The sequence below is a fragment of the Paraburkholderia franconis genome, assembly GCF_009362735.1.
In the GTDB taxonomy this organism is placed as follows: Bacteria; Pseudomonadota; Gammaproteobacteria; order Burkholderiales; family Burkholderiaceae; genus Paraburkholderia; species Paraburkholderia franconis.
In genome coordinates this window covers 1-56476 of the sequence record NZ_WHNP01000011.1, presented here as the reverse complement: position 1 = coordinate 56476, position 56476 = coordinate 1, and the positions used below count along the sequence as shown (strand labels likewise).

Annotated in this window: 53 protein-coding genes and 2 pseudogenes (1 of these 55 cut by a window edge); 26 read left to right on the top strand and 29 right to left on the bottom strand. The window is 64.1% G+C overall.

Features of this window, described 5'->3' with window-relative positions:
• The 3 genes in view from gph to GCT13_RS14200 are tightly spaced (at most 43 nt apart) and all read right to left on the bottom strand, a layout consistent with a single transcriptional unit that may run on beyond the window.
• Positions 1 to 352 carry the start of a phosphoglycolate phosphatase gene (gene gph, locus GCT13_RS14210; RefSeq protein WP_152759006.1) on the bottom strand. It extends 419 nt beyond the left edge of the window, so only the first 352 of its 771 coding nucleotides appear in the window; its start codon is at positions 350 to 352; its stop codon lies beyond the left edge, outside the window.
• A gap of 43 nt (positions 353 to 395) precedes the next feature.
• On the bottom strand, positions 396 to 1268 hold the full coding sequence (locus GCT13_RS14205; protein ID WP_152759004.1) for a phosphoribulokinase: 873 nt from the start codon (positions 1266 to 1268) through the stop codon (positions 396 to 398).
• A gap of 14 nt (positions 1269 to 1282) precedes the next feature.
• On the bottom strand, positions 1283 to 2449 hold the full coding sequence (locus GCT13_RS14200) for a class 1 fructose-bisphosphatase (RefSeq protein WP_152759002.1): 1167 nt from the start codon (positions 2447 to 2449) through the stop codon (positions 1283 to 1285).
• Positions 2450 to 2582: 133 nt separating this feature from the next.
• On the opposite strand from GCT13_RS14200, the gene GCT13_RS14195 reads away from it, so the two are divergent.
• The 7 genes from GCT13_RS14195 to GCT13_RS14165 all read left to right on the top strand — a co-directional run bounded on the left by GCT13_RS14195 (position 2583) and on the right by GCT13_RS14165 (position 9769).
• A complete protein-coding gene (locus GCT13_RS14195) occupies positions 2583 to 3554 on the top strand; it encodes a LysR substrate-binding domain-containing protein (protein WP_152759000.1) in 972 nt (323 codons plus the stop codon).
• A gap of 193 nt (positions 3555 to 3747) precedes the next feature.
• On the top strand, positions 3748 to 4770 hold the full coding sequence (locus GCT13_RS14190; RefSeq protein WP_152758998.1) for a beta-ribofuranosylaminobenzene 5'-phosphate synthase family protein: 1023 nt from the start codon (positions 3748 to 3750) through the stop codon (positions 4768 to 4770).
• A gap of 23 nt (positions 4771 to 4793) precedes the next feature.
• Positions 4794 to 5714 (top strand): NAD(P)-dependent methylenetetrahydromethanopterin dehydrogenase, encoded by a 921-nt coding sequence (locus GCT13_RS14185; protein ID WP_152758996.1) that lies wholly within the window; start codon positions 4794 to 4796, stop codon positions 5712 to 5714.
• A 7-nt stretch (positions 5715 to 5721) separates the two neighbouring features.
• Positions 5722 to 6912: an ATP-grasp domain-containing protein gene (locus tag GCT13_RS14180; RefSeq protein ID WP_152758994.1), complete on the top strand. Its 1191-nt coding sequence runs from the start codon at positions 5722 to 5724 to the stop codon at positions 6910 to 6912.
• Positions 6887 to 7915: a methenyltetrahydromethanopterin cyclohydrolase gene (gene mch, locus GCT13_RS14175; RefSeq protein WP_152758992.1), complete on the top strand. Its 1029-nt coding sequence runs from the start codon at positions 6887 to 6889 to the stop codon at positions 7913 to 7915. Before GCT13_RS14180 ends, mch begins: the two co-directional genes overlap by 26 nt.
• Before the next feature lie 10 nt (positions 7916 to 7925).
• Positions 7926 to 8879, top strand: a complete 954-nt coding sequence (locus GCT13_RS14170) for an ATP-grasp domain-containing protein (RefSeq protein WP_152758990.1) — start codon at positions 7926 to 7928, stop codon at positions 8877 to 8879.
• Positions 8879 to 9769, top strand: a complete 891-nt coding sequence (locus tag GCT13_RS14165; RefSeq protein ID WP_152759275.1) for a triphosphoribosyl-dephospho-CoA synthase — start codon at positions 8879 to 8881, stop codon at positions 9767 to 9769. Before GCT13_RS14170 ends, GCT13_RS14165 begins: the two co-directional genes overlap by 1 nt.
• Before the next feature lie 82 nt (positions 9770 to 9851).
• Here GCT13_RS14165 and GCT13_RS14160 read toward each other — a convergent pair whose 3' ends face one another.
• Positions 9852 to 10265, bottom strand: coding sequence for a dihydroneopterin aldolase (locus tag GCT13_RS14160; protein WP_152758987.1), 414 nt, complete (start codon positions 10263 to 10265; stop codon positions 9852 to 9854).
• Positions 10266 to 10462: 197 nt separating this feature from the next.
• Between GCT13_RS14160 and GCT13_RS14155 the strand changes: the two genes are divergently transcribed.
• The 4 genes from GCT13_RS14155 to GCT13_RS14140 are packed head-to-tail and all read left to right on the top strand — an operon-like array spanning position 10463 to position 13819.
• Positions 10463 to 11071, top strand: coding sequence for a flavoprotein (locus GCT13_RS14155; RefSeq protein WP_152758985.1), 609 nt, complete (start codon positions 10463 to 10465; stop codon positions 11069 to 11071).
• Positions 11071 to 12456: a DUF6513 domain-containing protein gene (locus GCT13_RS14150; RefSeq protein ID WP_152758983.1), complete on the top strand. Its 1386-nt coding sequence runs from the start codon at positions 11071 to 11073 to the stop codon at positions 12454 to 12456. The genes GCT13_RS14155 and GCT13_RS14150 overlap by 1 nt, the downstream gene beginning before the upstream one ends.
• Positions 12457 to 12458: 2 nt before the next feature.
• The gene (locus tag GCT13_RS14145; RefSeq protein ID WP_152758980.1) at positions 12459 to 13052 is read left to right on the top strand and encodes a DUF447 domain-containing protein; all 594 of its coding nucleotides are present in this window, start codon (positions 12459 to 12461) and stop codon (positions 13050 to 13052) included.
• Entirely contained in the window at positions 13049 to 13819 is a 771-nt protein-coding gene (locus GCT13_RS14140; RefSeq protein ID WP_152758978.1) for a (5-formylfuran-3-yl)methyl phosphate synthase, read from the top strand. The genes GCT13_RS14145 and GCT13_RS14140 overlap by 4 nt, the downstream gene beginning before the upstream one ends.
• Here GCT13_RS14140 and GCT13_RS14135 read toward each other — a convergent pair.
• From GCT13_RS14135 to GCT13_RS14125, 3 genes are read right to left on the bottom strand one after another with little or no spacing between them, the layout of a single operon-like run.
• On the bottom strand, positions 13801 to 14391 hold the full coding sequence (locus tag GCT13_RS14135) for an amino acid kinase family protein (RefSeq protein ID WP_152758976.1): 591 nt from the start codon (positions 14389 to 14391) through the stop codon (positions 13801 to 13803). The two genes, GCT13_RS14140 and GCT13_RS14135, sit on opposite strands and share 19 nt — an antisense overlap.
• A 30-nt stretch (positions 14392 to 14421) precedes the next feature.
• Positions 14422 to 15483 carry a hydantoinase/oxoprolinase family protein gene (locus GCT13_RS14130; protein ID WP_152758974.1) on the bottom strand — a complete coding sequence of 354 codons (1062 nt, stop codon included), beginning with the start codon at positions 15481 to 15483 and terminating at the stop codon, positions 14422 to 14424.
• Positions 15473 to 16495 carry an ATP-grasp domain-containing protein gene (locus tag GCT13_RS14125; protein ID WP_152758972.1) on the bottom strand — a complete coding sequence of 341 codons (1023 nt, stop codon included), beginning with the start codon at positions 16493 to 16495 and terminating at the stop codon, positions 15473 to 15475. Before GCT13_RS14125 ends, GCT13_RS14130 begins: the two co-directional genes overlap by 11 nt.
• A gap of 266 nt (positions 16496 to 16761) precedes the next feature.
• Here GCT13_RS14125 and GCT13_RS14120 point away from each other — a divergent pair, with 266 nt between their 5' ends.
• Genes GCT13_RS14120 through GCT13_RS14105 form a run of 4 tightly spaced genes read left to right on the top strand, consistent with a single transcriptional unit; the run spans position 16762 to position 21591 of the window.
• Positions 16762 to 18099: a molybdopterin-binding domain-containing protein gene (locus GCT13_RS14120; protein WP_152758970.1), complete on the top strand. Its 1338-nt coding sequence runs from the start codon at positions 16762 to 16764 to the stop codon at positions 18097 to 18099.
• Positions 18096 to 19787, top strand: a complete 1692-nt coding sequence (locus tag GCT13_RS14115; protein ID WP_152758968.1) for a formylmethanofuran dehydrogenase subunit A — start codon at positions 18096 to 18098, stop codon at positions 19785 to 19787. Before GCT13_RS14120 ends, GCT13_RS14115 begins: the two co-directional genes overlap by 4 nt.
• Positions 19784 to 20770, top strand: coding sequence for a formylmethanofuran--tetrahydromethanopterin N-formyltransferase (fhcD, locus tag GCT13_RS14110; protein WP_152758966.1), 987 nt, complete (start codon positions 19784 to 19786; stop codon positions 20768 to 20770). Before GCT13_RS14115 ends, fhcD begins: the two co-directional genes overlap by 4 nt.
• Entirely contained in the window at positions 20767 to 21591 is an 825-nt protein-coding gene (locus tag GCT13_RS14105; RefSeq protein WP_152758964.1) for a formylmethanofuran dehydrogenase subunit C, read from the top strand. The genes fhcD and GCT13_RS14105 overlap by 4 nt, the downstream gene beginning before the upstream one ends.
• Here GCT13_RS14105 and GCT13_RS14100 read toward each other — a convergent pair.
• A complete protein-coding gene (locus tag GCT13_RS14100; protein ID WP_152758962.1) occupies positions 21588 to 22511 on the bottom strand; it encodes a LysR family transcriptional regulator in 924 nt (307 codons plus the stop codon). The genes GCT13_RS14105 and GCT13_RS14100 overlap by 4 nt on opposite strands.
• Positions 22512 to 22766: 255 nt before the next feature.
• On the opposite strand from GCT13_RS14100, the gene glyA reads away from it, so the two are divergent.
• The 7 genes from glyA to GCT13_RS14065 all read left to right on the top strand — a co-directional run bounded on the left by glyA (position 22767) and on the right by GCT13_RS14065 (position 32556).
• On the top strand, positions 22767 to 24089 hold the full coding sequence (gene glyA, locus GCT13_RS14095) for a serine hydroxymethyltransferase (protein ID WP_152758960.1): 1323 nt from the start codon (positions 22767 to 22769) through the stop codon (positions 24087 to 24089).
• A 55-nt stretch (positions 24090 to 24144) separates the two neighbouring features.
• Positions 24145 to 25413: an aminotransferase class V-fold PLP-dependent enzyme gene (locus GCT13_RS14090; RefSeq protein ID WP_152758958.1), complete on the top strand. Its 1269-nt coding sequence runs from the start codon at positions 24145 to 24147 to the stop codon at positions 25411 to 25413.
• Positions 25414 to 25500: 87 nt separating this feature from the next.
• Positions 25501 to 26457 carry a D-2-hydroxyacid dehydrogenase gene (locus GCT13_RS14085; protein WP_152758956.1) on the top strand — a complete coding sequence of 319 codons (957 nt, stop codon included), beginning with the start codon at positions 25501 to 25503 and terminating at the stop codon, positions 26455 to 26457.
• A 71-nt stretch (positions 26458 to 26528) separates the two neighbouring features.
• The gene (locus GCT13_RS14080; RefSeq protein ID WP_152758954.1) at positions 26529 to 27716 is read left to right on the top strand and encodes a malate--CoA ligase subunit beta; all 1188 of its coding nucleotides are present in this window, start codon (positions 26529 to 26531) and stop codon (positions 27714 to 27716) included.
• An 11-nt stretch (positions 27717 to 27727) separates the two neighbouring features.
• Positions 27728 to 28633 (top strand): succinate--CoA ligase subunit alpha, encoded by a 906-nt coding sequence (gene sucD, locus GCT13_RS14075; RefSeq protein ID WP_152758952.1) that lies wholly within the window; start codon positions 27728 to 27730, stop codon positions 28631 to 28633.
• Entirely contained in the window at positions 28611 to 31523 is a 2913-nt protein-coding gene (locus GCT13_RS14070) for a phosphoenolpyruvate carboxylase (RefSeq protein WP_152758950.1), read from the top strand. Before sucD ends, GCT13_RS14070 begins: the two co-directional genes overlap by 23 nt.
• A 52-nt stretch (positions 31524 to 31575) precedes the next feature.
• Positions 31576 to 32556 carry an HpcH/HpaI aldolase/citrate lyase family protein gene (locus GCT13_RS14065; protein WP_152758948.1) on the top strand — a complete coding sequence of 327 codons (981 nt, stop codon included), beginning with the start codon at positions 31576 to 31578 and terminating at the stop codon, positions 32554 to 32556.
• Positions 32557 to 32611: 55 nt separating this feature from the next.
• On the opposite strand, the gene GCT13_RS14060 is transcribed toward GCT13_RS14065, so the two are convergent.
• The 17 genes from GCT13_RS14060 to GCT13_RS13980 form a co-directional block, all read right to left on the bottom strand.
• The gene (locus tag GCT13_RS14060) at positions 32612 to 34063 is read right to left on the bottom strand and encodes a pyridoxal phosphate-dependent decarboxylase family protein (RefSeq protein WP_152758946.1); all 1452 of its coding nucleotides are present in this window, start codon (positions 34061 to 34063) and stop codon (positions 32612 to 32614) included.
• Between the two features lie 28 nt (positions 34064 to 34091).
• Positions 34092 to 34991, bottom strand: coding sequence for a bifunctional methylenetetrahydrofolate dehydrogenase/methenyltetrahydrofolate cyclohydrolase FolD (gene folD, locus GCT13_RS14055; RefSeq protein ID WP_152758944.1), 900 nt, complete (start codon positions 34989 to 34991; stop codon positions 34092 to 34094).
• Positions 34988 to 36355, bottom strand: a complete 1368-nt coding sequence (locus GCT13_RS14050) for an FMN-binding glutamate synthase family protein (RefSeq protein WP_090866299.1) — start codon at positions 36353 to 36355, stop codon at positions 34988 to 34990. The genes folD and GCT13_RS14050 overlap by 4 nt, the downstream gene beginning before the upstream one ends.
• Before the next feature lie 14 nt (positions 36356 to 36369).
• Positions 36370 to 37068 (bottom strand): GltB/FmdC/FwdC-like GXGXG domain-containing protein, encoded by a 699-nt coding sequence (locus GCT13_RS14045; protein ID WP_152758942.1) that lies wholly within the window; start codon positions 37066 to 37068, stop codon positions 36370 to 36372.
• Positions 37056 to 37964, bottom strand: coding sequence for a class II glutamine amidotransferase domain-containing protein (locus tag GCT13_RS14040; RefSeq protein ID WP_152758940.1), 909 nt, complete (start codon positions 37962 to 37964; stop codon positions 37056 to 37058). The genes GCT13_RS14045 and GCT13_RS14040 overlap by 13 nt, the downstream gene beginning before the upstream one ends.
• 50 nt (positions 37965 to 38014) lie before the next feature.
• The gene (gene glnT / locus GCT13_RS14035; protein ID WP_152758938.1) at positions 38015 to 39343 is read right to left on the bottom strand and encodes a type III glutamate--ammonia ligase; all 1329 of its coding nucleotides are present in this window, start codon (positions 39341 to 39343) and stop codon (positions 38015 to 38017) included.
• An 80-nt stretch (positions 39344 to 39423) separates the two neighbouring features.
• Positions 39424 to 40098 (bottom strand): hypothetical protein, encoded by a 675-nt coding sequence (locus tag GCT13_RS14030; protein ID WP_152758936.1) that lies wholly within the window; start codon positions 40096 to 40098, stop codon positions 39424 to 39426.
• Complete coding sequence (locus tag GCT13_RS14025; protein WP_152758934.1) at positions 40095 to 43058, bottom strand: glycine cleavage T C-terminal barrel domain-containing protein; 2964 nt, start codon at positions 43056 to 43058, stop codon at positions 40095 to 40097. The genes GCT13_RS14030 and GCT13_RS14025 overlap by 4 nt, the downstream gene beginning before the upstream one ends.
• Positions 43059 to 43316 carry a sarcosine oxidase subunit delta gene (locus GCT13_RS14020; RefSeq protein ID WP_090866308.1) on the bottom strand — a complete coding sequence of 86 codons (258 nt, stop codon included), beginning with the start codon at positions 43314 to 43316 and terminating at the stop codon, positions 43059 to 43061.
• A gap of 14 nt (positions 43317 to 43330) precedes the next feature.
• Positions 43331 to 44518 (bottom strand): FAD-dependent oxidoreductase, encoded by a 1188-nt coding sequence (locus GCT13_RS14015; RefSeq protein ID WP_227746834.1) that lies wholly within the window; start codon positions 44516 to 44518, stop codon positions 43331 to 43333.
• A 124-nt stretch (positions 44519 to 44642) separates the two neighbouring features.
• Positions 44643 to 45506: a formyltetrahydrofolate deformylase gene (gene purU, locus GCT13_RS14010; RefSeq protein WP_152758930.1), complete on the bottom strand. Its 864-nt coding sequence runs from the start codon at positions 45504 to 45506 to the stop codon at positions 44643 to 44645.
• Between the two features lie 331 nt (positions 45507 to 45837).
• Positions 45838 to 46482, bottom strand: coding sequence for a helix-turn-helix domain-containing protein (locus GCT13_RS14005; RefSeq protein ID WP_152758929.1), 645 nt, complete (start codon positions 46480 to 46482; stop codon positions 45838 to 45840).
• A 138-nt stretch (positions 46483 to 46620) separates the two neighbouring features.
• Positions 46621 to 47277, bottom strand: coding sequence for a two-component system response regulator NarL (narL, locus tag GCT13_RS14000; protein ID WP_321574349.1), 657 nt, complete (start codon positions 47275 to 47277; stop codon positions 46621 to 46623).
• 88 nt (positions 47278 to 47365) lie between these two features.
• Positions 47366 to 47611 carry a hypothetical protein gene (locus tag GCT13_RS13995; protein WP_152758927.1) on the bottom strand — a complete coding sequence of 82 codons (246 nt, stop codon included), beginning with the start codon at positions 47609 to 47611 and terminating at the stop codon, positions 47366 to 47368.
• Between the two features lie 69 nt (positions 47612 to 47680).
• Positions 47681 to 48109, bottom strand: a complete 429-nt coding sequence (locus GCT13_RS13990) for a hypothetical protein (protein ID WP_152758925.1) — start codon at positions 48107 to 48109, stop codon at positions 47681 to 47683.
• Positions 48088 to 48447, bottom strand: coding sequence for a hypothetical protein (locus tag GCT13_RS51165; RefSeq protein WP_407670797.1), 360 nt, complete (start codon positions 48445 to 48447; stop codon positions 48088 to 48090). The genes GCT13_RS13990 and GCT13_RS51165 overlap by 22 nt, the downstream gene beginning before the upstream one ends.
• Before the next feature lie 763 nt (positions 48448 to 49210).
• Positions 49211 to 50053 (bottom strand): N-formylglutamate amidohydrolase, encoded by an 843-nt coding sequence (locus GCT13_RS13980; protein WP_152758921.1) that lies wholly within the window; start codon positions 50051 to 50053, stop codon positions 49211 to 49213.
• 192 nt (positions 50054 to 50245) lie between these two features.
• Here GCT13_RS13980 and GCT13_RS13975 point away from each other — a divergent pair.
• The 4 genes and pseudogenes from GCT13_RS13975 to GCT13_RS13960 form a co-directional block, all read left to right on the top strand.
• Positions 50246 to 50719, top strand: a pseudogene (locus GCT13_RS13975) (ABC transporter ATP-binding protein); the annotation flags it as partial.
• Positions 50720 to 50748: 29 nt separating this feature from the next.
• A complete protein-coding gene (locus tag GCT13_RS13970; RefSeq protein WP_152758919.1) occupies positions 50749 to 51672 on the top strand; it encodes a HEAT repeat domain-containing protein in 924 nt (307 codons plus the stop codon).
• On the top strand, positions 51669 to 51965 hold the full coding sequence (locus GCT13_RS13965) for a DUF971 domain-containing protein (RefSeq protein ID WP_152758917.1): 297 nt from the start codon (positions 51669 to 51671) through the stop codon (positions 51963 to 51965). The genes GCT13_RS13970 and GCT13_RS13965 overlap by 4 nt, the downstream gene beginning before the upstream one ends.
• Before the next feature lie 465 nt (positions 51966 to 52430).
• A complete protein-coding gene (locus tag GCT13_RS13960) occupies positions 52431 to 52697 on the top strand; it encodes a hypothetical protein (protein WP_152758915.1) in 267 nt (88 codons plus the stop codon).
• Between the two features lie 97 nt (positions 52698 to 52794).
• On the opposite strand, the gene GCT13_RS13955 is transcribed toward GCT13_RS13960, so the two are convergent.
• The 4 genes and pseudogenes from GCT13_RS13955 to GCT13_RS13940 form a co-directional block, all read right to left on the bottom strand.
• A complete protein-coding gene (locus GCT13_RS13955; protein WP_152758913.1) occupies positions 52795 to 53832 on the bottom strand; it encodes a PDDEXK nuclease domain-containing protein in 1038 nt (345 codons plus the stop codon).
• 175 nt (positions 53833 to 54007) lie between these two features.
• Complete coding sequence (locus GCT13_RS13950) at positions 54008 to 54922, bottom strand: hypothetical protein (protein ID WP_227746833.1); 915 nt, start codon at positions 54920 to 54922, stop codon at positions 54008 to 54010.
• Between the two features lie 11 nt (positions 54923 to 54933).
• A complete protein-coding gene (locus tag GCT13_RS13945) occupies positions 54934 to 55146 on the bottom strand; it encodes a hypothetical protein (protein ID WP_152758909.1) in 213 nt (70 codons plus the stop codon).
• Positions 55136 to 56327 (bottom strand): annotated as a pseudogene (locus GCT13_RS13940) (DNA-binding protein). The gene GCT13_RS13945 and the pseudogene GCT13_RS13940 overlap by 11 nt, the downstream one beginning before the upstream one ends.
• Positions 56328 to 56476: the final 149 nt, after the last annotated feature.

The following is a 56476-nucleotide window of genomic DNA, read 5'->3' as shown; positions in this document are numbered from 1 at the left end:
TGAGTCCCATCTCGCGCAGACTGTCGAGCGTCGCCTCGGCGCCGGGATAGAGCCGCGTCAGCTGGTCCCCGTCGCGGCAGATCTGGTGGTAGCACGTCTCGTAACGGCGCAGCACGAGATCGAGGGTCGCGGGACGGGCCTCGACACCCAGCAGCGTCAGCGCGCGATCGACGAGAATCTCCGAGCCGCCGCCGATCAACGTCTGCGCAACGCCTGGCGCGAGCAAAGGAAAGCCGTTCTCGGCCAGCGCGCGGTTGAGCGCATTGCCGATATCCGGCGACGTATGCAACAGCGTGCCATCGAGATCGAACAGCACGGCATCGATCGGCAGATTGCGCGGCATGACTTGCATGTCTGTGTCTCCTGTTGACGGTTGGAATGGTCCGGCAGACGGTTCAGGCCGCCCGTTTCTGGCGGTCGATCATCTGCAGGATCATGGGTGTGAAGATCAATTGCATCGCGAGTCCCATCTTGCCGCCGGGCACGACGATGACGTTCGGCCGGCTCATGAACGAGTCGTGCAACATCGTGAGCAGATAGGGAAAGTCGATGCCCTTCGGGTTGGCGAAGCGGATCACCACAAAGCTCTCGTCGGCGCTCGGAATATCGCGTGCGGTGAAAGGATTCGAGGTATCCACGGTCGGCACGCGCTGGAAGTTCACATGCGTGCGGCTGAACTGCGGACAGATATGGTGAGCGTAGTCGGGCATCCGGCGCAGGATCGTGTCCATCACGGCTTCCTGCGAATAGCCACGCAGCGTCTTGTCGCGATGCAGCTTCTGAATCCACTCGAGGTTGATGATGGGTACGACGCCCACCAGCAGGTCAGCGTGTTGCGCCACATCGATGCCGCGTCCGACGAAGCCGCCGTGCAACCCCTCGTAAAAGAGCAGATCCGTGGGCGGCTCGATGTCCTCCCACGGCGAGAACGTGCCCGGCTCTTGTCCGAACTCAGCGGCTTGCGCTTCATCGTGAAGGTATTTGCGCACGCGCCCTCGGCCAGTCGCCGCATATTCGCTGAACAGCGCCGCGAGTTCCTCCAGCAGGTTTGCTTCCGGGCCGAAGTGGCTGAACTGACGGCGGCTCTCTTCTGCCTCCTTCAGCGCGGCGCGCATTCCTGCGCGGTCGAAGCGATGAAACGCGTCTCCTTCGACGATCTGCGCATTGAGCTTTTCGCGGCGGAAGATGTGCTGAAAGCTGTTCATCACGGTCGTCGTCCCTGCTCCACTCGAACCCGTGACCGCAACAATCGGATGTCTGATCGACATGGTGTCACTCCCGCCTATACGCGCGCTTCAGGACGAAAGAGCGAGCGCTCGTTGAAGAGCGGTGACGTGAACGGCGCATCCTCGCCACGCTCGTGCTCGCGGTGGTAGCGTTCGATGCGCTCGACCTCGCGCTGCGTGCCGATAAACATCGGCGTACTCGCCTGCATATCGCCCTGCACGTCGAGAATGCGCGCACGCCCCGTGCTGGCGAGTCCCCCCGCCTGCTCGACGAGCCATGCAAGCGACTGCGCCTGGTACAGCAGAGGCACACGCGCGGCGCGTGGCGTGCGACGGCTCTCGCGCGGGAAAAGACACAAGCCGCCGCGCATCAGCGTGCGATGCGTATCGGCCGCGAGCGATGCGGTCCAGCGCGTGTCGAAGTCGCGCTGACGCACGCCCGCGCTGCCGTCGCGGCATTCGCGCACGTAACGCTGCACGGGCGGCTCCCAGAAGCGTTCATTGCCGCCATTGATAGTAAGTACGGCGCCCTGATCGGGAATGCGCAGCGCGTGGTGCGTCAGCACGAACTCGCCGCGCTCGCGGCAGAGGGTGAAACCGTGCGTGCCGCGCCCGATGGTGATCATAAGAATCGTCGCCGGTCCGTAAAGCGCGTAGCCAGCGGCAAGCTGCTTCGTGTCCGTGATCACGCATTCGCCGGCGGCGCTTGCGGCACCCGCATGCCGAAGCGAGAAAACGGTGCCGAGCGCGTCGTTCGACTCTGCATTCGCTGCGCCGTCGAGCAGGTCGGCAAAGAGGACATAGCGGCCCGCCGACCTCGCGCGCGCGGATTCGACACCAGGTGAGACCATGCCCGCGATCTCTGCACTGCGTTCACATGTCACGGCCAGCACGTCATGTGCAGCGGCATCGAGCGCCGTGTGATTCGAACGCGCGTGTACTGCACGGACGTCCTGCTGTCCGGCGATCGCACCCTGCGAGATGCGGGCAGCGATGATCTTCACCGCCTGCGCGATTTCGTCGATCACGGCGCAAAGACCGGCAGCGTCCGCGGCGTGCACGACCCCTGGCGCCTGCGAGCGGCGAGGAGCCAGATGCGCGGCGAGGAAACTCGACAGCGTCGGTTGCACAGCGCTCCCAGCGGCTGCCTGATCGTCGCCGCAGTGGTCGTTCGCGACGCCGACCGGGAGCGCCTGTTCGCCTGGTTCAATTCGTGCATTCATCGTGACCTCGATCGTCCGTTGCTTGCGATGACGGCTGGCAATCACAGTAAGCCAGCCATCTCCCGAGAGAAATTCAGATATTTTTATTTGCGGTTTAAGCGACGCTTATCTGTCGCTGGATGGAGTGCCGATCATGCTCAACCTGCTTCGCAACCTCACGCTGCGCCAGCTGCAAATCTTCTCGGCGGCTTCTCAATACGAGAGCTTCGCCCGCGCCGCCGACGATCTGCACCTGACACAGCCCGCCGTCTCCATGCAGATCAAGCAGCTCGAAGAGGCGATCGGGTTGCCGCTTTTCGACCGCATCGGACGGCGGATCACGCTCACCGAGGCGGGCGCGACGCTGTCACATCACGCGAAGCGGATTCTGGGCGACATCAGGGACGCCGAAGATGCGATGCGCTCGCTTTCGTCGGCCGATAGCGGCACCCTCTCCATCGGTCTCGTCAGTTCGGCGCGATACTTCGTCCCTCGCCAGATCGCGCGCTATGCGGAGCGCCATCCGAAAGTCGATATCCGCTTCCTGATCGGCAAACGCGATGTGCTGCTGCGTCAGTTGCAGGACAACGCAATCGATCTCGCCGTGATGGGACGACCGCCCGTCGACTTCGACGCGCACTGCGAACCGCTCGCGTACAACCCACACGTGATTGCCGCGAGCGTGACCCATCCGTTCGTCGATGCAGCGTGCTTCGACTTGCACGAATTGCGCCATGACACGTTTCTGATGCGCGACCATGGCTCCGACACGGCCGTCGTCGCGACCGAGATGTTCCAGCATCATCTCTTCACACCGGCCCGCACGCTGGCACTCGACAGCCACGAGACCGTCAAGCAGGCAGTGATGGCGGGCATGGGCGTGAGCGTGCTGCCGCTGCACACGCTGCGGCTCGAACTGCTGGCGCGCGAGGTGTCGGTTCTGCGCGTGAACGGCACGCCCATCGATCGCGTCTGGCACGTCGTCCACATGAACGCCAAGCAGCTGTCGCCGACCTGCTCGGCCTTCCGGCGATTTCTGATCGAGAAAACGGGCGCATGGCTCGAAGGCCAGTTCGCGGAGCTCACGCCGCCCGCCCACGCTGCGAGTCCGTTCGTGCAGACATGAAGCAGAATGTCACCGATTCTGCACAAGGTTCGACTGCACACTTCCCTTCGCGACGGATGTTCTTCTAGAAGCGCACACTGCGTGCGCACACGGTCTTGCAGGCGCTCATCGTTGCGTGCGTCACGTATGGCATGACGCTTGCGTTTCAGGTCCCCGACAACGATTACCCGTCATGGGATTGGGGAACGCGCATATGAGCCGAGATGGCATCGCTGAATCGACGGCGAAGCACACCAGCATCGTCACCGTGAATGCTCCCGGACGGTTGCATCTGGGATTCCTCGATCCGGGCGCGTCGCTCGGCCGGCGCTTCGGCAGTCTCGGGCTCGTGATCGACGGCATCAGCACTACACTCGACGCGCGCCTTTCATCGGACGATGAGGATCACTACACGGCAGTGCCTACTGCGCACGATGAGTTGCCGCGTGTTCGAGCCCACATCGAAACGCTGCGCAATCTGACGGGCATCGATGCACCCGTCGATGTGCGATTGCGGCGCACGTTGCCGGCTCACGCCGGCCTCGGTTCCGGCACGCAACTGGCGCTCACCGTCGGCCATGCGTTCGCCCGCCTGCATGGTCTCGACATGAGTGCAGCGCAGCTCGCACCAGCACTTGCGCGCGGCGCGCGTTCGGGTGTGGGTATTGCCGGGTTCGAACGCGGAGGACTGATCGTCGATGGGGGTCCACGCGGGCCGGGTGTCTTGCCGCCTGTGCTGTCCCGCTTCGACTTCCCATCCGCGTGGCGCGTGATGCTCGTGTTCGACGATTCACACACGGGGCTCTCAGGGCCGGCGGAACGCGAGGCGCTCGCCGCGTTGCCGCCGTTTCCGCAGGCGCTCGCTGCGCACGCGTGTCACCTCACCCTGATGCAGATTCTGCCCGCCGTCGCCGAACATGAGTTCGCGCCATTCGCGCAGGGCGTGAGCGCGCTGCAGGACGGCATCGGCCGCTACTTCGCGAAGTCGCAAGGCGGCATCTACACGAGCCCCGATGTCGGGCGCGTACTCGACTGGATCAGCGCGCGCTATTGCGCGGGCGTCGGTCAGAGTTCGTGGGGACCGACGGGCTTCGCGATCATGGAATCGCAGGAAGAAGCAGAACACGCGTTGCGCTCCGCGCGTGACGCGAAAGCGATTGGGGCCGGGCTGCGAGTCGAGATAGTCAGAGGACTCAACTCGGGCGCCACCGTCAGCTGGGCGTCCGCCCAGGATTGATCCATCCTGTTTGCCGAGGAAACATGGAACGCCAACACATTCTCCACATGTTCACGCCGGGACGGCAGATGAGCCCATTCGACGTGAACATGGCCGTCGATGCCGGATACCAGGTCGTCGTCCCGTACACCGATGTCGATGTGAAGTTGATCGGCCCGCTCACCCAGGACGCGATTTTCTCGCGTGGCCCCAAGGGTGTCGCGCACACGGGCATCTTTATCGGCGGACGCGACGTGATGCTCGCGACGGACATGCTGCGCCTGTCTCGCGAAGCGATGGTGCCGCCGTTCGAAATCTCCGTATTTGCCGACCCCAGCGGATCGTTCACGACGGCAGCCGCACTCGTCGCGAGCGTCGAATGGCAACTGCGCAGCGCCTTCGATACCGGCCTCGACGGCAAGCACGTTCTCGTCTTCGGCGGAACGGGTCCCGTCGGCCTGATTGCGGGCGTGCTCGCTGTACGGGCCGGCGCGCGCGTGTCGCTGGCGAGCAGCCGTGGGCTCGCTGCCGCGCGCGACGCATGTGAGCGCGCCGGGGCGCATTTCGGCGCCGCACTCGAAGGCGCCGATGCGAGCACGGCGGACGCGCTCGATTCGACCTTGAAGTCGGTCGACGTCGTCTTCGCGACGGCCGCTGCCGGTGTCGAAGTGATGAGCGCGCAGCAAGTGAACCGCGCGGCGCGCCTGCTCGTCGCCGCGGATGTCAACGCGGTGCCGCCCGCAGGCATCGCGGGCGTCGGCGTGATGGACAACGGCAAGCGCATCGGTCAGCACGGCGCGCTCGGCATCGGCGCGCTCGCGATCGGCAACGTCAAATATGAAGTGCAGCAGCGGCTTTTCATGCAGATGCTCGCGTCGAAGCAAAAGGTCTTTCTGGGCTTCGAGGATGCGCTCGAGATGGCCCGGCGCGTCGTCACCGAACGTTCGTCGCTCGCTGCGGCTTGATGTCGACATGACACCCGCCGTCGTTGTCGCCGCGCTCTCCGGCCGCATGATGGCCGAATCGGCTCGACGCGCCGGCTGGCGCGTGATCGTGCTCGACCTGTTCGGCGACACCGACACGCGGCGCGCGTCAGGCACGTGGTACCCGATCGGCGACCCGGCGTCGCTGTCCATCTGTCCGCAACGTATGCGGGAAGCACTCGACGCGGCGAGCCGAACCTCGAATGTGATCGGCTGGATTGCAGGCAGTGGTTTCGAAGCGCATCGCGAGCTGTTCGCCGACACCCGCAACGCGCTTGCACCGCTTGCACTTATCGGCAACATGCGTGACACGTATGACGCCGTGCGCGACCCTGCGCGCTTTTTTGCATTGCTCGACGACGCGGGCATCCTCCATCCAGAGACGCAACGGCAGCCACCCGCCGACACCGATGGGTGGCTCGAAAAGGATGCCAACGGCACGGGCGGCATGCATATTCGCCATACCGCCTGCGCCGACACAGCGAACGGCAGCCGGTATTTCCAGCGCTATCACGCAGGCCGTTCGATGTCGGCTCTTTTCATCGGCGATGGGCGCGGCGCCGCGATCATCGGCTTCAACGAACAACTGATCATCTCGCATGGCAAGCATCCGTTCGTCTATGGCGGTGCGATCGGCCCTGTCGATATGTCAGCTTCGTTGCGCCAGCAGATCACATCCGCCGTGAATGCAATCGTGTCACGCACGGGACTCAAAGGACTCAACAGCCTCGACTTCATCGTCGACGGCGAGCGCTGCTTCGTGCTCGAAGTCAATGCGAGGCCATCGGCGACGATGTCGCTCTACGAGCGCGATTCCGGCCCTTCGCTGCTCGCGCTGCATACGCGTCTATGCGCAGGCGCGTCGCTCGATGCCGTTGCATCGCATGCGTTTGCCCAGACAGCCGCATTGTGCGGCGAGCAGATCGTCTTCGCAGACCGCGATCGCAAGATATCTCCCGAGTTCGTCCAACGCGCGTTGAATTTCGGCTGGTGCCACGACATTCCAGTGACGGGCAGCCTTATCGCCGAGGGCGCGCCGTTGTGCAGCGTGTCGGCCGTCTGCGTGCGCGGGACATCAGTGGCGACGCTGCGCGCGGAACTCGCCGCGCGCGCGGCGACTATCACATCCATCGACACCATCAGGAAGCCGGGCCATGCAGACCTCCTCCTCCCTCGCTGAAGTAGCGCCAACTCCGTCATTTCTGAGCGTCAATACGCTCGTGCGGCCATTGATCGCCAGTCTGCTCGAACGGCAGGCGGAACTGGGCATCGAGGTCCGGCGCGACGAACGCGGCGTGACGATCGTCGATGCAGGCATCGATGCATCGGGCAGCGTCGCCGCGGGCATCGCGATCGGCGAGATCTGCATGGGCGGTCTTGGCCGCGTCGCGTTGCGTGCCGCCGCGTCGCGCAACGCGGCAGACGAATGGCCCACGTTCGTCGAGATCGCCAGTGCGCAACCTGTCCTCGCCTGCCTCGCGTCGCAATACGCGGGCTGGAGTCTCGCGGCGAGCAAGGAAGAAACGGGCGGCAAGAAGTTCTTCGCGCTCGGCTCGGGACCGGCGCGCGCGCTCGCCTGCAAGGAACCGCTTTTCGACGAACTGGATTACCGCGACGTCGTGGCCACGGGCTGCCTCGTGCTCGAAGTGGACCGCACGCCGCCCGCCGTCGTCATCGACAAGATCTTGCGCGACTGCAAGTTGCAGCCGCGCGATCTCACGTTGATCCTTACGCCGACCGCGAGCCGCGCGGGCACGACGCAAGTGGTGGCGCGTGCGCTGGAAGTGGCGCTGCACACGGCGCACGAACTCGGCTTCGCGCTCGACGGCATTCGCGAGGGCTGCGCGAGCGCGCCGCTGCCGCCGCCCGCGCAAGACCCCGTCGACGCGATGGGCCGCACCAATGACGCGATCCTGTACGGCGGCCGTGTCCATCTCACCGTGACGGGCAGCGACGACGCCGCGCGAGATCTCGCGCGACGCCTGGCCTCGTCGGCATCGAAAGACTTTGGCCGCCCGTTCGCGGATGTATTCAAGGAATACGAATACGACTTCTACAAGATCGATCCCGCGCTCTTTGCGCCCGCCGAAGTATGGGTGAGCAATCTCACCACGGGCCGGACGTTCCACGCGGGCGCTACGCGTTTCGATCTTCTGCGTCCGCTGTGGCTCGATGAAGTCTGAAAGGTTTGAAATGACAGACACCCCGCTCGCCGTGGCGATCATGACGGATGAAACCGGCTGGCATACGTCGCGCCTCAAGCGTGCGTTGCGCGAGCGTGGCGCGCTTGGCCGCTGCGTCGATCTGGCCGACTGCCGCTTCGACACCACGCACGGGCCGCACGGCCTCGCGATACCCGGCTATGGACGTGGACTGCCCGATGCCGTCATCGTGCGCGGCATCGCGGGCGGCACTTTCGAGCAGGTCACCGTGCGGCTGGGCATCCTGCACGCGCTTCGGGAACTCGGCGTGCCCGTCTACAACGACGCGCGCGCGATCGAACGCAGCGTCGACAAGTCGATGACCACGTTTTTGCTGCATCGCGCGGGCATTCCGACGCCGCCAACCTGGGTCAGCGAATCCGCGCCGTTCGCGCAACGCGTGCTGATGCGAGAATGCGCGAAAGGCCACGACGTGGTGATGAAGCCGCTATTCGGCTCGCAAGGAAAAGGCATTGCGCGAGTCGCCGCAAGCAGCGAAGGTTGTGAACCGCTCCCTGCGTTGAAAGCGTATGGGCAGCTTGCGTATCTGCAGCGTTTCGTCAGGCCCGTCAGCGAGCCCGGCTATGACTGGCGCGTGATGGTGATCGGCGGCAAGGCCGTGACGGCGATGCGCCGGATCAGCGAACATTGGGTGCATAACGTCGCGCAAGGCGGACGTTGCGAAGCGGCAGCGCTCAGCGAACCGCTCGCCACGCTCGCCGAACGCGCGAGCGCCGCGCTCGGACTCGACTATGCGGGCGTCGATCTCATTCCATGCGACGACAATCCATTCGGCGCGACCGTCATCGAAGTCAACGGTGTGGCTGCATGGCGCGGGCTGCAGTCGGTGACGCCGTTCGATATCGCCGGCCGCATCGTCGACGATCTGCTGAACCGGCGGATGGCGCTTGTGCAAGGCACAGGCAACATCAAGGAAGTCGCATGATGCCCGACACGCGCATCGATACGATCGCTGACGCCTTCGTGTGGGCATGCTCACTCGATGTCCTCTGCGCGAAGCCCGGCAATGTCAGCATCCAGACGCCAGGCCACGGGATGACTGCCCGTCATTTCATCGCCAGCGCAAAGGCGTCGCGCGATGCCATAGCAGCGCGAGGCGCGCCCGTGGGCGAGCGCATCGAACGCGCGGTGAGCATGTCGATGACGGCGGCCGGGTGCAATACGAATCTGGGTATCGTGCTGCTGTGCGCGCCCCTCGCGCACGCGTTCGAGAACCTGCTCTGCATGCACTTCACACCCACGGCACACGACGCGCACGTTGCAGTGCGCACGACGTTATCGCGTCTGGATCTTGCCGATGCAAGCGCCGCCTATCGCGCGATCGCGCTCGCCAATCCGGGCGGGCTAGGAGAAGCACCGAGCCAGAGTGTCGGCACGGCGCCGACCGTCGATCTGCTGTGCGCGATGTCACTGGCAAGGGACCGCGACAGCATCGCGCGTCAATACGCGAGCGGGTTCGTCGATGTGCTCGGATATGGGCTCAGCCGGTTGCACACGGCATTGGGCTATGGTCCCGTCGATGAGCCGCGTCTCTTGCGAGCGGTGCTCAGAACCTGGCTCGGCTTTCTGTCGCACTGGCCCGACTCGCATATCGCGCGAAAGCACGGTATCGCGCTGGCCCGCAAGGTTACTCGGGATGCCCGCGCGTGGCACACTCGGGCAACGCTCGATCCCATCGAACTCGCAGCATGGGACACGGCACCGAAACGCGACGGCATCAATCCTGGCACGAGCGCCGATCTCACCGTCGCGACGCTGTTCGCCGCCGCGTGTCTTGATCCGTCGTTGCTGCACGTGCGCTGCTTCCAAAACTAAGCACGCGCAGGCAGCCTCGATATCGCAATCGAAAGCTGAACGGCGCGCGCCTGTTGCGCTGCTCCCCCTCGCGCGTTGACGCTCACGGCCAACGCACAGTCCGTTCGATCGTCACGCCCACTGCCTTCACGTTGGCGAACTTGTGAGGTTTCGCCAGCGAAACGCGAACCCAATGCGCGCCGAAGTCGACGAGCAGCATCTGCGCGATCGTTTCCGCCAACGCCTCCAGCAATTGCAGCTTGTGCGTCGCGAGCAGCGACTCCAGCGCCGCGTGCACCTTGCTGTAGTCGATGGTGTCGCCGATGCGATCCGTGTCGCACGCGTGACTGTGCGGCACGCCCGCCCACAGATCGAGCCGCACCGGCTGCCGAGTGGTCAGCTCGTCCGAGTCGATGCCTATGACCGTATTGCCCTCGAAGCCTTCGATAAAGATCACGTCCATCTCGGACGCAGCGAGATGGGGCCGCTCGAGCACGTTTTTGTCGATGACGTTCATCTGGGTTCCTTATGGTCGGTTCGTCGATCGCTCTCATGCAAGAAGCGGCCCAGGCATGAATGTCGCAAGCGATCGGTGTGAATGCGCTCGCACGAGCCCATGCGCATCGCGCACACGGTCCGTAGCCCGGCAGTCGGCTGATCGAGGGGCGTCGCATTCTGTATCGCAAACTGAACAACCTGGCTGCATGATCGACGATGACGACGACAACCCACATACTCCATACCGATACCGATGATGCCCCCGCGTCGGCTCGCTTTGCGTGGACGATCACAGGCTCCGGACACGGGCTGGTCGAATCGCTCGACATCGCGGCCACGCTGTTGCCCCACGTCGATCTGTTCCTGTCGCGCGCGGCAGAAGAAGTGCTGCCGTTGTACAAGCTCGATCTCGCGCAACTCAAGGCGCGCTTTCGCGTGTTCCGCGATAACAGCGCGAGTGCCGTGCCCGTCGGCATGCTGTACGACGAGGGCCGCTATCACACGGTCGTCGTCGCGCCCGCCACCAGCAACACAGTCGCCAAATGCGCGTTCGGCATCGCCGACACGTTGCCGACCAACATGTTCGCGCAGGCTGGCAAGCTCGGCATCCCGGGCATCGTGTTCGCTTGTGACACAGAGCCCGTCGTCGTCACGAAGAGTCCGCTAAACTGGGTGGAACTGCGGCCACGCAATATCGAACTCGATAACGTCGAGCGATTGACGCAGATCGATCATTGCCGTGTCGTGCGCTCGCTCGACGAATTGCGCGCGGCGCTCGACGCGCGCGTTGCCGAGAACCACACGACGCGCTGTGCGAGCGCATGATGGAACACATCGTCTTTCTCACCGGCCGCCTCGCCCAGCCCGCGCTCGAACGCGTGCTGCGCAGCCTCGCGCCCGCGCCTTTCAGTTGGGAGATACGCGAAATCGGCCTGCAGGTCGCGGCGCTCATGACGGCGGACATGATCCGCCGCCGCGTCGCAGCCCCACTCGCGGCCGACCGCATGATCGTTCCCGGCCGATGCCGTGGCGATCTCGATGCGCTGTCCGCGCACTATGGCGTTCCTGTCCAGCGCGGGCCAGAAGAACTGAAGGACCTGCCCGGCTGGTTCGACCGTAAGGCCCGCCCGGTGGACCTGTCGAAGCACGATATCGCGATCTTCGCGGAGATCGTCGATGCGCCGCATCTCAGTGTCGATGCGATCTGCGCACGCGCGGCCGCGCTTGCCGCCGATGGCGCGGATGTGATCGATCTCGGCTGTCTGCCTGCTACGCCGTTTCCTCATCTGGCCGATTCCATCCGCGCGCTAAAGGCACAAGGGTTCAAGGTCAGCGTCGATTCGATGGACGTCAAGGAGCTGGTGCGCGGCGGCCGCGCGGAAGCGGACTATCTGTTGAGCCTGACGGCCGACACGCTTTGGGTGCTCAACGAAATCGATGCGACGCCCGTGCTGATTCCGCGCCAACCCGGCGACGAAGCATCGCTGTTCCGCGCGATCGATACGATGCTGCAAAATGGCCGGCCAATTCTCGCCGACCCGATACTCGATCCGCTGCCCTTCGGGCTGCTGAAGTCGCTGACGCGCTATCAACGGCTGCGCGAGCGCTATCCCGATGCACCGATCCTGATGGGCACGGGCAACGTCACGGAACTCACGGAAGCGGATACCAGCGGCATGCACGCGTTGCTGCTTGGCATCGGCGTCGAACTGAACATCGCGGGCATTCTCACGACCCAGGTCAGCGGCCATGCGCGTTGCGCGATTCGCGAAGCCGATGTCGCGCGCCGCATGATGCGCGCGGCGCGCGAACATCAGATGCTGCCCAAGGGCTTCACCGATCAGTTGATGACGGTGCACGCGAAGCGTCCCTTTACCGATACGCCCGAGGAGATCGCCGCGACGGCAGCGGCGATCCGCGATCCGAACTTTCGCGTCCAGGTGTCGACGGAAGGCATCCACGTGTACAACCGCGACGGCCATCATGTCGCCACCGATGCGTTTGCGCTCTGGCCGCATCTGCGGCTCGAAGCGGACGGCGCGCACGCGTTCTACATGGGTGTCGAACTCGCGCGCGCGGAACTCGCCTGGCGGCTTGGAAAGCGCTATAGCCAGGATCAGCCACTCGAATGGGGATGCGCAACCCCGCGCGACGCAACCAACCTGCTCACGCAATGCGCGCCCGGCACCACTCGCAGAAAGGAAGCCTGACGATGATCCACGAAACCGTAGTCACGACGGTAACGCCCGACGGCACGCCGCACATCGCGCCGATGGGCGTACGCCGTGAAGGCGACACGTTCATCCTGATGCCGTTTCTGCCGTCGGCCACCTACGACAACGTTGTGTTGACGGGCTGTGCCGTCGTCAACTTCACGACAGACGTCCGCGTGTTCGCCGGCTGCGTCACAGGCCGCCGCGCGTGGCCGACAGTCCCTGTCGACAACGTGCCGTGCGTGCGGCTCGACGATACGCTCGCATATGCCGAGCTGCGCCTCGTCTCAATCAATGGCGACCCGCAGCGCCCGACGCTCGTCATGCAATGCGTCGCGATCTGCACGGATGCGCCGTTCACCGGCTTCAACCGCGCGCAGGCTGCTGTGATCGAAGGGGCGGTGCTGGTCAGCCGGCTCGCGATGTTGCCGCGCGAGAAGATCGAGTCGGAAATTGCTTACCTTTCCATCGCCATCGGCAAGACGGCCGGTCCGCGCGAACAGCAGGCGTGGCAATGGCTGATGGAGGCAGTGAACGTCTTTTACGCGAAATCGGCTGCGGCCGCTCAAGTCTCAATCGAGGAGGCCTTATGATCCGTATGCTCGCCAGTGTGCGCAACCTCGACGAAGCGCGCGACGCCGCCAGGGCCGGCGCCGATCTGATCGATCTGAAAGAGCCGGCGGCGGGCGCGCTCGGCGCTGTTTCCGCGCCCCGGATCGCGCATCTCGTGCAGTCGCTGCGCGCGGAATATCCACACCTGCCCATCAGCGCGGCCATTGGCGATCTGCTGCCTGGAGATGACGCGTCGCTGGAATTTCGCGCGTCACAGGCGGGACGTTGCGGCGTCGACTATGTGAAGGCAGGCGTTCCCGCCGATAGCGCTTCATTCGATACCGCATGCCGAACCCTCGCGTATATGCGCGGCCTTCACTGGAACATGGTGCCCGTGCTGCTAGTCGACAATGGCCTCGATCTGCGGGTGGTCGAACACGCGTGCGAACTGCGTTTTGCAGGGGTGATGGTCGATACGGCCAGCAAGAAGCGCGGGAATCTCTTTCAATGCGTGCCGCTTGCCGTGCTCGACGGCATGGTGCAGATCGCGCGCGTGCACGATGTGATGGCGGGGCTGGCGGGCGCGCTGCTCGGCAAGCATGTGCCGTTGATCCGCGCACTGAGTCCCGACATCGCCGGTTTCCGCACGGCACTGTGCGACGGCCCGCGCACCGGCCGGCTCGATGCCGCACGCGTGCGCGATCTGCGTGCGCTCCTCGCGGGGTCGACACGTATGGCAAACCCCGCGACAAATCCAGCCACCAACGATCCGGGCTTCGGAGTCGCCGCTCAGTCCGCGGTTGCATGAAGCAGCCGGTCGCGTACGCGCGACGCGTCGCTCCTGTTGACGATATCGACGGGATATGACGCGTCGCGCGTGAAGCCGGCAAACGACGGGTCGACGATGCCAAGCGCCGCGTATTCGTCGATCGAACACGCCGGTTCGATCTCACACGACTTCACGATCACCAGACGCTCTGCATTCAGCCGGTTCGCGAGCCATGCGGCGAGGCTGTCGGAGGTCACGTCCCAGCTGGTCAGCCGGTTGGCTTCCTGGAACAGCAGATCGAGCGGCGCCCACACGGCGGCGCGGCCCGCGTGCAACGCGGCGCGAATCTGCGCGTCGGTCGCGGCGATCACGAGACGCCGGCACAGGCCCTGCATCATCACCGCGTATTGCGCCATCCCCAGCACGGCCATGTTGTGCGCGGCGACGTCGTCGAAACCCCAGATGTCCTGATGCTCGCGTGCCTGATCCGCAAATCCGCCACCGCCCGGCACGATCACGACCCGTCCGCGGCCGAACTCGCTCAGATGCGCGAGCCATTCTCCCAGCAACGGATCGCGGCTCAGACTGCCGCCAATCTTGACCACCCACATAGGCGCTCCGTGTGCGCAAGTGCTGAGATTTCAAACGGCCGCGTCGGTAGTGCAACGTTCGTCCGCACGCAGCAGCGCGACAGCCACGGCGGGCGCGCAGACCTGTGCCCAACGGGCGGCCGTCTCGTCGGTTTCCGTGAGCGACGCAAACGTAATCACGTCGCGCCCGAACTGGGTCGCCAGTTCATCCGCGAGGAATGCGCCGCAGCCTGCCGATACGAGCACGACGTCATGTGCGAGGCCGACGCGTCCGAGCACTTGCGCGAGATTCGTCGACAGATGCGCAAGCTGCGCGTTGCGCCATTCGCGGGCGAAGCTGTCCCAATCCGCCATCGACGCATCGCGCGCATCGCATCCGATCATCCGTGCAAGACGCTGGCAGCTCGCGCTGCGGTCCTTCGCGGCGCCGTCGGCGGCGAGATGCTGGTCGTGCAGCGGATCGAGTTCACCTGTCAGCCGGTAGACATCGGCCGTCGTCGCGAACAGCTCGTTCATCACGTTGTGCGGCTCGCCGCGAAAGCGGATGCGCTGCGAGAGCGCGCACAACGGCGTGCGCACGACGCCCTGATAAACGAGTTCACGGGACCTGAGCCGCCCCGCGTCGTCCATCCCGCGTGAGACGAGCACGCCGTCGCGGACCGCGATGAAATCCGTGGTGGTGCTGCCGATGTCGACGAGCACGGCGGCGGGCACGCGCGCCGCGATCAATGCCGCCGTCGCATGCCAGTTCGCGGACGCAACATCGGCCCAATGGTTCGCGACGGTGTCGTATGGCTGCCATCCCGAGCGCCCGGCGTAGAACGACGCCCGTTGACCGAAACGGCTCGCAAATCTCTGCGCCAGCGCTGCCACACCTGCCTCGCGGTTGGCAAAAATGTCCGCCATTTCGCCGCTCATTGTCACCGCATGTTCGGCGTCGCCGTGATCGGGCCAGCGTTGCGCCGCTGCGTCGAATACGGCGTCCAGATTCGCGACGCCTTGCCAGAGCGGACAGACCCATTGCCTCACCTCGCGCACGCGGCCCGCCTCGATACGCGCCGCCTTCACATGCGCGCCGCCGATGTCCCAGCCGATCACGAGGTCAAGCGGCATAGCGTCTCCGTTTAAAGTCATCGCCCAGTCCGAAATGTTCCGCGACCACGCTCGCGGCGATGTTGGTATCGAGGAGGTCGGCAAGCGCCGGGTAGGCGCACGTCACGCGCGGATTGATTTCGATCACGACCGGCCCGCGTTGCGGATGCCACACCAGATCGATGCCGACGAACCCCGCGAGCCCCGGCAGCGCGCGCGCCACACGCGCGGCGAGCGACCTGAACGCCGACGCTTTTTCGCTCGACAACGAAACGGCGTTCGCCGTCAGTCCTTCGTAGGCGACCTGTCCATCGTATATGCCGATATGTTGCCGGTTGATGCCGAGAAGCTCGGCATGACCGCGCGTGCAAAGCAGCGAAAGACTGAGCGCATCGCCGCTGATCCACTCTTCGAGCGTGACATGCTCGCGCGCCGCGACACGGCGCAGGAATACATATTCGGCCATCCGATAGTCGTGAAAGAGAAGCGTATCGACGGCACCCGCGCCATCGTCGGGTTTGACGACCCAGGCGCTTGCGTTGCACGCGACTTCGAGGGGTGCCTCCACCGACCACGCGCGCGGCGTCGCGATGCCAGCCAGCGCAAGATAGCGTGCCGTGCGTCGCTTGCTGCTCGCGATATGTAACGTCGCCGCGTCGCAGCCGATCCATCGTGAAGGCTCGACGGCCTCGCACAGCGTGCTCAACACACCATCCGTCTCGGGCGCGATTACCCATACGGCGTCGTGACGGCGCGCTTCGGCTGCGAGAAAACGCGATGGTGGTATCGCAAACGGCGCGGGACACCAATCGATTGCGAGCGCCGTGTCCGTCGCGTCGTGTGCTTCATCATGGCCTGCAACGCAGGTCAGCGCGACATGACCGGAACGCGCCAGATCGCGCGCAACGGCATCGCGCATCGCACTGCCCTGCATCCGCAGTTCCGCTGACACGCATCGGTCGGCGTAACGATCGGCGTAACGATCGGCGTCACCATTGCCGCTGAGATATTCGTACAACAGGATCTTCTTCATCGTTCGCTTCCCGTGCAGGTCATTGCGCTTCGCGTTCCGCACATTCATGTTCCATGCCACCGAGCGGCGCGCTGCGTGCGTTCAATGGCGCTCGTGACGATCTCGCCCTTCGCGATCACACGACGCGTGACAATCTGCATCGCACGCGGCGCAAAACAGATCGAATGCGAGCTAGGTATCCGGTCGCCGGAATCGCGCTGGCTGATGCAACCGAAGGCACGATGCCGCTTCAACGCCGATGGCATATGAGTTGCTGGTAGGCGGCCATGACCTCGATCAGTTCTCCTACCTCCTGGACGTGTCCGTTCTGCCCGCTTTTATGCGATCGGCTTTCGATCGGCACGGACGCGACGTTGACGCTGAACGGCACCGACTGTCCGCGTGCCACGCGCTCGCTTGCGCAGTTCGGCACACGTCCCGCTCACGCGCAGCCGATGCATGACGGCAAGCCCGTGGCTCTTGACGAAGCGAGCCGCGTCGCGGCGCAATGGCTAGGCGTTGCCAGGCAGCCGTTGTTCGCGGGCATGGCCACCGATGTGGCGGGCACGCGCGCGCTGTATCGGCTCGCTAACGCAAGCGCTGCGATCATCGATCATGCACATGGCCGCTCGTTGATGCGCGCTCTCACGGCGATGCAGGACCGTGGCGCGTTCACGACCACGCTATCCGAAGTGCGCGCACGCTCGGACCTGATCGTCTGTTTCGCTTCGACACCCACGGCGCGATACCCGGACTTCTTCAAGCGCTGCGGAATCGGCGTAAAGCCTGCCGATGCAACGGGTCCCGTGCAACGCGACGTGATATGTGTTGGCTGTGGTGTCGATGCGGACCTCGCACGCATCGCGCAGCCAGCAACGGTTTCGCAACGCGCGATTCCGTTGCAAGGCGATCTGTACGAGACCGTTGCGCTGCTGAACACGCAAATCGATCGGCTTCTGAAAGACAAGCCGATGCCGGGCAACGCGTGCGCGCTCGAATCGTTAGCCGCTCAGATGCTCGCAGCGCGTTACGTCACGCTCGTCTGGAATACGGCCGATCTGCCTGGCGATCATGCGGCACTGCTGGTCGAAGCACTGGACCGTCTCGCGAAGTCGATCAACCTCAAGACGCGCGCGGGCACGCTCGCGCTAGGCGGAGACGACGGCGCGGCCACCGTCAATCAGACGCTGACGTGGATGTCGGGTCTGCCGTTACGCACCGGCATTCATCGGACTGGTCTCGAACACGATCCGCATCGCTATGACACGGCACGGCTGCTCGACGAGCGTGCCGTCGATACGCTCGTGTGGATCGCCAGTTTCAACGCCGACCTGCCGCCGCCGCAGACCGACATGCCGACGATCGTGCTCGGTCATCCCCGCCTCGCGTCGGTGTGCGCGGATCGCCACGGGCCCACGCTGTTCATTCCCGTGTCGACACCGGGCATCGGTTCCGCCGGTCATCTGTTCCGCGCGGACGGCGGTGTCGTGCTGCCGCTCGTGCCCATCTATGACGATACGTTGCCGACTGTCGCGCACGTCGCCGGACAAATCGCCCGATCTCACGCTGCGTCAGGTTCCACCACGCCATCCGCGCTGTCCGCAACAAAGGAGGCCGCCCGATGAGCACGTTCCGCTTGCGCGGTGGCCGCGTGTTCGACCCCGCTTCACGCATCGATGGGCAGATCAAGGACATCTGCGTGCGCGACGGCAAGATCGTCGATTTGCATGAACAGGAGCCCGTCGATTGCGAATACGACGCGTCGGGCATGATCGTCATGGCGGGCGGCATCGACATGCACGCGCATATCGGCGGCGGCAAGGTGAATCTCGCGCGCCTGCTGATGCCGGAGGATCATCGCGGCCGCAGCGCGGCCGACAATCCGCTCGAACTCGCCTCGTGCGGCGACTGCACGCCGGGCACGCTCGCAACGGGCTACCGATACGCGGAGATGGGCTATACGGCCGCGTTCGAGCCGGCGATGATCGCGTCGAACGCGCGTCACACGCACCTCGAAATGGGCGACACGCCGATCATCGACCACGGCGCCTATGTGATGCTCGGCAATGACGACCTGTTCCTGCGCATGCTGGCCAGGCACGCCGACTACGAGCGCATGCGCGATTACGTCGGCTGGTCGATCAACGCGAGTCGCGCGCTCGGCGTGAAGGTCGTCAACCCTGGCGGCATCTCGGCGTTCAAGTTCAACCAGCGCAGCCTCGCTGTCGACGAACATCACGCGCACTACGGGATCACGCCACGCGACGTGCTGCATGTGCTCTCTCGCGCGCTCACCGACCTCGGCGTGCCGCATCCGTTGCATATTCATGCGAGCAATCTCGGCGTGCCTGGCAATATCGACTCGACGCTCGCCACCATCGACGCGCTCGAAGGTCTCCCCGGCCATCTCACGCACATCCAGTTCCACAGCTACGGCAACGACGGACCGAGGAAGTTTTCGTCGGCAGCACATCGCATCGCTGAGGCTGTCAACGCGAATCCCAACATCTCGATCGACGTTGGCCAGATCATGTTCGGTCAGACGGTGACGGCGTCGGGCGACACGATGAAGCAGGTCAGACAGGCCGCGTTCGCTTCGCCGCGCAAGTGGATTGCGGGCGATATCGAATGCGATGCGGGCTGCGGCATTGTGCCGTTTCGCTACCGCGAGACGAGCTATGTCAACGCGCTGCAATGGACAATCGGCCTCGAACTGTTTCTGCTCGTGAAGAACCCGTGGCAGATCACGCTCACGACCGATCATCCGAACGGCGGTCCCTTCACCAGCTACCCGCATCTGATTCGCCTGCTGATGGACAAATCGTTCCGCGACGAACAACTGGCAAAGCTTCATCCTGATGTCGCCGCGCAATCGCCGCTTGCGAGCCTCACACGCGAACTCGATCTCAACGAAATCGCGATCCTGACACGCGCCGCCCCTGCGCGCCTGCTGGGCCTCGCCGATCGCGGACGGCTCGACGCGGGCGCGGCCGCCGATATCGCCGTGTATCGCGAGAATGCCGACCGCGAAGCGATGTTCCGCACGCCCGCCTTCGTGTTCAAGGACGGCGAACTGGTCGCGCGCGAAGGCCACATTGTCGCGACGCCCGTGGGCGGCACCCATTACGTCGAGCCCGAGTTCGATCGGTCGATCGAAAAGGTGGTGGAGGACTACGGCGACGCCTATCTCGCGACCAACCTGCGGCGCGCGCCCATCAGCCGCGATGAACTGTGCCTGTGCGGCAACGGCGGACGTCTGCTCCCCGCCGCGTGCGGGATTCACCGACAACCGCGTGCGGAGTCTGCGTCATGAACATCGCGTCAACCGACACGGCACCCGTTGCCGAACGGCCGGCTGCGCCGCGCATCGTGCGCGGCATCTCGATCGACGACACGTTCGCTGAAGCATTTCCGATGAAGGCGACGCGCCTCATCGTGACGGCGCGCGATGCCACGTGGGCGCGCAACGCGGCCATCGCGGCGACCGGCTTTGCGACATCCGTGATTGCATGCGGATGCGAGGCGGGCATCGAGCGCGAGTTGCCGCCCGACGAGACACCCGACGGACGGCCCGGCGTCGCCCTCCTGCTCTTTTCGATGTCCGGCAAGGAACTCGCGAAACAGGTCGAGCGCCGCGTCGGGCAGTGCGTGCTGACCTGCCCGACGACGGCTGTGTTCGGCGGTATCGCGGATGGCGAGCCCATTGCGCTCGGCAAGAATCTGCGCTTCTTCGGTGACGGCTGGCAGATCGCGAAGCTGATCGATGGCAAGCGCTTCTGGCGCGTTCCTGTGATGGATGGCGAATTCGTCGCGGAGGAAACGACGTCCGTCGTCAAGGGCGTCGGTGGCGGCAATCTGCTGTTCCTTGCGCGCGATACGGACGCCGCGCTCGTGGCTGCGCAAACCGCCGTGCAGGCGATGCGCAACGTGCCGAACGTGATCCTGCCGTTTCCTGGCGGCGTCGTGCGCTCGGGGTCGAAGGTCGGCTCGAAGTACGCGGCGTTGCCCGCTTCGACCAATGACGCATTCTGCCCCGGCCTCGCCGAACTCGCGCAACGCACGGAACTCGACGCGGACGTACGCAGCGTGCTGGAAATCGTGATCGACGGATTGAGCGAGCTGGACGTGGCCGAGGCCATGCGCGTCGGCATCGACGCCGCGACGGGCGCAGAGGCTGGCGTACAAAACGGTCTGGTGCGGATCTCCGCAGGCAACTACGGCGGCAAGCTCGGGCCGTTTCACTTCCATCTGCATCAGTTGTGCGATCAGTTGTCGGAGCCGCTGGAGGGCCGATGAAGCGCATCACGTTACGTCTGAAGCACGCACCCGCGTTGCGCATCGATGCACGCGAGCTTCTGCCCGCACGGCTCGCACAACTCGATGCGGGTGCAATCAGTGTGATCACGCTTTGGCACGGCGCAGAGCGGATCAGCGTCGGCGATCTGTTCGCGGTCGATATCGGCGAAACGAACCGCGACGCCGCGCAACTTGTGTTCGAAGGCGATATGCAGCGCTTCGACCGGCTCGGCTCGCGCATGGATGCGGGCCATATCCTCGTCGACGGCAATGCGGGCGACTATGCAGGCACGCAGATGAGCGCGGGGACGATCATCGTCGAAGGTCATAGCGGGAGCTTTACTGCGTGTGAACTGTCGGGCGGACGCATCGAGATTCGCGGCAATACGGGCGATTTCGCGGGCGCCGCGCTGCCAGGCGACATGGACGGCATGCGCGGCGGCACGCTTGTGATTCATGGCCACGCGGGCGCGCGACTCGGCGACCGCATGCGTCGCGGAACGGTCATCGTCTTCGGTTCAACGGGCGCGTTCGTCGCGTCACGGATGGTCGCGGGCACCATCGCCATTGCTGGCGGCATCGGCGAACATCCGGCTTATGGGATGCGGCGTGGCTCGCTGCTACTGCTCGATTCCGGGTGGTCCCCGACCCAGCGCTTCGCGGAAAACAGCAGCGATATCGACGTATTCTGGCGGCTGCTCGTTCCGACGCTCGCGCGCGAGGGCGGTGCTTTTGCGATGCTGTCGCGCGATCACGCGCCCCGGCGGCTGCGCGGCGATGTATCGGTTCAGGGCAAGGGAGAAATTCTGTTGCCCGGCTAAGCCTCCATCAATACCTGCTCGCCCGCCTCGCGCGCGCCGCTCATCAGGCTATCCCTGAACGCGGACGCGGCAGCAGAAAGCTGCTTGCTCTCGCGATGCACCAGGTACAGATACCGGACGATCGGAAAGTGCTCGACGTCGAGCACCTTGAGCCGCAGCGTTTCGAGTTCGGCCATGATCGTCGCAAGCGGAACGACCGACAGACCCATGCCCGCCTGCACGGCCCATTTGACGGCCTCGTTGCTGCTCACTTCCATGCCCGGACGAAAACTGATGCGGTGTTCGGCAAAGAAGCGCTCCATCGCGCGGCGCGTGCCGGAACCGGACTCGCGCACGAGGAACGTTTCGCGTTCCAGCGCATCGAGCGCGATACGGCGCTCGCGCACGAGCACATGATCGGGCGGCGCGATCATCACGAGCGGATTCTTCGCCACACGCATGGCAGCGAGCCCTTGCCCTTCGGGCGGAAGCCCCATGATCGCGAGATCCGTCTGGTTGCTCGCGAGTTCGTTCAGCACGCACTCCCTGTTGCCGACCGACAGGCTCACCCTCACGCCCGGAAACGCGCGCGTGAACTTCGCGATCAACTGAAGTGCAAGCGGGTTGGCCGTGCCGCTCACCAGCGACACCTTCAGCTTGCCCTGCTTCATGTCGCGCAACTGGTCGAGCGATTCTTCGAGGACGGATAACTGCTGCTGGAGCAGCCGCGTATGGCTGTACAGCTCCTTGCCCGCTGCAGTCAGGAAGACGCGCCGCCCGATCTGCTCGAACAGCGGCATGCCAATGCTCGTTTCGAGCTGCTTCAGTTGTGACGAAACACCGGGTTGCGTCAGATGAAGCTCCTCGGCTGCGCGCGAAAAGCTCAGGTGGCGCGCGCTCGCTTCGAACACCCGTAGCTGACGCAAAGTCAGGTGCAGCATCTCGCTCTCTACCCTCCCGAACGCTTGGCCAAAACGGCTTGATTTCACGCCTCAACTGTATCAGCCGGGTCTACGTCCGCAATGCCCAAGAAGAGGTACTCCGCGAGGCGCCACGCCCGTCCCGCAAGGCACACAAACGAGGTTATGGGTCGGATAAGTAACCCGAATGAGTGTTTTTGACGGCACGCCTCTACCATCGTTTCAACAGGAATGCAAAACGGAAGAAACACACGGACGAAAGAGAGAGGTTCACAAATGTTCAGCTACAAAAACACGCTCGCTGTCACCGACCCGGAATTGAGCCATGCCATCGCATCGGAAACGCAGCGTCAACAGGACCACATCGAACTGATCGCATCGGAAAACTACACGTCGCCCGCCGTGCTCGAAGCACAGGGATCGCAGCTGACCAACAAGTATGCGGAGGGCTATCCGGGCCGCCGTTATTACGGCGGATGCGAACACGTCGACGTCGTCGAGCAGCTCGCAATCGACCGCGCGAAGCAGCTGTTCAACGCCGAGTATGCGAACGTGCAGCCGCATTCGGGATCGCAGGCGAATCAGGCTGTGTACCTGTCCGCGCTGAAACCCGGCGACACCATTCTCGGCATGTCGCTCGCGCACGGCGGACACCTCACGCATGGCGCGTCCGTGAACGTCAGCGGCAAGCTGTTCAACGCCGTGTCGTACGGCCTCAATCCCGATACGGAAGAAATCGACTACGACGAAGTGCAGAAACTCGCGCAGACGCATCAGCCGCGCATGATCGTCGCGGGCGCGTCCGCGTACTCGCTCGTGATCGACTGGCAGCGTTTTCGTGCAATCGCCGACAGTGTGGGCGCGACCCTGCTCGTCGATATGGCGCACTACGCGGGTCTCGTCGCAGCGGGACTTTATCCGAGCCCGGTCGGCATCGCGGACTATGTGACCACCACCACGCACAAGACGCTGCGCGGTCCGCGCGGCGGCCTGATTCTCGCCAGCGCGCAGAGAGCCAAGGCAATCGATTCGACGATCTTCCCCGGCATCCAGGGCGGCCCGCTGATGCATGTGATCGCGGGCAAGGCCGCCGCGTTGCGCGAAGCGATGACGGACGACTTCCGCGAATACCAGCAACAGGTGCTCGTCAACGCGCGGGCCATCGCGCAGACGCTTCAGCAACGCGGCTTGCGGATCGTGTCGGGGCGCACCGATTCCCATGTGTTCCTCGTCGATCTGCGCGCGAAGAACGTGACGGGCAAAGAGGCGGAAGCCGCGCTTGGCCGCGCGTTCATCACGGTCAACAAGAACGCGATTCCGAACGATCCGCAAAAGCCCTTCGTCACGAGCGGCGTGCGCATCGGCTCGCCAGCCATCACGACGCGGGGCTTGCGCGAAGCCGAGGCGCAACAGCTCGCGCATCTGATCGCCGATGTGCTCGACGCGCCCGGCAACGATCTCGTGATCCGCCGCACAGCCGACGCCGTGCTCGCGCTCACCGCGAAGTTCCCCGTCTATCGCGACGCACCCGACGCGCTGCGCCACGACGCACCCGCATCGCGGGACGACAGCGCGGCCGCAAGTCACACAGCCCGCTGAAATACGCAAGCCCTTCGAACGGATTCTCAAAGCCCATCACTCAAGGAGACAAACCATGTCGAATACTTCAGGCACGCGCATCCCCGGACGCAACATCCTCGCCGTTCCCGGCCCGACGAATATTCCCGACGCCGTGCAGCGCGCGATGGTCGTGTCAATGGAAGACCACCGCTCGACGAAATTTCCCGAACTGGCGCATGGACTGCTCTCCGATCTGAAGAAGATCTATCGGACAGACGAAGGCCAGCCGTTCATTTTCCCGTCGTCGGGCACGGGCGCATGGGAGGCGGCGCTCACAAACACGCTGTCGCCCGGTGACCGGCTGCTCGTGCCGCGCTTCGGCCAGTTCAGCCATCTGTGGGCCGACATGGCGCAGCGCCTTGGCTTCGATGTCGAGATTCTCGATGTCGACTGGGGCGAAGGCGTGCCCGTCGAACGCATCGCGGAGATTCTGAAGGCGGACCGCCAGCACACGATCAAGGGCATTCTCGCCTGTCACAACGAAACGGCAACGGGTGTGACGAGCGATATCGGCGCGCTGCGCCGCGCGATGGATGACGCAGGTCATCCCGCGTTGCTCTTCGTCGATGGCGTGAGTTCGATTGGCTGCATCGATTTCCGCATGGACGAATGGGGCGTCGATCTGGCCGTGACGGGTTCGCAGAAAGGTCTGATGCTGCCTGCTGGCCTCGGCATCCTGTGCGTGAGCCAGAAAGCGCTGAAGACCATCGCGCACGCGAAATCGCGCCGCTGCTACTTCGATCTCGCCGACATGGTGCGCGCCAACGCAACGGGCTATTTCCCGTACACGCCTGCCCTTTCGCTGATGTACGGGCTGCGCGCCGCGCTCGATCTGCTGTTCCAGGAAGGGCTCGAAAACGTCTTTGCGCGCCATCACTATCTCGCGTCGGGCGTGCGCGCCGCCGTCACCGAAGGCTGGGGACTCGACGTGTGCGCGAAGGCGCCGAAGTGGCACTCCGATACGGTGTCCGCGATCGTCGTGCCGGAAGGGTTCAACGCCGCGCAGGTGATCGACACGGCGTATCGCCGCTATAACCTCGCGCTCGGCGCGGGGCTTTCGAAGGTCGCGGGCAAGGTGTTCCGCATCGGCCACCTCGGCGATCTGAACGAACTGATGCTGGTGAGCGCGATCGCGGGCGCGGAGATGGCCATGCTCGATGCCGGTATCGAAGTGCGCCCGGGCAGCGGCGTCGGCGCGGCCGGACAGTACTGGCGCACGCATGCGGCGGACGCGCAGGCAGCGGCACAGGCGACAACGCAGCCGCCCGCACAGCCCGCCGTGCGCCGCGTCGCCGCTGCTTGATCGCGACAATCGCAGCGATCGCGGCGATCCGATGCACACGCGTCGGGTCGCGACTCTTCCCGCTCACATCACGGCAGCCACGACATCATGCAACACGACATCGTCTTTCTCGACCGTTCCACGCTGAATGCCGACGTCCGGCGCCCGACGTTCGCACATCGCTGGGTCCAGTACGCATCGACCTCGGAACACGAGGTCGCGCAGCGGCTCGAAGGCGCCACCATTGCGATCACCAACAAGGTGCCGCTGCGGGCCAACGTGCTCGACAGGCATCCGTCGGTCAAGATGATCGCGGTGGCGGCGACGGGCTACGACTGTGTCGATACGACGTACTGTCGCGAGCGCGGCATCGCCGTCGCGAACATTCGCGGCTATGCGACCCACACGGTGCCCGAGCACACGTTCGCGCTGATCCTCGCATTGCGGCGCAACCTGCTCGCCTACCGCAGCGACGTGCAGCGCGGACGCTGGCAAACGACGAAGCAGTTCTGCTTCTTCGATCACCCGATCCGCGATCTGCACGGCTCGACGCTCGGCATCATCGGCGGCGGCGCGCTCGGTCAGGGCACGGCTGAGATCGCGCGCGGCTTCGGCATGCGTGTGATCTTCGCCGCCCACGACTCGAAGCGCGCGCGCATGCCGGGGCTCGACTACGTGCCGCTCGACACGCTGCTGCGCACGTCCGACGTGATCTCGCTGCACACGCCGCTCACGCCCATCACGCGCAATCTGATCGGACTGGACGAGTTGCGCATCATGAAGCGCAACTGTCTGCTGATCAATACGGCGCGCGGCGGGCTCGTCTGCGAAGCCTCGCTCGCCACGGCGCTCAAGGAAGGGCTGATTGCCGGAGCAGGCTTCGACGTGCTGAGTCAGGAGCCGCCCGTCGCGGGCAATCCGCTGCTCGAACTCGATCTGCCCAATTTCATCCTCACACCCCACGTTGCGTGGGCCTCCGACGACGCGATGCAGTCGCTCGCCGACCAGCTGATCGAGAACATCGAGGCATTCGCGCGCGGCGAGGCTCGCAATCTCGTGATCTGACGGCCACGGAGCCACGCAACCACGCAACGGAAACCAGCAACGGAAACGAGCAATACCACGGAGACATCGATATGGACATTCACGAGTATCAGGCCAAAGATCTGCTGGCTGGCTTCGGCGTGCCGATCCAGCGCGGCGCGGTCGCCTACACGCCGGATCAGGCGGTCTATTGCGCGACGGAACTCGGCGGCTGGCACTGGGCCGTCAAGGCGCAGATCCATTCGGGCGCGCGCGGCAAGGCGGGCGGCATCAAGCTGTGCGAGACCTATCACGACGTGCACGAAGCGGCGAACTCGCTGTTCGGCAAGCATCTTGTGACGGCGCAAACGGGACCGGAAGGCAAGGTCGTCGAGCGTGTGTACGTCGAAGTCGCGGAGAAGTTCGAACGCGAGATCTATCTCGGCATCGTGCTCGACCGGAAGGCGGAACGCGTGCGCGTCATCGCGTCGTCGCAGGGCGGCATGGATATCGAAGAGGTCGTGCGGACGAATCCGGAAGCCGTGCTTCAGACGGTGGTCGAGCCCGCAGTCGGCTTGCAGCTCTTCCAGGCGCGTGAGCTCGCTTTCGGCCTTGGCCTGAACATCAAGCAGGTCAGCCGCGCCGTCTCCGCGATCATGGGCGCGTATCGCGCGTTTCGCGACCTCGACGCGACGATGGTCGAAATCAATCCGCTCGTCGTGACGGCTGACGATCGCGTGATCGCCCTCGACGCCAAGGTCTCGTTCGACGACAACGGCCTGTTCCGCCACCCGCACGTGTCGGAGATGCGCGACGCCGCGCAGGAAGATCCGCGCGAAGCGGAAGCCGCGCAGTTCGGCCTGAACTACGTCGGGCTCGATGGCGACATCGGCTGCATCATCAACGGCGCCGGCCTCGCCATGGCGACTATGGACACCATCAAGTACGCGGGCGGCGAACCCGCCAACTTCCTCGACGTCGGCGGCGGCGCGTCGCCCGAGCGCGTGGCGGCCGCGTTTCGCCTCGTGCTGTCCGACCAGAACGTGTCGGCCGTGCTCGTCAATATCTTCGCCGGCATCAATCGCTGCGACTGGGTCGCCGAGGGCGTCGTGCAGGCGGCACGCGGACTGAGAGTGCCCCTCGTCGTGCGGCTCGCGGGTACGAACGTCGAAGAGGGACGACGCATCATCAAGGAAAGCGGCCTACCCATCATCGCGGCTCAATCACTGCTGGAGGCGGCGCAAAAGGCCGTCGAGGCCGCCAAGGCGCATCGCGCGCGCCAGGCCGGCAATCACAGATAAGGAGAACGGACATGAGCATCCTGATCGACGAAACCACCCGTGTGATCGTGCAAGGCTTCACGGGCGACAAGGCATCGTTCCACGCGAAAGAGATGATCGCGTACGGGACCAACGTGGTCGGCGGCGTGACGCCGGGCAAAGGCGGACATCGGCATCTCGAGCGCCCCGTATTCGACACCGTGAAAGACGCCGTGCGCGAAACGGGCGCAACGGCAAGCCTCGTGTTCGTGCCGCCGCCCTATTGCGCCGATGCCATCATGGAAGCCGCCGACGCAGGGCTGAAGCTCGTCTGCGTCATTACGGACGGCATTCCGGCTCAGGACATGATGCGCGTCAAGCGCTATCTGCTGCGCTATCCGAAGGAAACCCGCACGATGGTGGTCGGCCCGAATTGCGCGGGCATCATCAGCGCCGGACGCGCGATGCTCGGCATCATGCCGGGACACATCTACCGGCGCGGCAATATCGGCATCGTGTCGCGCTCGGGCACGCTCGGCTACGAAGCCGCCGCGCAGCTCAACGCGCTCGGCCTTGGCGTCACGACGAGCGTGGGCATCGGCGGCGATCCCATCAACGGCAGCTCGTTCCTCGATCATCTGAAGCTGTTCGAGCAGGACCCCGAGACCGAGGCCGTCATGATGATCGGCGAGATCGGCGGCCCGCAGGAAGCGGAAGCCGCGAAGTGGGTCAGCGAGCATATGACGAAGCCCGTCGTCGGCTATGTGGCCGGTCTCACGGCGCCGAAGGGACGGCGCATGGGACACGCGGGCGCGATCATCTCGGCAGCGGGCGACAGTGCAGCCGAGAAAGCGGAAATCATGAAGTCCTACGGCCTCTCGGTTGCGCCCAGCGCATCCGAGCTGGGTTCCACCGCTGCCTCCGTGCTCGAAGACAATGTCGCGCGCCGCGTTGCCTGACTGGGGCTACGGCATCGACACACAGCCCGACTCGCCGCGCGTCGAGGCTGTGCGCCCCCTTCACGCGGGCAGGCACGCCGACGCCGACGGGCTGCATAAGCTCGCGTCTGCGTCGGCGTCGCTGCCCACGCTCAGCGCGGACGACTATGAACACGCCGTGATCGACCTGCTGTCGGAACTGTTGCGCGACATTGCGCACGTCCGTCAGCCTGAAGTCGAACGCACGCTGCGCGGCGAGTCCGCGCACGAATCGATGAGCGAGCTGATGCGCGAGCGGATGGACGACCGCACCGCGCGCGTCGTGCTGCGGCGCATGCTGCAGGCACAGGGCATGTGGTTCCAGCTGCTCAGCATCGCCGAGCAGAGCACCGCGATGCGCCGGCGCCGCGAGATCGAAATCGATGGTGGCTATGACCGGCTGCCCGATTCGTTCGCGCGTGTGATTGCCGAGGTCGCCGGCGCAGGCGTTCCCGCCAGCGAAGTGCGCGACGCGCTCAGTCATATGAAAGTACGCCCCGTGCTGACGGCCCACCCGACGGAAGCGAAGCGCGTCACGGTGCTCGAAATCCACCGGCGCATCTACCGGCGCCTGATGGAACTCGAATCGCCGCGCTGGACGCCTCGCGAACGCTACACGCTGATCCTCGCGCTCAGGAACGATATCGAGCTGTTGTGGATGAGCGGCGAGTTGCGGCTCGAAAAGCCCACGGTTGCGCAGGAAGTCGCGTGGGGACTGCACTTCTTCGGCGAGACGCTGTTCGAGGCCGTGCCGCTGCTGTTCGACAAGCTGCAGGGCGCGCTCGAGCGCCACTATCCGGGCGAGCGCTTCGACATGCCGCGCTTCTTCCACTTCGGTTCGTGGATAGGTGGAGACCGCGACGGCAATCCGTTCGTCGATGACAGCGTCACGCGTGCGACGCTGCACGAGAACCGGCTGGCGTGTCTGAAGCGCTATCGGCTGCGTCTCGCCGAACTGACGCAGATGCTGAGCATCACGTCGGAGGCGCTGCCCGTGCCGGACAGCTTCCACGAGTCACTGGCGCGCGCGCTGATGGCGAGCGGCGAACCCACGTCGATTGCATCGCGCAACCCGGGTGAACTGTTCCGCCAATATCTGACGTGCATCTTGCGCCGCCTCGATGCGACGCTCGCCAACGCGAGCCGTCCTGCCGATGGCACGCCCGTTCAGGGCGGCTACACGAGCGCCGACGAGCTTGCGGCCGATCTGCTCGTCATCGAGCAGACGCTCTTCGCGACGGAAAGCGGTCAACTCGCGCGGATGCTCATTCGACCATTGCGGCACGAAGTGGAGACGTTCCGCTTCAGCACCGTGCAGCTCGACCTGCGTCAGAACACGACGGTCATCGAGCAAACGCTGCGCGCGTTGTGGCGTGCGACCTGCGGCACGTCCGGCGAGCCGCCCGCGAGCGACTCGCACGAATGGAAAGCGTGGCTCCTCAGCGAACTCGGTCAGCCGTCGGACAGCGAAGCGGAACGCGAGCGCCGTTTCCAGTCGCTGCCGCCCGAAGAGGCACAGACGCTGCAGATTTTCCGCACCGTGCGGGAGATGCGCCAGCAGGTGGATCGCAACGCATTCGGCGCGTTCATCCTGAGCATGACGCATCGGGCGAGCGATGTGCTCGGCGTCTATCTGCTTGCGAAGGAGGCCGGTCTCTTTTCCGACGCAGCGGGAACGGAAAGCTGCACGCTGCCCGTCGTGCCGTTGCTCGAAACCATCGACGACCTGCGCCGCGCGCCCGAAATTCTGCGCGAACTGCTGGCCGTGCCGATGGTCCGCCGCAGCATCCGCGCGCAAGGCGGCGTGCAGGAGATCATGATCGGCTATTCCGATTCGAACAAGGATGGCGGATTCTTCGCGAGCAACTGGGAGCTGTCGAAGGCGCAGACGAAGATCAAGCGGCTTGGCGACGAACTCGGCATCGCGATCGCGTTCTTCCATGGACGCGGCGGTTCCGTGAGCCGGGGCGGCATCCCCGCCGGCCGCGCGATTGCCGCGTTGCCCGCCGGTTCCGTCAACGGACGCTTTCGCGTGACCGAACAGGGCGAAGTGGTGTCGTTCAAATACGCGAATCGCGGCACGGCCCAGTATCACGTCGAGTTGCTGGCGTCGAGCGTGCTCGAACACACACTGAAGTCTGAACGCGAAGAAGCGTTGCTGCCCAAGGGCGAATTCGACGAGGCGATGGAAGCACTCTCTGGCGCGTCGCGGGCCGCGTACGCGAAGTTCATCGAGCAGCCGGGCATGCTTGCGTATTTCCAGGCGGCGAGCCCGCTCGAAGAGCTGTCGATGCTCAACATGGGCTCGCGCCCTGCCCGCCGCTTCGGTGCAAAAAGCTTGCAGGATCTGCGCGCGATTCCGTGGGTGTTCGCCTGGGCGCAGAACCGTCACGCGCTGACGGGCTGGTACGGCGTGGGCAGCGCGATCGAAGGCTTTCTTTCCGTGCGTCACGACCGCGGACTCGATCTGCTACGGCGGATGTTCGACGAATCGCGGCTGTTCCGGCTCGTCATCGACGAAGTAGAAAAGACGCTGGCCCAGGTGAACCTCGACATTGCGCGCGAATACGCGAGCCTCGTGCCGGACGAGCAGATCCGCGAGACGATCTTCGCGCAGATCGAAGCCGAATACCGGCTCATCGTGAAGATGGTGAATCGGGTGACGGGTTCGTCCGGAGTGGGCACGCGCTTTCCGAAGTTCAGCGCCCGCCTCGAGCGGCGCCTGCCTGCCATCGACCTCGTCAGCCGGCAGCAGATCGAACTGCTTCGCCTCTACCGTTCGGCACAGACGGAACGGCAGCGGCGCGCGTACCAGGTGCCGCTGCTGCTGTCGATCAACTGCATCGCATCGGGGTTCGGCGCGACGGGCTGAACGCCCGTTGACGAAACCCGCCATCCACAACGTGCCCATAGGAGAACCCCATATGAGCTTCACTGCCATCGAGCCGGCCAAAGCGCGGCTGCATCGTTCCGAGCTGGCCGTCCCAGGCTCGAATACCGCGATGTTCGAAAAGGCCGCGCGCTCGGCCGCCGACATCATCTTCCTCGACTGCGAAGACGCCGTCGCGCCGGACGACAAGGAGCAGGCGCGCAAGAACATCATCGAAGGGCTCAACGAGATCGACTGGGGAACCAAGACGATGATGGTTCGCATCAACGGTCTCGATACGCACTACATGTATCGCGACGTGGTCGATATCGTTGAGGCATGTCCGCGTCTCGACATGATCCTGATTCCAAAGGTCGGCGTGGCCGCGGACGTCTACGCCGTCGACATGCTCGTCACGCAGATCGAGGCCGCGCGCGGGCGCAGCAAACGCATCGGCTTCGAAGTGCTGATCGAAACCGCGCTCGGCATGGCGAACGTCGAGAGCATCGCGCAATCGAGCCGGCGTCTGGAGGCGATGTCGTTCGGCGTCGCGGACTATGCGGCATCGACACGCGCGCGCACGACGGTCATCGGCGGCGTGAATCGCGATTACGGCGTGCTCACCGACAGGAACGAGCGCGGCGAGCGCGATTACTTCTGGGGCGATCAATGGCATGCCGCGCAAACACGCATGATGGTCGCATGCCGCGCTTATGGGCTGCGTCCCATCGACGGTCCGTTCGGCGACTTCAGCGATCCCGACGGCTACGATGCTGCCGCGCGCCGCGCGGCCGTGCTGGGCTACGAGGGCAAGTGGGCGATCCATCCGTCGCAGATCGAGCTCGCCAATCGCGTGTTCACGCCCGCCGAGGCCGAAGTCACCAAGGCGCGCCGCATCATGGATGCGATGGCGCAAGCCGCGAAGGAAGGCAAAGGCGCAGTGTCGCTGGACGGCCGGTTGATCGACGCCGCAAGTATCCGCATGGCTGAGGCGTTGCTCGCGACGGCCGACGCGATCGGCAATAACAAACGCTAGTGGTCGTGAAAAAGGGCGGCCTGCGGGCCGCCCTTTTCTATTTTCAAACGACGCATCACCCAAAAGCCAGCGCCATCGCCTCACGTTCCTGACACAGGTAGTCGCCATGCACCTGATCCCAGCTCGACAGAATCGCATCGGCGGCGCAATCCGCGTCGTGCTCCGTCGTGGCCCACGAGATGACCGACAGGCGCATCACGGCACGTCCCTGCCAAAGCGCCGCACGCACGTCGCAGATGCCCTGCGCCTGGATGCGCGCGATCGTGCGCAACGTCAGTTCGTCCGCGAGCGGGTCGTCGTAGGCCGAGCCGAAGCGCACGATCATCTGGTTCAGCTCGACCTCGTTGAGCAGCGCGACACCCGGTCCCAAAGCAAGTCGCCGCGCGATGCGGCACGCCAGCGCGCAATGTCGTCCGATCATCGCCGCGATCCCTTGCCGGCCGAGCGTACGAAGCAGCGCCCACAACGCAAAGCCGCGCGCGCGTCGCGAAAGCTCGGGCGTGTAGTGGACGGGGTCGCGCACGCCGTCGTCCGCTTCAGGCAGATAGCTCGCGCGAATCGACATCGCGCGGCGGTGCGCGTTAGCGTCGCGCACGAACGCGCAGCCCGTTTCGTAAGGCGCCTGCAGCCACTTGTGCGCGTCGGCCGCCCATGAGTCGGCGTCTTCGATGCCTGCGGCAAGATGCCTGCGCTCAGGGCACGCTCTGACCCATAAGCCGAGCGCGGCATCGACGTGAACCCATCCGCCTCGCTCATGCGCGCACGCCGCGATTTCGCCGATGGGATCGAACGCGCCCGTCATCATGTGTCCCGCCTGGGCAATGACGATGAGCGGTCCCGACTGCTGCACGAGCGCGTCGCGCAACGCGGATACCTGCATCCGGCCCGCCTCGTCGGCTGCGACCTCGATCACGCGCCGCTCGCCGATGCCCAGATAACGCAGCGCGGCCAGCACGCTCGCGTGCACGCCTTCGCCGACATACACGGAGATGGGCGGCGCGCCGCACAGTCCGTCGGCTTCGACGTCCCAGCCCACGCGCCGCAGCACGGCATCGCGTGCGGCCGCGAGGCAGACGAAGTTGCTCATGGTCGCGCCCGTGGTGAAGCCGACCGAGCACTCGCGCGGCAGATCCAGCACGTCGACGAGCCAGGACGCGGCCACCTGCTCCGCGACGGCCGCGGCAGGCGCGCCATGCGCCGTCGCGGCGTTTTGCCCCCAGATGCTCGTGAGCCAGTCCGCCGCGACGCCGGCGGGATGAGAACCGCCCGCGACCCAGCCGAAAAAGCGCGGCCCCGCCGTGCCGAGCAAGCCTGGCTCCGCGATGGCCGCGAGCCGTGCGATCACGGCATCGGCGGACTCGCCCTCTTCCGGCATCGGCCCGCCGAACGCCGCGCTCAGTTCGCCGAAACTGGCCGTGGGACACGTCGGGCGCGATGCGCGCGCGTCATGGAACGCGAGCGCGAGCCTCGCGGCCGTTTCGAGTGCGTTGCGTGTATCGTCAGCCATCCGCGGTCTCCTGCAATCGTCAACGTCCCTAGCCCGCCGGCACCTGCCAGAAAGGCTGAGGCGGGTGAAATGCCTGCCCGTCTGCAAAACGCTCTGCCGAGCGCAAGGTGTTTTCGATCAACATCGTAACCGTCATCGGTCCGACGCCGCCAGGCACGGGCGTGATCCACGAAGCCCGCTCGCGCACGGGCTCGAAGTCCACATCGCCTACGATGCGCCCATCCGGCATGCGATTGATCCCCACGTCGATCACGATTGCGCCTTCCTTGACCATCTCCGCCTTGATGAGGCCGGGCTTGCCCGCTGCGACAACCAGAATGTCGGCATGTATCGTGTGCTGCGCGAGGTCACGCGTCTTCACGTGGCAGATGGTGACGGTCGCTTCCTTTTGCAGCAGCATCAGCGCCATCGGCTTGCCGACGATATTGCTCGCGCCGACCACGACGACGTTCTTTCCCGCCACGTCGATGCCCGTCGTCTCCAGCAGAAGCTGGACGCCATACGGCGTGCAAGGCGGAAAGATCGAATTGCCGACGACGAGCGCACCGACGTTGTACAGATGAAAGCCGTCGACGTCCTTGTCGACGACGATGCTTTCCAGCACGCGTCGCACATTGATCTGTGGCGGCAACGGCAGTTGCACGAGAATGCCATGCGTGCCGCGCTCGACGTTGAGGGCGGCAATGCGGTCGAGCAGTTCTGTCTCTCTGCAATCGGTATGAAAGCGGTGCATGAACGAGCGCACGCCGCAATCCTCGCAGGCTTTCACCTTGTTTGCGACGTACAGCTCAGACGCGGGATTGTCGCCGACCAGCACCACGGCGAGACCCGGCACGACACCGCGCGCGGACAGGGCCGCGACGCGCTCGCGAAAGCGCGCGCGCAAACGCCGCGCGAGGTGTCGGCCATCGATCAGTTGCGCTGTCATCGTGCGCCGTTGAAGCCAGGAATCCAGTTGGTCCCGGCGAGCGGCACACGGGCCATCGCCGCCGCTTCGACCGTGAGCGCGACGAGGTCTTCCGGCTCCAGATGATGCACGTTCTGCTTGCCGCACGCGCGCGCGATCGTCGTCAGCTCCATGTTCACCGTCTTCAGATAGTTCTTCAGACGCTTCGCGCCGACTTCAGGCTTCAGACGCTCCTGCAACACCGCGTCCTGCGTCGTGATGCCGACGGGGCACTTGCCGGTGTGGCAGTGGTGGCAAAAGCCCGGCGCGGTGCCGAGATTCGCATAGTCGTCGAGCGCGGACACGTGCTGGCCGTTCTCGATGTACGACGAGCTATTGCAGCCGAGCGACACCAGCACGCCCTGGCCGATCGCGACTGCATCCGCACCCATTGCCAGCGCCTTCGCGACATCGGCCCCGCTGCGGATGCCGCCCGAGATGATCAGCTGCACCTGCCCCTTCATGTTGAGGTCTTCGAGCGCGTCGACAGCCTGGCGCAGCGCGGCGAGCGTCGGAATGCCGACGTTCTCGATGAAGCAGGTCTGCGTCGCGGCCGTGCCGCCCTGCATCCCATCGACGACGATCACGTCCGCGCCCGCATGCACCGCGAGCTTCACGTCATTGAACGTGCGGGTCGCGCCCACCTTCACGTAGATGGGCGTCTGCCAGTCGGTCAATTCGCGCAACTCGAGAATCTTGATGTGCAGATCGTCCGGACCCGTCCAGTCAGGATGACGCGATGCCGAGCGCTGATCGATGCCTTCCGGCAGCGTGCGCATCTTCGCCACGCGCGGCGAGATCTTCTGGCCGAGCAGCATGCCGCCGCCGCCGGGCTTCGCGCCCTGTCCGATCACGACCTCGATCGCGTCGGCCTTGCGCACGTCGTCGGGATTGAAGCCATAGCGCGACGGCAGGCACTGGTAGACGAGGGTCTTCGACGAGCGACGTTCCTCGGGCGTCATGCCGCCGTCGCCCGTCGTCGTCGAGGTGCCGAGTTCAGTGGCCGCACGGCCGAGCGACTCCTTCACGTTCGCTGACAGCGCGCCGAAGCTCATGCCCGCGACGGTGATCGGAATAGCGAGCTCGATTGGCTTCTTCGCGAAGCGCGTGCCGAGCACGGTCTTCGTCACGCATTTCTCGCGGTATCCCTCCAGCGGATAGCGCGACAACGACGCGCCGAGAAACAGCAGATCGTCGAAGTGCGGCACGCGCCGCTTCGCACCAAGGCCACGGATTTCGTACAGTCCGTGTGCCGCGGCGTTCTGGATATAGTCGATCGTCTTGCGGTCGAAGCCCCAGGACTCTTCAGTGGCGATGTGCTTCATATGTACGGGCTTGATTTCCATGGCGGGTCCCCGGTTCAATATTCCTGATTCGCGTCGGCATTCCAGTGATACAGCAAGCGGGCTGACGCAACGCGTCTGAATTCCTTCGGGTCGAACTCGGCGAATGCAGGCCCCGCTGCGCGCAGCAATTGCGCAACGGCTTCCACATCGGCGGCCTGCATCGGCTCCTCGCGCGCGTCGGCGCCCAGCGACTTGACCTTGCCGCGCACGTAGATCACCGCTTCGTACAGCGAGTCGCCGAGCGCGTCGCCGGCGTCGCCGCAGATCACGATCCGGCCTGCCTGGGCCATGAACGCTGTAAAGCTGCCGACCGAACCCTTCACGACGATGTCCGCGCCTTTGAGCGAAATGCCGCAGCGCAGGCCCGCATCGCCTTCGATGACGAGCAGCCCGCCATGCGCCGATGCACCCGCCGCGTTGGAAGCGAAGCCCTTCACGTGGACGCGGCCGCTCATCATGTTCTCGGCGACGCCCGTGCTGGCACTGCCCGAGATCGTTACCTTCGCTTCCTTGTTCATGCCGGCGGCGTAATAGCCTGCGTGGCCGTCGATCTCGATTTCGATGGGCAGATCAAGCCCCACCGCGATGTTGTGTGCGCCGTCGGGATTCGAAATCAGCACCCTGCTCGTACCCCCTTGCGCGGCTTCGCGGTGCAGGAAGCCATTCACATCCGTCACCGAGGCGGACGCCAGGTCGAAGTTCACACTGTCCATACGTACATCTCCTCCGGAGCCGGTTCAAAAACGCGGGCATGCTTGATGTCGGGCAGATGCGCTAGCGAGCGGAACTCGGAAGCGATCGCCACCAGATCATCGGTCTCGGCGACCACGGCCGGCTTGCATGCGAACGGATCGCGGATCAGCGCGAGCTTGTCGGGCGTGCCCATCAGGAACGTGTAGAAGCCGTCGAGCTGCTCAAAGCCCTTTTGCAATGCGACTTCGAGGTCATCGCCTTCGCGCAGCCGGTATTCGAGGAAACGGCACGCGGCTTCCGTGTCGTTGTCGGTATCGAAGCGGATGCCGTGCGGTTCGAGCATGCGCCGCACGCCGTTCGGATTCGACAGCGAGCCGTTGTGCACGAGGCAGAAGTCTTCGCCCGCCGTGAACGGGTGCGCGCGATCGGGCGTCACGGCGGATTCCGTCGCCATCCGCGTATGACCGACCAGATGCGTGCCCGTCAGACCGCTGAACGCGTAACGGTCCGCGACCTGGCCCGGCGTGCCCGTGTCCTTGTACAGATCGATCATGCGGCCCGTCGACAGCACATGCAGCCCCGGATGCGTTTCACGAATCCAGTGCTTGACCGTTTCGGGATCGACGGCCACGCTCAACACGGCGTGATTGTCCTTGGCCTGCACCGAGGCCTTTGCGCCAAGGTGCTGGTTCAGTTCATGCACGAGCCCTTGCCAGTTGAAATCCGCGCCGTCTTCCGTCAGGCCCGAGTAAAGGCTGATCTTGCGCACGCCATCCGCGACGGGTTCCGTGAACACCGCAAGCCCTGCGGAGTCCGGCCCGCGCTCCGTCATGCCCAGCAGCATAGGCACCATCAATTCGCCGAGACGCTCGCGCATCTCGGGCTTCTTGACGAGTAGTCCGACAATTCCACACATCGTTATCTCCTCGCGCTCGATTCAAGCGAAAAGCTGTTTAGGATTCTTGGTCAGAAAAATTCAAGGTAGGTCTTCTGTTCCCAGTCCGACACATGGCGCATGTACTCGATCCACTCCATCTGCTTCAGACGAAGGAACTCGCTGCCTGCCGGGCCGAGCGCCTCCAGCATCAACTCGTCCTTTTCCAGTGCGCGCAACGCGGCTTCGAGGTTCTGCGGCAGGATGCTGATGCCGTTCTCCTTGAGTTCCTGCGGCGACATCTCGTAGAGGTTCGCATTGCACGGCTTGCCGGGTTCCAGACGGTTCTCGACGCCATCGAGCCCTGCCGCAATGACGGCGGCCGTCGCGAGGTAGGCGTTGCAGGCTGCATCGGGCAGTCGGAGTTCGATCCGGCCGCCAGGAATGCGCACCATCGAAGAGCGGTTGTTGTCGCCATAGCTCACATACGCGGGCGCCCAGGTCGCGCCCGTCAGCGAACGCCCGACGACGAGGCGCTTGTACGAGTTCACCGTCGGCGCGCAGATTGCCGCAAGCGCGCCCGCATGCTTGAGAATGCCTGCCGTCCAGTGGTACGCGAGCTTCGAGAGGCCGAGGCCGTTCTCGTCGTGATCGTCGGCGAACAGGTTCTTCTTGCCGTCGGAAATCGACATGTGCATGTGCATGCCGTTGCCGGGACGATTCGCGAAGGGCTTCGGCATGAACGAGCAGATGAGGCCCAGTTCGTTCGCGATTTCCGCTGCCGCCATCTTGAAGAACACGTAGTGATCGCAGGACTTGAGGCAATCGGTGTACGTGTAGTTGATTTCGAACTGGCCGTTCGCATCTTCGTGATCGATCTGATAGACGTCGATGCCCGCCTTGATCAGCGCGTCCGTCAGCCGCTCCAGGAACTCGCGCGAACGCGACAGGCCTTTGTAGTCATAGCAGGGCTTGGGCAGCGCATCGGTGTGGTCGCACGGCACGATCGCGCCGTCGGGGCCCTTGCGCAGCAGCGAGAACTCCGGCTCGAGACCCGTGTTCAGAATCCAGCCGCGGTCTTCGAGGCGTCGCACCTGCTTTTTCAGCGTCACACGGCTTTCGAACGGCCAGGGCTCGCGCTTCACATGTCCGTCGCAGACGATGCGCGCGTAGCCTGGCTGCCAGGGCACGATCTGCAGCGTATTGATGTCGCCGACGGCCATGAAGTCAGGCCCCTGCGGATCGATGCCGAGCCCCCACACAGCAAAGCCCGCGAAGCCGGCGCCGGCCGTGAGAATGCTGTCGAGGTGCGCCGCAGGCACGGACTTCGTCTTAGCGACTCCGTGGATGTCGACGAACTGCGCGAGGATGTATTTCACCTCGTTGTCTGCGAGAAACTTCCGGGCGTCTTCGGGGGTCATGTGAATGTCCTCAAACGTGATAAGTCCATGGTTTCGAAAAACGCCGGCCCGTCTTCGCGCCCGCGTCGACTACTTGCTTGCTACCGGATGGACGACTGATCGATATCCGTGACCGCGTCGACCCCGACAGGGCCGCCGCCCAGCTCGGCAGCGATGCCCGAGAGGGTTTCCCACAGATACAGACCATATGTGCCGTCGGCCCAGATCCGGTAGTAAGGCCTGCCCGCCCGGGCGCCTGGCATGACGGTGACGGCGACGCCCGCCATCGAAGTCAGCACGACTGGCCGGGCTGCCAGATCGAGCGCGCCAAAATTGACATTGCAGGTTTGCAGCAACAGCTCGCTCACGGCGTCGCCGCACAGCACGAGCGCGACGTCCTGATGAAGCACGGGATACACGTGCACGGGCGTGTCGAGGTGCGCCATCTTCGCGGAGCTGCCTTGCGTGAGGCCGTCTTCGATCAGGTACTCGGAAATGCCGAGCCGCAACACGACACCGCCGCCAGCGAGGGGAGCCCAGCTGTTCGGCTGCTCCGGCACAGGAATGTCCTGGGCCTGGAGCCATGCCGCCGCGCCCTTGCCCTTGAAGCCGGCTCGCGCCAGCCACGAGACATCGGCGATCCCGAGCGTCGCCGCGCGCGCGCTGTCGGCGGCATCGACCTGTTCCTCGACGCGCATGTTCTCCCGCACGCCCGATCGCAGGCGCGGCGCCTTCCATGCGTCGCATACGGGGCTCATTCGAAGTGGCGCGTTCATGCTGTCTCCTTCCTCGGCGCAGCCACCTTTGTTGTTACGGCGTCTTTCTGACGCTCGCTCTCAGGGTCATAGAACGGTGTCGGCACGACGGTGGCGTGCACCATCCGGCCATCGCTCAAACGGAAGGCGATGCGCGTGCCGGGCTCGGCCTGCGCGGGACGCACGAACGCAAGTCCGATCGTCTTTTGCAGCGTCGCGCTCCACGCGACGCTCGTGACACGCCCCGCGATCTCGCCGCGATCGATCACGAGATGGCATTCGCGCAGACCGGTATCGCGCGCGCCCGCATCCAGCGCGAAGCCCACCAGACGCTGTTTGGCCGGCAACCTGTCGATGATCTGCAAGCTGCGCTTGCCGACGAAGAACGGCTTGTCCATCTTCACGGCCCATTCCATGCCGGCGTCGCGCGGCGTCGTCAGACCGTCTGTGTCCTGGCTCACGATCACGTGCCCCTTCTCGAGCCGCAGCAGACGCTGCGCTTCGACGCCAAACGCCCGGATGCCGTGTTCCTTGCCGGCATCGAGCAGCGCGCGCCAGAGCGCCGCGCCATACTCGGCGGGAATATGAATTTCGTAGCCCCATTCGCCGACGAAGCCCACGCGCATCAGACGCGCCGGCACACGGTTCTGGCCGAGTGCGACGCCCGTCACGCGCACGCCGAGGTACGGGAACGCCGCCGACGACAGATCGAGATCGACGAGCTTGCCGAGCACCGCTCGCGAGATGGGCCCTGCGAGGTTCACCGCTGCGAACGCACCCGTCACGTTGACGATGCCGCAATCGAGTTGCCAGATCGTATTCAGGCGCGAGAGCTCGCGATAGATGGCAGCCGCGCCGGACGTCGTGGTCGTGAAATAGAAGTGGTCGTCGGCGAGGCGCGCGATTACGCCGTCGTCGATCACGACACCGGACTCGTCGCACATCACCGCATAACGGGTCATGCCAGGCTTCAGGCCCGCATACTTCGACACATACACGCGTTCGAGAAACTCGGCGGCCTGCGGTCCGCGCACTTCGATCTTGCCGAGCGTGCCTACATCGATGATGCCCACGCCATTGCGCACGGCGAGCGCCTCTTCTTCGATGCAGGTCGCGCGCTCCTTGCCCGCGACCGCGTAGTACTCCGGCCGCTGCCAGACGCCCGCCGGCATCCACACTGCGTTGAGCAACTGATGTTGCGCATGCAGCGGCGTGCGCCGTTCCGGATTGAAGCCGCGTCCGGCGAGATGCGACATCGGCACGGGATGGAAGAACGGCCGCGCCGTCGTCGTGCCGACTTCCTGTGGCTCTTTCCCTGTCAGCCGCGCGAGGATGCGAAGGCCATTCATGTTCGAATGCTTGCCCTGGCTCGGCCCCATGCCGTTGGTCGAGAAGCGCTTCAACAGCTCGATGTTGTCGAAGCCTTCCTGCACGGCATTTTCGAAGTCTTTCAGTTGCAGGTCTTCGTCGAAGTCGACGAAATTCTTGCCGGATGCATGGCCCACGATCGGCCACGGATGTGACGGCGACTCCCGTTCGGCGAGACGCGCCGGAGCAGCGCCCGCATTGCCTTCGCCAAAGCCGCAGTGGGCCGCGGCCTGCGTGCCCGCGCGCGCGCCGTCGCGCAGCTTGCTGTCGAGCGTGTACACGCCGTTGACGCGGCCGCATGCGAACACGCCAGGCGGCAATTGCTCCGGCACGAACTGTTCGACAGCGTGATCGAACTGCATCTTCGTGCCCGCCTGATACAGCAGATTCGCAGCGGGCGCCCAGCCGACGCTCATCAGCAACGTGTCGCATTCGATCAGACGCGTCGTCGCCGTCGAGTAGCGCAAGCCGTTTTGCGTCGAGAATGCACCGACGCGCACACCCGTCAGCCGTGAGCCCGACCCATCGGCGACGGCCTCGACGACGCAGCTCGATGCGATCACGTCGACGCCCTTTGCGCGCAGGTCGCGCTCCATATCGTCGCTCGCATGCGATGCGCGCAGGTCCACCACGGCAATCACTTCGATGCCCCGCGCGTGCATGTCGAGCGCCGCGCGATAGCCGTCGGCGTTCGCCGTCAGCACCACGGCCCGCTTGCCGGGCGAGACGGCATAACGATAGACGAGCCGCTGCGCCGCCGAGGCCAGCATCACGCCAGGCACGTCGTTGTTGCGGAACACGGCGGGCTGCTCGAACGCGCCGCTTGCGACGATCACCGCCTTCGCACGCATCTTCGTGATACGCGTCGCATCGACGAGGGGCACCCACAGATCGGCGTAATACGCGGCTGCGAGCGTGCCCGTCATCACGCGGATGCGCGGATGTTCGAGCACGGACGTCTGCAGTTCTCGAACCGTGTCGAAGCGCCTGTCGTCGCCGCCCAGTTGATAACCGCCGCTGCCGCCAATGCGCGCATTCTCGTCGACGATGACGACGTCCGCGCCTTTCTCGGCCGCCGCGAGCGCCGCCGACAGACCCGATGGCCCGGCGCCGATCACCAGCACGTCGCAAAAGCCATAGCGCTTCGGCGTGCGGATATGCGGCGCCTTGAAGTCGACTGTCCCGAGGCCCGTCATCGCACGGAACATGCGCTCCCAGCGCGGGAACCAGCGCTTGCTATGAAAGGCCTTGTAGTAGAAGCCGACGGGCAGGAACGCGGCGAGCTTGCCGACGATCCGCGCGCGATCCGTCTCCACGCCGCCGAACGTGTTGACGGAATGCCAGTTGCCGCCGGGCGTCAGCGCCGTCACGTCGGCACGCACGTTCAGCCGTGCGCCGTCCTGAAGCATCACGTTGACATCGTGATTGGCGAGCGAGAGCACGCCACGCGGCCGGTGATACTTGAAGCTGCGGCCAAGCACGTGCACGCCCGAAGCCCACAATGCGCTCGTGAGCGTGTCGCCGACGAGGCCGCTGTAGTGCTTGTCTTCGTAAGAGAAATCGACGCGCGTGTTGCGCTCGATCCATTCGCCGCGGTGAGGGGTCAGACGCATTCAGGCCTCCTCGCCGGCAAGCCACGTGCGCAGCACGAGATCTTTCGCGGTGTCGCGTTCGGCGATGAACCATGTGTTGCTCGGCGTGTGGCACCACCATTCGCGCTTCACGCCCGGTGCGCCGTTGCGGCAGAACACGTAGTCGGCCCATTGCGCGTCGCTCGCGTCCATCGGGTCGGGCATCGGGCGAAGCTCGCCCCAGTACGCGAATTCCGACACTGGGCGCGCGCCATTCACCGGACAGGTCATGATCTTCATCGTCAATCTCCAGGTCAGTGGCCAACGGAGGCCGCGCCCTTTTCGCCCGTCAGCGAGAAGCGGCGGAACCGGTCGAGCGAGAAGCCCTCGATCAGCGGATGGGTGGCATCGTTCGCAACCGTGTGGGACATCGTCTTGCCGCACACGGGCGTGGCCTTGAAGCCCCAGGTGCCCCAGCCCGCATCCAGATAGAAGCCTTCGACGGGCGTCTTGCCCATGATCGGCGCGAAGTCCGGCGTCATGTCGGCCATGCCGGCCCATTGACGCATCACCTTCGCCTGCGACAGGAACGGGAACATCTCGAGCATGTGCGCCGTGAGCCCTTCGACGAAATCGAGCGTGGAGCGGGTCGCATGCAACTCGTACGGATCGAGCGATGCGCCCATCACGAGTTCGCCTCGCGCCGACTGGCTGATGTACACGTGCAGGCTGCCCGACACGAGAATGGGATCGAGCCAGGGCTTGAGCGGCTCGCTCACCATCGCCTGAAGCGGATGGATGAAGATCGGCGTGCGAATACCGACCATATCCGTCACGCGCGGCGTCGAACCCGCCACCGCGCACAGCACCTTGTTCGTCGAGATATAGCCGCGCGAGGTCTTCACACCCTTGACCTTGCCGCCTGCCACGTCGATGCCGAGCACCTCGGTCTGCTGGTGGATCTCGACGCCGCGCTGGTCCGCGCCGCGCCCGTAGCCCCAGGCGACGGCATCGTGCCGCGCGACGGCACCCGGCGCGTGATACAGCGCGCCCATGATGGGCGCGACACCGCCGCAGGAGATGTCGATCATCGGCGCGGCCTTCCTCACCTCGTTCGGACCCACGACTTCCGAGTCCACCCCGTAGTGCTTGTTGACCTCGGCACGCCAACGCATCGTGCGCATCGCCGAATCGGTATGGGCGAGCGTGTAGTGACCGCGCGTCGAATAGAACAGGTTGAGGTCGAAGTCCTGCGACAGGTCTTGCCACAGCTTCACCGACTCGTCATAGAACTGCACGCCTTCGGGCGTCAGATAGTTCGAGCGGATGATCGTGGTGTTACGCCCGGTATTACCTCCTCCGATATACCCCTTCTCGAGTACGGCGACATTCGTGATGCCGTGCTCCTTCGCGAGATAGTAGGCGGACGCGAGACCATGGCCACCCGCGCCAATGATCACAACGTCATATGAACGACGCAAAGTGTCGTGTCTCGTGAACATCCTCGGTTCCGGATGTTTCTTCGAGAGAGCGAAGCGGACGAGACGCCATGGCATAAAACGCTCCTTTGTGCGGCCCCGCCGGGGCGGCACTACGACGGTGTTCGAAGGGGAAGCAGCCGCGTGCTCAGCGCAGCACGATGGTCTTGTTGCCGTGGATCAGCACGCGATCCTCGAGGTGATAACGCAAGCCCCGCGCCAATACGGCTTTCTCGATGTCCCGGCCAAGGCGCACGAGATCATCCGGCCGGTCCGAGTGACGCACGCGAATCACGTCCTGCTCGATGATCGGCCCCTGGTCCAGCTCTTCCGTCACGTAGTGGCAGGTTGCGCCCGTCAGCTTCACGCCGCGGCCGTATGCCTGGTGATAAGGCTTCGCGCCGACGAAGCTCGGCAGGAACGAGTGGTGAATGTTGATGATTCGCCCCGGGTAAGCGGCGCACAGCTTCGGAGAGAGAACCTGCATGTAGCGCGCGAGCACCATCGTGTCGGCCCGCGCGTCCTCGAACAGACGCTGCACCTCGTCATACGCCTGGGACTTGTTGTCGGGCGTGACGGGCACGTAATGAAACGGAATGCCGTGCCATTCGACGAAGCTGCGCCATGTTTCGTGGTTCGAGATCACACACGGAATCTCGATGTCGAGCTCGCCCGCTTTCCAGCGCGCAAGCAGGTCGTACAGACAGTGCTCCAGCTTCGACACGAGGATCACGACCCGCTTCTTCACCGAGTTGTCGGAGATCTTCCAGTCCATCGCAAACTCTTTCGCGATGTGGGCAAAGCGCTCGCGAAAGCCGCCGATACCGAATGGCAGCGACTCGGCGGCAATCTCGTGGCGCATGAAAAAGCGCTGCTCGATCTCGTCGGCGTGATGGGTAGCCTCGATGATCCACCCGCGATGCTCGGCAAGGAATGTGCTTACTGCGGAGACGATGCCGATGCGGTCGGGACAGGAAAGCGTCAGCGTGAAACGGTGCGTATTGGTGGACATGGTGTGTGCGTCGATTCGAAGAGGAACCATTGAGCACAACAGTAGCCAGGCGAAATTCAAGTGTCAATGTGAATCAACTTTTTTTCCTGTCAGGAAACACCCGTACTTCTTTTCTACCTCACTGGGGGTACTGCGCGGCGCTTATCACCGGATGCACGGCGGATGACCGCGCATTTTTCCCGGAATACGCTTTGCATTCCGAACTAGATAACGCGCAGGAAACGATACGGGATAGACGCGGTCCTCCGTCCCGACGGGACGGCTGCAAGCCGCTCGCGCGTGAATGTGCGAGCAGTTGTCGTCGGCGTCGGTCAGACGGGGAAATGCGGGTTCAGCTGTCCAGTTCAGGCGACTGGCCGTACATGATCACCGTGATAAAGCGGATCGGCAGCTTGATCAGGCGCTCGGGTCCGTGCGCGACGGAACCGCGGAAGGTCAGCGCGTCGCCCGGCTGCAGCAGATAGCTGCGATTGCCGTGCCGATATTCCATTTTGCCTTGCAGCATGTAGATGAATTCGGTGCCGGGATGCTCGAAGGTCGGGAATACCTCGGCTTCATCGTCCATCGTGATGAGGAACGGCTCGAACAGCTTGACGGGCCCCTGGTCATAGGCGAGCAGATGATAGGTGTGTCCCTTCGTGGTCCCGCGCCGCACGACCTCCATGCCTTTGCCGGCCTTCACATGCTGCGCATTGCCCTCGCGGTGCTCGAAGTTCTTGAACAGCGCTGAAATCGAAATGCCCAATGCGCGCGCAATGCTGACGATCGAATCGAGGCTGGTCGATACCTGTCCATTTTCGATCTTCGACACCATGCTGCGCGACAGGCCGCTTTGCTCCGCAAGGTCGGCAATCGTCAGCCCCTGGTTCGTACGGTGCTCCTTGACGACCTTGCCCAGGAAGGACTCGATCGACCTTCCGTCAGCCGCCTCTTCCAGTTGGCTGCTGGGCAAATCGGACTCTGACTCGCTTTTCATCGCTCGGCTCTGCACGTGACTATCGACTATGGGCAATCGGATATTCGGCCGCGCCCTTCGGGGCGGCCCGCAGTGCGAATAGTACCAGTGGACGGCGATGACGAGGACTGGCCGTCAGATGTATTCAACGATGCGCTTTCACGCGTGTGGCGGATTGCGGCGCGCGAGGTGCTCGTGATGCCATACGACGGCTTCAATCCTCGAATGCAGATCGAGTTTGTGCAGAAGGTGCTTGACGTGCACCTTGACGGTTCCCACGCTGATATCGAGCTTGCGGGCAATCTCCTTGTTGCATAGCCCTTCGACGAGATAATCGAGCACCTCCTGCTCGCGTGCCGACAGTCCTGTCTCGTTGGCGGGCAAAGGCTGCCCGGCCGACAGTGCATGAAACAGCCTGCCCGTTACCGCCTCGCTGAGTACGGCCGTGCCTTGCAGCGCCTTCTGCAGGTTGAGGCACAATTCTTCCGGCTCCATATCCTTGAGGAGATAACCGCTCGCACCCGCGCGCAACGCAGCGACGACATCGCGTTCGTTGTCCGACACCGTCAACATCAGAAAGCGGGCGTCGACGCCGTGTTGCCGCATCGACTCCAGCGTCTCGATTCCGTTCATTTCCGGCATGTTGAGATCGATCAGGACGACATCTGGCTTGAGCCGAACCGCCAGATCGACGCCCACACGTCCCGACGATGCCTCGCCAACGACGCGAAACGCCGGGTTCATCTGAATCAATTGCGCGACTCCCTTGCGAAACAGCGCATGATCGTCGATCAGCAGTACGTTGACTGGCTCCACGTTCTATTCCTCATACCTGAATCGGCCCTGCAAATACCGCGCGGATACCGACGATTTCATCATAGGTCAAACGGGTTGATGCAGTGCGTCACGCAGCTTCCGGATAAGTCATCACGGGATATTCGCGGCGGGGCGGAAACACGCGCCATGAGCCGTCGTCATGCCGAAAGAAGACAATGGCCACAGAGCACGCCGGCCGCGCGACCTCGATGCAGACATAGCGCCGGTTGCCATCTCGCGTGCGGCTGAAGCGGGTCACGCGAACGGGTGTTGTCGGCGTCGGCGACAGCCATTTCTCGACGAGGTCACGTAAAGAGTGTTGATGGGTGTTCATGATCTCTGCCCTATCGCCCGTTGATGATTGCTGTTTCCTTCTCGCCCGATGCATCCTGCGGGGCGCCGATCAGGCCGCCACCTTCAGCAGGTCGACCGAGAGACCAAACTGGCGTGCGATCGACTGCAGGCGCTCGTGCCACTCCCATTTGCCGAACACGTCGTGCACGTTCTGCAGACAACTGAGCAATTCGATCGTCGCGGGATCGTAGACATTGATGCGGGCGCGCAGCAGTGCCTTCCTGAGCGCCGCGACGCCCACGTCCATGTACGCGGGTATGGCGTCGGACGATTGTTCGCGGATATAGCGGACGGGCACTCCTTCCATCGCGGTCATGTAATCGCGAGGCTTGATGAAGCTGCCGACGGGACATCCTCCACAGTAGCCACGATATGCACCGCCGCCATGTGGCAGCAACGCGGCGCGGCCCTGGCAGAAGAGATGCTCGACTGCCCGGTCGAAGATCTGCTGATGGGTCAGAAAATTGTGGCTTTCCATGATGCTGCTCCGCTGCAAGGTTTCGATGATTCGTGTCTGTAGTATGGCCGCTCAACAGCGCCTTGCAATCCGCCAGAGGGGGCTCCCTCTCTGGGGGTATCCGGTGCAATCAATGGGGAAGGCTGGACGGATTGCGCGCTACCATCTACAGGTAGTGCGTCCTGCGTTCGGGCAACTCGCCGGGCACTTCGGTATCGGCCTGCACGCCGATGAACGCGGCGAACTGACGCGAGACGCGAGAAGTGATCGCGTACCAACAGATGCCTGCCGCACTGCTGACAGGTCACCGCCTTGCTCGTCTCGTCTTCGTTCGTGCAACGGCAATCAATGCAATACACGCGACGCCGAAGGCTGCCGATATGCGCGACTTGCACCGCCTCGAGCGCAATCGCGAATCGGGCCGCCAATTGCCGAACGGTAATCGGGGATAAAAGATGGTCGCGATCAGGTCATCTACTACCCACCAGGCGGTATCTCCACATGGGGGTTGCCATACGTTTGTCAGAAACTGACACTGTGAGCCGACGAAACACCTATCTCTGCTCTGCGCCCGGTACGGTTCCAAATGAAACGATCTGACACGCGAAATCTCGTCGAGGATGTCGGGAAGGAATGCGACGCTATGGCTGCGCTGGCGCTATACGACCACAGCATCCAATGCGGACATAGAAAAATCGCTCTGCTCCGGTACATGGATGCCAGAGACCTGGCAGCACCGCTTACGGAACGGCACCACGCTTACGCACGGACGGTTGCTGAGTCGCTAGGCATGGGCGCGATGGAATCCATTGCAAGGCAGGCTGTCGAGCGGAGCCGGCAACGGCGGTACGCAGTGACGAACCGAATGCGTTAGAAGAGAACGTACCAGCATCTGAAATCACGCCCAGTGTCATCGTCGTGAATTGACACGCAGGCTGTCACGTTCGCGTCAAGCCGATGAACCTCCGAACGCCGGCGGCTTCATGGGTATCCGAGGGTCATCGTCATCTGCCGTTGGAGATGGGCTGTCTCCGCAACGGTCGGTCAGGGTGGCGATGTTTGCGGCCTCGACTTCTTCAGAAAGTCGAGGTCATTTTTTTGGTGCGCTGCTTTCGGGTGTTGCTAGTCTGCTTCTCCGGGCGACATGAAAGCCGTCTCCGAAAGACAATCTGCACGAGGCAGCGATGACATCGCATCCCGTAGATTGGCGATGAGGCTGCTCATTGCCGGATCTTCACGTGCCGGACCTGATCCATCGGTCAAATTCAGTTCAGCCCTCCATCGAGCGGCAATCTCGACTTCTATCACGTGAATTCCGCTGGCTGGCACGCCATAGCGCTGGGCAGCGAATGCATCCGCGATGTTGCCGTTCACTACCCACGAACGGCCATGAGCTTCGACTGATCTGGTCAACGCAGAAACGAGTCGCCTGTCACACGAGCGTCCGCCATTCGTCCCGACGTTGCAGTCAGACACACCGGGCGAGTCACGATAGGGAGAGAGCCATGCGCTGGCATGCGATACGAGCAGCAGGACGTTGTCGTGCATGCGCCTCAAACGTAGAAGTTCAGCAACGAGTGCGGAATGAAATGGCCACCAGTAAGCGGAGACACGGCGGCCGACTTCGGCTTCCGTGGGCTCGGAACCGGGCGGATACAGCGCTTCGCCACTCGAAGTTTGCGTCCGGCACAGAGACCCGTAGACAAAGGATTTCGGCAGACTGACGTCGCTTGCGACGTTGAGGTCGATAGCGCACGGATGATACACGGCGGAGATGCAAGATACAGAGCTCGATTTAGCCGCCCTTTGAAACTGCACCCCGGCAGGATCGGCGAGTCGCCCATTGACGGGGACCCACGCCGGATATTCAAGCACTTCAGCCGGTACGATGGAACCCGTATGAGGGGTGGCCACCAGTACCGGCGAGTCGGTACGCAATAGATGCTCGTAAGCGAGGTCGCACATCTGCTTACCCTCATGCGTGAAGTCGGGGAACCCCTGGACGGTGGCATGGATCCGCGCGCCTGATGCGGATATTGGCGACTGGACTTTATGTGCCGTCTGGCAAGCCGCTTATTGGCAATCCGCAAGCATCACCGGAGGATTGAGAAAAAATACAATGCCCCACAGCGAATCCAAATACCCAATGCGGGGTACAACGTCGCGTTCGGTCTCAAGATGAAGGGCATTGGCGCGAACGAGCGGCGCAGGCAAGCGGCAGAACTGCTCGAACTCGTCGGACTCGGCGGGTTCGACACGCACTACCCCGCGCAACTGTCGGGCGGCATGCAGCAGCGCGTCGAAATCGCGCGTGTGCTGATCAACCGGCCGCGCGTGCTGCTGATGGACGAACCGTTCGGCGCGCTCGATGCGCAAACGCGTCGCATGATGCAGACGCTGCTGCTCGATATCTGGGCGAAGGTGCGCACGACCGTTGTGTTCGTCACGCACGACATCGAAGAAGCGCTGTTTCTCGCGGATCGCATCCTGATGCTGTCGAAGCGGCCCGCACGCGTGGTCGCGGATATTGCCGTGCCGCTGCCGCGCCCGCGGTCCGACGACACGACGCTCGATCCCACCTTCATCGACATCAAGCGCCAATGTCTTTCGCTGCTGCGCGACACAGCGTGACGCCGCGCGACTCCACTCCTCGACCGTTCATGACCGACCCGAACTTTTTGACCTACGATCCGCAAACGCTCGCACCGGAAGCCGCCGCACTGTTGCCGGGCCTCTCGGACGCGGATGCCGTTGTCCGACGCATCGCGCTGATCGAACTCGCCGATCTCGAAGACCCCGACGCGCTGCAACCCATCGTCGCGGCGCTGAAACACGACGACTCCGCCGACGTGCGTAGTGAAGCGGCGCGCGTGTTGGGCGCATGGGAGGAGCCCGCAATCGTCGAAGCGCTCTGCCATGCGTTGATCGATGCGGATCGCGAAGTGCGCGAAGCCGCTGCGTCGAGTCTGTCGGCGTTGAAGGATGTGGCATCGGGCGCGGTGCTTTGCGCGTGGATCGACCGTCCCGAACCGTTCGTAAAGGCCGCCGTGCTCCGCGCGTTGCGCGAGCTGCGCGTGGCCGACGCGTTCGCACCCGCTTTGCGCGCGCTCGCGCCGCTGGCCGATATCGCCGCACGCGACCCCGACGCCGAAATTCGCCGCGCCGCGATCGGTGCGTTGGGTTTCGCGCAAGCAGACGATTCGGTGATGCCCGTTGCGTTGCTGCAAGCGCTGCATGATCCCGTGTGGCAAGTTCGTGAGGAAGCCGCGACAACGCTTGGCAAGCTGCGCGCGCAATCAGCGCGCGACGCGCTGATTGCGGCGCTCGACGACGATTACTGGCAGGTGCGTTTGCGTGCAGCGCGTGCATTGGGGCAATTGGGCGATCGTGTCGCGGCACGGCAGCTCGTCTCGCTCCTGTCGCACACGATCAGTAATCTGCGCAAGGAAGCCGCGCTCGCGCTAGGCGAATTGCGGGACCCCTCGACAGCAGCTGCGCTGCGTGAAGCGTCCGGCGATGCCGACCCCGACGTGCGCAAGGCCGCCAGGATTGCGCTGCAACAGCTCGGGCAAGTCACGCGATGAAGAGTCCACGGCAGATCGAATTCAATGCATGGGCACTGACACTGCATTGGAACGACGGTCCGGCACAACGGATCGCATCACACATGCTGCGAATGGGGTGCCCTTGCGCGGAATGCCGGCGGCTACGCCTCGATGGGAAGGCGCCCGTCGTGCCGCCCGATATCGCCATTCTGGAAATTCGCCCGGCCGGTTACGGCATGCAACTGGTATTCAGCGACAAACACGAGCGCGGCATTTTTCCGTGGGTCTATGTGGCGCAGTTGCCGCACGACATCCTCTCTACATCGCCATAAGGCGTGCCTCGAACGTGCCTCTTCGCCGCAGAAAGTGGCCCCCGTTATAGCGCGTGTCCATGACCGTAGATCCTACCAGGCCTATTAGCTACCCTCATAAATCGGGACGAAACGATAACGGTGACTTGCGGTCGCGAACCCCTTGATTTATTCAATTATTCTATTTTGCTAACTTGTATTCACGAGAGATGTCCCGGACGTTAGCCCGTCGTGTCCTAACGCAATCCAGTCGAATTTATTTACGACCTGTTTGTCCGCGCAACATCGAGGCGATGAGGCTGAGAATTCGCCAGCACCGCATCAGAATGCCGCAAGGGTGTTGGAATTGCGGGCCTACCCACGAGGTGTTGTCGCCTTGCAAGCTGCATGGTCGGACATCCTGACCGATCAGGGATTTTCCCAAGTATTCGCGAAATGACCGGCGTGCGACGCTATATACCGATGCCATTCCTCATGGAGACGGGCATGCAATCTGAGACGTGCAAGAGAGCAACGGTCGCCGTTTTTTTGAATCGTTCGGCGCTGTCCCTGTTGATGTTGCCAGTTGCCTGCTTTTTCTGGGCACTCCACGCCTACCCGCCTCTGGAAGCATGCTGGCTGTGCGTTGCCACTGCAATCTATGTCTGGCCTTTAGCTGGCATCCTCTTCGTCATCGCCGCGGGGTTTCACGTCTGCACTCCCAGTCAACGACTCGAAAGAGCCGGCGGATTGCAGGAGGCGCACGGGCTCTAGCTGCGCGAAGAAACCTCCGGAGCGGAGGCTTTCAGCGTGATGGATTGAGAGTCTGCCGGTCTAGCGGATGTCCGTCAGCCCGATCGTGGCGATCGAATCATTCGCGCCGCCGGTCGTGGAGTCTTGACCTCGCGGCTTCAATCGACTGTTGCAACTTTGCCTGCAACTGCTCACGTGGCGGCAGCACAGTCAGATACTCCGCGACATGGATACCGCTCTTATCGAGTTCGAGCAGCTCAATCTGCTCCTGCTTCTTGCCTGCACACAGGATGATGCCGAGCGGCGGTTCCTCGTCGGGTTCCTGCTCATGTTTCGCGAGCCAGCGCAAATACAGTTCCATCTGGCTTTTGTATTCGGCCTTGAACGCACCAAGCTTGAGTTCGATTGCAACAAGCCGTCGAAGCTTGCGGTTGTAAAAGAGAAGATCGATGTAAAAATCGTCGTGATCGATCAGCAGGCGTTTTTGGCGAGCTACAAACGTGAAACCCGCACCGAGTTCGAGAAGGAACTGCTCCATCTCCCGCAGGATGGCATCTTCGAGATCCTTTTCAAGGTAGTGATCGTTGAGCCCAAGAAAATCCAGCACATAGGGGTCTTTCAGCAACGCGTCGGGCGACACGCGTCGCTCATCTCTCAGGATCGCGAGATCCCGCCTGATTGCGTCTTCGGGTTTCCGGGAGATCGCACTGCGCTCAAAAAGCATCGAGTCGATGCGCTCCTGCAACTGCCGCGTGGACCAGCGTTCAACGCGGGCAAGTTCGATATAAAAATCGCGCCTGACCGGGTCGTCGATGTAGATCAGCGTCTTCAGGTGCGTCCAGCTCAATTCTCTCCGCACCGCGGAGACAATCGCTTCGTCGGCAAAAACCTCTGCCAGGCGTACGCAATGGCGTAACTGCTTGTCGCTCCAGCCGCGACCATATTCCGCTGTAAGCTGGCGCGCCAACGACCTGATCACCTGCTGCCCGTATTCCGCGCGAGCGCCGCGCAACACCTCAACCTGAATACGACGCCCCACCTGCCAGTACAACAGAGTCAGTTCCGCATTGATCGCAGCGGCGGCACGCTCGCGCGCCGAACTGATAAGCCGTCGGACTTCATCGAGCAAGGTGGAAGGCGTGAGGTCGTCATTCATACTTTCGAGTTCAGGTGTTGATTACCGCGTGAAGGGGCGAGTCCCCTCCATTTTCAAACGCGTTACTGGACATGCGCTGGCCAACGTCCGTAATTGTCTCCGCAATGCGGAGACAATTACGGATATCCATCTGGCCTCGCCGAGTGGCTCCATGTAACCGTTCGCAGCCTTATGCTCACCGGTGCTGCACCTTCCGCGTCGCAATGTACGAATCGAACAGTCCTGCATGCAGGCGGCTCAGTTCCTGGCGCAGGCTAACCAGTTCGTGCTGGTCGCCTTCATGCTCCCGACGCAGGATCTCTCCCAGCAGGACCATTGCGCGCGAGGCCGCCTGATCGCGCCGCACGCGTGCCTCACCGAGCCGGCCCGCCAGCGCCGGCTTGACTAGCAGCAACCACGCCGCGAACCAGGCGTAATCGTCGACTTCGCCGGTGCCGGGAAACTCCGCATCAAAGCGCCGACGCAGCGCGTCGAGCGAAGCGTCACCCAGCACGGGCAGCAACATCGCAAACCGTGCGGGCGCCAGCCACGCCAGCTCCGCGAGCAGGGGCCACGCGGCATCCAGCCCGCCCGTCCGGTAGCGCGCCTCGGTCATCCATGCAAGCGGCGTCGGGATGCGCCACCACGATTCGATGCCCTCGATCGCAGTACACGCGGCCGCTCCGTCTCCCGCCAGCAGCCACAGCGGCGCGGCATGGCTCCCGGTATGATCACCCGCGTCGGCACCGCGAAACGGCAGCGACGCGGCCCGCCGGGCGAGCGTCCGCCAGCTTGGGGCAAGCCAGGACTGAACGGTCTGCACGGGCAGCACCCGCCGGGCGGCGGGCACCACCTCGTCATCCAGATGACGGCGGGCGATGGCCAGTGAAGCGTGATCGGCAAAGGGTGTGATCGATCCGCTTTCGAGTTCGCGAACCAGCACGGCCAGCGCCGGCAACGTGCCATCGTCCGGGTATTCGCCCGCAAGCTGTTCCAGTGATGCGCGCGCGGCCACTGCATCGCGCCGTTCCAGCGGCGCCAGTACGTCGTTGCGCAACATCACGTCGCGGCTGTCGGCAAAGATATCGAGCTGCTGCGTGGTCGGCTGCATCGTCATCGCGCTCAGAAAAGCTGCTCTTCAAGAGCGGCCAGACTAGCCCATTTGACCGCGCTGCGGAAGGTGCGGCCGTCCTCGTCCACGGATTCGATGATCACGCGCTGCCCGCTCGCTTCGGCGATCACGCGCACTGTGCGCTCGCCGTAGCGCATCAGCGCGCCGATCGGCGGACAGGCCGGGGTTTTCCGTCTCCGGCGCGGGCGGGGGCTATTTGCCATCGGTCTTGCCCCGCTTGCGGCGCGCCGCCGTCTTGCTGGCGGGCGCGGACACGACGCGCGGCGCACGCGCGGGCCGGGTCGCCGCCGGACGCGCCGCGGTGGTCCCGGCAGGCGCGGCCTTGGCACGGCCCGGTCGGGTCGGCCCGGCCGGCCCGGCATGGCGGACGTCCGCCTGACGCAGGGCCGCCAGCTCCTCCTGCAGCGTTGCGTTCGTGGCCTGCACGGCATCCAGGCGCCCCTGCAGCACGCCCGCCTGATGGCGCGCGTCACCCAGCTGTGCCTGCAGCGTTGCGTTCGTGGCCTGCACGGCATCCAGGCGCCCCTGCAGCACGCCCGCCTGATGGCGCGCGTCACCCAGCTGTGCCTGCAGCGTCTCGACCGCGCGGCGATGCTCCGCGTCGCGCCGGTCGGCGCGCCGGTTCGCCTCATCGAGTTCCTTCTGCAGCTTCGCGGCCGCGCCCCGCTCGCGGTCGATCTCGAGCAGCGCGCGCTTTTCCGTGGCCCGCAGGCGCTCACCGGACTGCGCCGCCGTCTCGCGCAGTTTCTCCAGATCGCGCGAGAAGCCATCGCGCACCTTCTCCAGTTCACGGTCGCGTGTCGCCGCCTCGTTTTTGAGGCGCACGACTTCGGCTTCCATCGCCTGGCGTGCCGCGTACCCTTCCGCCTGCGCCTTCTCCAGTTCGCGGACCTCGACCTGCATGGCGAGCAGCGCCGCGGTGCGCTGCTCGAGCGCCGCCTCGGTGCGTTCCAGCTCGCCGCGGGCCGCGGCGACGCGCTGCTCCGCGGCCGTACGCTCGCCCTCCACTTCCGCGCGCAGCGCGTCGAGCTCCGCCTGCGCCGAGGCCGTCGCGCGCGTCCACAGCGTCGCGACCAGTTCGCCCGCCGCCGCGGAGGTCGGTACGCAGATCGGTGGGCAGGTCCGGATGCTCGATGCGCACGCGGCTCTTTTCCCGGAGCTCGGCCCAGAACTCGCCGAGCACCGCCGCGGGCGTGCCCATGCTGCCGCGCTTCACCAGTTGATAGAGCCGGTTGGCGGTCGGCGTCTGGCCGAAGCGGAAGAACAAGAGCGCACAGACCTCGCGGTACAGCTCGCGGGTCTTCGGAAATTCGAGCTTGAGCCGCTCAATCTCGGCCGCGAGCCGGGTGTCATCGGACGGGAGGTCGGAAGGAGCGTCGGACATAGAGACGGAACAGTGTTTCGATGCGACAACGTAAAACGCCATATATCCAACTATGTGAGGACAGTAATTTGACATTACGCCGATAATGTCGGGTAATTTGGCATAGAATGCATTCATCGCCGTTCGTTTCATGAATCCCCCTCCGGAGC

Excerpts from the sequence above, each read along its gene's own strand:
- GCT13_RS14205 (WP_152759004.1), bottom strand. The coding sequence starts at position 1,268 with ATGTCGATCAGACATCCGATTGTTGCGGTCACGGGTTCGAGTGGAGCA.
- GCT13_RS14200 (WP_152759002.1), bottom strand. The coding sequence starts at position 2,449 with ATGAATGCACGAATTGAACCAGGCGAACAGGCGCTCCCGGTCGGCGTC.
- GCT13_RS14195 (WP_152759000.1), top strand. The coding sequence starts at position 2,583 with ATGCTCAACCTGCTTCGCAACCTCACGCTGCGCCAGCTGCAAATCTTC.
- GCT13_RS14190 (WP_152758998.1), top strand. The coding sequence starts at position 3,748 with ATGAGCCGAGATGGCATCGCTGAATCGACGGCGAAGCACACCAGCATC.
- GCT13_RS14185 (WP_152758996.1), top strand. The coding sequence starts at position 4,794 with ATGGAACGCCAACACATTCTCCACATGTTCACGCCGGGACGGCAGATG.
- GCT13_RS14180 (WP_152758994.1), top strand. The coding sequence starts at position 5,722 with ATGACACCCGCCGTCGTTGTCGCCGCGCTCTCCGGCCGCATGATGGCC.
- mch (WP_152758992.1), top strand. The coding sequence starts at position 6,887 with ATGCAGACCTCCTCCTCCCTCGCTGAAGTAGCGCCAACTCCGTCATTT.
- GCT13_RS14170 (WP_152758990.1), top strand. The coding sequence starts at position 7,926 with ATGACAGACACCCCGCTCGCCGTGGCGATCATGACGGATGAAACCGGC.
- GCT13_RS14165 (WP_152759275.1), top strand. The coding sequence starts at position 8,879 with ATGCCCGACACGCGCATCGATACGATCGCTGACGCCTTCGTGTGGGCA.
- GCT13_RS14160 (WP_152758987.1), bottom strand. The coding sequence starts at position 10,265 with ATGAACGTCATCGACAAAAACGTGCTCGAGCGGCCCCATCTCGCTGCG.
- GCT13_RS14155 (WP_152758985.1), top strand. The coding sequence starts at position 10,463 with ATGACGACGACAACCCACATACTCCATACCGATACCGATGATGCCCCC.
- GCT13_RS14150 (WP_152758983.1), top strand. The coding sequence starts at position 11,071 with ATGGAACACATCGTCTTTCTCACCGGCCGCCTCGCCCAGCCCGCGCTC.
- GCT13_RS14145 (WP_152758980.1), top strand. The coding sequence starts at position 12,459 with ATGATCCACGAAACCGTAGTCACGACGGTAACGCCCGACGGCACGCCG.
- GCT13_RS14140 (WP_152758978.1), top strand. The coding sequence starts at position 13,049 with ATGATCCGTATGCTCGCCAGTGTGCGCAACCTCGACGAAGCGCGCGAC.
- GCT13_RS14135 (WP_152758976.1), bottom strand. The coding sequence starts at position 14,391 with ATGTGGGTGGTCAAGATTGGCGGCAGTCTGAGCCGCGATCCGTTGCTG.
- GCT13_RS14130 (WP_152758974.1), bottom strand. The coding sequence starts at position 15,483 with ATGCCGCTTGACCTCGTGATCGGCTGGGACATCGGCGGCGCGCATGTG.
- GCT13_RS14125 (WP_152758972.1), bottom strand. The coding sequence starts at position 16,495 with ATGAAGAAGATCCTGTTGTACGAATATCTCAGCGGCAATGGTGACGCC.
- GCT13_RS14120 (WP_152758970.1), top strand. The coding sequence starts at position 16,762 with ATGACCTCGATCAGTTCTCCTACCTCCTGGACGTGTCCGTTCTGCCCG.
- GCT13_RS14115 (WP_152758968.1), top strand. The coding sequence starts at position 18,096 with ATGAGCACGTTCCGCTTGCGCGGTGGCCGCGTGTTCGACCCCGCTTCA.
- fhcD (WP_152758966.1), top strand. The coding sequence starts at position 19,784 with ATGAACATCGCGTCAACCGACACGGCACCCGTTGCCGAACGGCCGGCT.
- GCT13_RS14105 (WP_152758964.1), top strand. The coding sequence starts at position 20,767 with ATGAAGCGCATCACGTTACGTCTGAAGCACGCACCCGCGTTGCGCATC.
- GCT13_RS14100 (WP_152758962.1), bottom strand. The coding sequence starts at position 22,511 with ATGCTGCACCTGACTTTGCGTCAGCTACGGGTGTTCGAAGCGAGCGCG.
- glyA (WP_152758960.1), top strand. The coding sequence starts at position 22,767 with ATGTTCAGCTACAAAAACACGCTCGCTGTCACCGACCCGGAATTGAGC.
- GCT13_RS14090 (WP_152758958.1), top strand. The coding sequence starts at position 24,145 with ATGTCGAATACTTCAGGCACGCGCATCCCCGGACGCAACATCCTCGCC.
- GCT13_RS14085 (WP_152758956.1), top strand. The coding sequence starts at position 25,501 with ATGCAACACGACATCGTCTTTCTCGACCGTTCCACGCTGAATGCCGAC.
- GCT13_RS14080 (WP_152758954.1), top strand. The coding sequence starts at position 26,529 with ATGGACATTCACGAGTATCAGGCCAAAGATCTGCTGGCTGGCTTCGGC.
- sucD (WP_152758952.1), top strand. The coding sequence starts at position 27,728 with ATGAGCATCCTGATCGACGAAACCACCCGTGTGATCGTGCAAGGCTTC.
- GCT13_RS14070 (WP_152758950.1), top strand. The coding sequence starts at position 28,611 with ATGTCGCGCGCCGCGTTGCCTGACTGGGGCTACGGCATCGACACACAG.
- GCT13_RS14065 (WP_152758948.1), top strand. The coding sequence starts at position 31,576 with ATGAGCTTCACTGCCATCGAGCCGGCCAAAGCGCGGCTGCATCGTTCC.
- GCT13_RS14060 (WP_152758946.1), bottom strand. The coding sequence starts at position 34,063 with ATGGCTGACGATACACGCAACGCACTCGAAACGGCCGCGAGGCTCGCG.
- folD (WP_152758944.1), bottom strand. The coding sequence starts at position 34,991 with ATGACAGCGCAACTGATCGATGGCCGACACCTCGCGCGGCGTTTGCGC.
- GCT13_RS14050 (WP_090866299.1), bottom strand. The coding sequence starts at position 36,355 with ATGGAAATCAAGCCCGTACATATGAAGCACATCGCCACTGAAGAGTCC.
- GCT13_RS14045 (WP_152758942.1), bottom strand. The coding sequence starts at position 37,068 with ATGGACAGTGTGAACTTCGACCTGGCGTCCGCCTCGGTGACGGATGTG.
- GCT13_RS14040 (WP_152758940.1), bottom strand. The coding sequence starts at position 37,964 with ATGTGTGGAATTGTCGGACTACTCGTCAAGAAGCCCGAGATGCGCGAG.
- glnT (WP_152758938.1), bottom strand. The coding sequence starts at position 39,343 with ATGACCCCCGAAGACGCCCGGAAGTTTCTCGCAGACAACGAGGTGAAA.
- GCT13_RS14030 (WP_152758936.1), bottom strand. The coding sequence starts at position 40,098 with ATGAACGCGCCACTTCGAATGAGCCCCGTATGCGACGCATGGAAGGCG.
- GCT13_RS14025 (WP_152758934.1), bottom strand. The coding sequence starts at position 43,058 with ATGCGTCTGACCCCTCACCGCGGCGAATGGATCGAGCGCAACACGCGC.
- GCT13_RS14020 (WP_090866308.1), bottom strand. The coding sequence starts at position 43,316 with ATGAAGATCATGACCTGTCCGGTGAATGGCGCGCGCCCAGTGTCGGAA.
- GCT13_RS14015 (WP_227746834.1), bottom strand. The coding sequence starts at position 44,518 with ATGTTCACGAGACACGACACTTTGCGTCGTTCATATGACGTTGTGATC.
- purU (WP_152758930.1), bottom strand. The coding sequence starts at position 45,506 with ATGTCCACCAATACGCACCGTTTCACGCTGACGCTTTCCTGTCCCGAC.
- GCT13_RS14005 (WP_152758929.1), bottom strand. The coding sequence starts at position 46,482 with ATGAAAAGCGAGTCAGAGTCCGATTTGCCCAGCAGCCAACTGGAAGAG.
- GCT13_RS13995 (WP_152758927.1), bottom strand. The coding sequence starts at position 47,611 with ATGAACACCCATCAACACTCTTTACGTGACCTCGTCGAGAAATGGCTG.
- GCT13_RS13990 (WP_152758925.1), bottom strand. The coding sequence starts at position 48,109 with ATGGAAAGCCACAATTTTCTGACCCATCAGCAGATCTTCGACCGGGCA.
- GCT13_RS13980 (WP_152758921.1), bottom strand. The coding sequence starts at position 50,053 with ATGTGCGACCTCGCTTACGAGCATCTATTGCGTACCGACTCGCCGGTA.
- GCT13_RS13970 (WP_152758919.1), top strand. The coding sequence starts at position 50,749 with ATGACCGACCCGAACTTTTTGACCTACGATCCGCAAACGCTCGCACCG.
- GCT13_RS13965 (WP_152758917.1), top strand. The coding sequence starts at position 51,669 with ATGAAGAGTCCACGGCAGATCGAATTCAATGCATGGGCACTGACACTG.
- GCT13_RS13960 (WP_152758915.1), top strand. The coding sequence starts at position 52,431 with ATGCAATCTGAGACGTGCAAGAGAGCAACGGTCGCCGTTTTTTTGAAT.
- GCT13_RS13955 (WP_152758913.1), bottom strand. The coding sequence starts at position 53,832 with ATGAATGACGACCTCACGCCTTCCACCTTGCTCGATGAAGTCCGACGG.
- GCT13_RS13950 (WP_227746833.1), bottom strand. The coding sequence starts at position 54,922 with ATGCAGCCGACCACGCAGCAGCTCGATATCTTTGCCGACAGCCGCGAC.
- GCT13_RS13945 (WP_152758909.1), bottom strand. The coding sequence starts at position 55,146 with ATGGCAAATAGCCCCCGCCCGCGCCGGAGACGGAAAACCCCGGCCTGT.